The 56,164-nt window shown below is 70.5% G+C and carries 54 protein-coding genes (1 of these 54 cut by a window edge); 12 read left to right on the forward strand and 42 right to left on the reverse strand.

Annotated elements, in window-relative coordinates; translation table 11 throughout:
* The 4 genes from ACIGXX_RS30780 to infC all read right to left on the reverse strand — a co-directional run.
* On the reverse strand, window positions 1-92 hold the start of the coding sequence (locus ACIGXX_RS30780) for an RNA methyltransferase (RefSeq protein WP_351164936.1). It extends 763 nt beyond the left edge of the window; 92 of the gene's 855 nt are visible here — the first part of the coding sequence; its start codon is at window positions 90-92; its stop codon lies beyond the left edge, outside the window.
* 164 nt (window positions 93-256) lie between these two features.
* Entirely contained in the window at window positions 257-643 is a 387-nt protein-coding gene (gene rplT, locus ACIGXX_RS30785; protein ID WP_351164937.1) for a 50S ribosomal protein L20, read from the reverse strand.
* 95 nt (window positions 644-738) lie between these two features.
* Window positions 739-933, reverse strand: a complete 195-nt coding sequence (gene rpmI, locus ACIGXX_RS30790) for a 50S ribosomal protein L35 (protein WP_135330421.1) — start codon at window positions 931-933, stop codon at window positions 739-741.
* A gap of 120 nt (window positions 934-1,053) precedes the next feature.
* On the reverse strand, window positions 1,054-1,710 hold the full coding sequence (gene infC / locus ACIGXX_RS30795) for a translation initiation factor IF-3 (protein WP_351165148.1): 657 nt from the start codon (window positions 1,708-1,710) through the stop codon (window positions 1,054-1,056).
* Window positions 1,711-2,112: 402 nt separating this feature from the next.
* On the opposite strand from infC, the gene ACIGXX_RS30800 reads away from it, so the two are divergent.
* Complete coding sequence (locus ACIGXX_RS30800; RefSeq protein ID WP_351164938.1) at window positions 2,113-2,499, forward strand: DUF1844 domain-containing protein; 387 nt, start codon at window positions 2,113-2,115, stop codon at window positions 2,497-2,499.
* Window positions 2,500-2,503: 4 nt separating this feature from the next.
* On the opposite strand, the gene ACIGXX_RS30805 is transcribed toward ACIGXX_RS30800, so the two are convergent.
* The 3 genes from ACIGXX_RS30805 to ACIGXX_RS30815 are packed head-to-tail and all read right to left on the reverse strand — an operon-like array spanning window position 2,504 to window position 5,353.
* Entirely contained in the window at window positions 2,504-3,238 is a 735-nt protein-coding gene (locus ACIGXX_RS30805; protein ID WP_399980461.1) for an SseB family protein, read from the reverse strand.
* Between the two features lie 10 nt (window positions 3,239-3,248).
* On the reverse strand, window positions 3,249-4,439 hold the full coding sequence (mycP, locus tag ACIGXX_RS30810; protein ID WP_351164940.1) for a type VII secretion-associated serine protease mycosin: 1,191 nt from the start codon (window positions 4,437-4,439) through the stop codon (window positions 3,249-3,251).
* Window positions 4,439-5,353 carry a hypothetical protein gene (locus tag ACIGXX_RS30815; protein WP_351164942.1) on the reverse strand — a complete coding sequence of 305 codons (915 nt, stop codon included), beginning with the start codon at window positions 5,351-5,353 and terminating at the stop codon, window positions 4,439-4,441. The genes mycP and ACIGXX_RS30815 overlap by 1 nt, the downstream gene beginning before the upstream one ends.
* A 771-nt stretch (window positions 5,354-6,124) precedes the next feature.
* Here ACIGXX_RS30815 and ACIGXX_RS30820 point away from each other — a divergent pair.
* On the forward strand, window positions 6,125-7,327 hold the full coding sequence (locus ACIGXX_RS30820) for an amino acid deaminase/aldolase (RefSeq protein ID WP_399980466.1): 1,203 nt from the start codon (window positions 6,125-6,127) through the stop codon (window positions 7,325-7,327).
* Window positions 7,328-7,349: 22 nt separating this feature from the next.
* Here ACIGXX_RS30820 and ACIGXX_RS30825 read toward each other — a convergent pair whose 3' ends face one another.
* The 6 genes from ACIGXX_RS30825 to ACIGXX_RS30850 form a co-directional block, all read right to left on the reverse strand.
* Window positions 7,350-8,321 (reverse strand): DUF2510 domain-containing protein, encoded by a 972-nt coding sequence (locus ACIGXX_RS30825; RefSeq protein ID WP_361463187.1) that lies wholly within the window; start codon window positions 8,319-8,321, stop codon window positions 7,350-7,352.
* Between the two features lie 28 nt (window positions 8,322-8,349).
* Window positions 8,350-9,645: a haloacid dehalogenase-like hydrolase gene (locus ACIGXX_RS30830; protein WP_351164946.1), complete on the reverse strand. Its 1,296-nt coding sequence runs from the start codon at window positions 9,643-9,645 to the stop codon at window positions 8,350-8,352.
* A gap of 34 nt (window positions 9,646-9,679) precedes the next feature.
* Window positions 9,680-10,975 (reverse strand): HAD family hydrolase, encoded by a 1,296-nt coding sequence (locus tag ACIGXX_RS30835; RefSeq protein ID WP_399980470.1) that lies wholly within the window; start codon window positions 10,973-10,975, stop codon window positions 9,680-9,682.
* A 90-nt stretch (window positions 10,976-11,065) separates the two neighbouring features.
* Window positions 11,066-11,848 (reverse strand): 3-oxoacyl-ACP reductase, encoded by a 783-nt coding sequence (locus ACIGXX_RS30840; protein ID WP_399980473.1) that lies wholly within the window; start codon window positions 11,846-11,848, stop codon window positions 11,066-11,068.
* A 5-nt stretch (window positions 11,849-11,853) separates the two neighbouring features.
* Window positions 11,854-13,215 (reverse strand): aldehyde dehydrogenase family protein, encoded by a 1,362-nt coding sequence (locus tag ACIGXX_RS30845; RefSeq protein ID WP_351164949.1) that lies wholly within the window; start codon window positions 13,213-13,215, stop codon window positions 11,854-11,856.
* 8 nt (window positions 13,216-13,223) lie between these two features.
* Window positions 13,224-14,588 carry a glutamine synthetase family protein gene (locus ACIGXX_RS30850; protein ID WP_351164950.1) on the reverse strand — a complete coding sequence of 455 codons (1,365 nt, stop codon included), beginning with the start codon at window positions 14,586-14,588 and terminating at the stop codon, window positions 13,224-13,226.
* A 77-nt stretch (window positions 14,589-14,665) separates the two neighbouring features.
* On the opposite strand from ACIGXX_RS30850, the gene ACIGXX_RS30855 reads away from it, so the two are divergent.
* The 3 genes from ACIGXX_RS30855 to ACIGXX_RS30865 all read left to right on the forward strand — a co-directional run bounded on the left by ACIGXX_RS30855 (window position 14,666) and on the right by ACIGXX_RS30865 (window position 17,852).
* The gene (locus tag ACIGXX_RS30855) at window positions 14,666-15,457 is read left to right on the forward strand and encodes an FCD domain-containing protein (RefSeq protein WP_351164951.1); all 792 of its coding nucleotides are present in this window, start codon (window positions 14,666-14,668) and stop codon (window positions 15,455-15,457) included.
* A gap of 157 nt (window positions 15,458-15,614) precedes the next feature.
* Window positions 15,615-17,060, forward strand: a complete 1,446-nt coding sequence (eat, locus tag ACIGXX_RS30860) for an ethanolamine permease (RefSeq protein ID WP_351164952.1) — start codon at window positions 15,615-15,617, stop codon at window positions 17,058-17,060.
* Between the two features lie 81 nt (window positions 17,061-17,141).
* Window positions 17,142-17,852 carry a gamma-glutamyl-gamma-aminobutyrate hydrolase family protein gene (locus ACIGXX_RS30865; protein ID WP_399980646.1) on the forward strand — a complete coding sequence of 237 codons (711 nt, stop codon included), beginning with the start codon at window positions 17,142-17,144 and terminating at the stop codon, window positions 17,850-17,852.
* Window positions 17,853-18,050: 198 nt separating this feature from the next.
* Here ACIGXX_RS30865 and ACIGXX_RS30870 read toward each other — a convergent pair whose 3' ends face one another.
* Window positions 18,051-19,001: a LysR family transcriptional regulator gene (locus ACIGXX_RS30870; RefSeq protein WP_351164953.1), complete on the reverse strand. Its 951-nt coding sequence runs from the start codon at window positions 18,999-19,001 to the stop codon at window positions 18,051-18,053.
* 70 nt (window positions 19,002-19,071) lie between these two features.
* Between ACIGXX_RS30870 and ACIGXX_RS30875 the strand changes: the two genes are divergently transcribed.
* Window positions 19,072-20,229 carry a TDT family transporter gene (locus ACIGXX_RS30875; RefSeq protein WP_399980480.1) on the forward strand — a complete coding sequence of 386 codons (1,158 nt, stop codon included), beginning with the start codon at window positions 19,072-19,074 and terminating at the stop codon, window positions 20,227-20,229.
* On the opposite strand, the gene ACIGXX_RS30880 is transcribed toward ACIGXX_RS30875, so the two are convergent.
* The 5 genes from ACIGXX_RS30880 to ACIGXX_RS30900 form a co-directional block, all read right to left on the reverse strand.
* Window positions 20,198-20,920, reverse strand: a complete 723-nt coding sequence (locus tag ACIGXX_RS30880) for a helical backbone metal receptor (RefSeq protein WP_399980483.1) — start codon at window positions 20,918-20,920, stop codon at window positions 20,198-20,200. The two genes, ACIGXX_RS30875 and ACIGXX_RS30880, sit on opposite strands and share 32 nt — an antisense overlap.
* 15 nt (window positions 20,921-20,935) lie before the next feature.
* Window positions 20,936-21,514 (reverse strand): XRE family transcriptional regulator, encoded by a 579-nt coding sequence (locus ACIGXX_RS30885; RefSeq protein WP_351164956.1) that lies wholly within the window; start codon window positions 21,512-21,514, stop codon window positions 20,936-20,938.
* A 105-nt stretch (window positions 21,515-21,619) separates the two neighbouring features.
* The gene (locus ACIGXX_RS30890) at window positions 21,620-22,603 is read right to left on the reverse strand and encodes a hypothetical protein (RefSeq protein ID WP_399980486.1); all 984 of its coding nucleotides are present in this window, start codon (window positions 22,601-22,603) and stop codon (window positions 21,620-21,622) included.
* A gap of 171 nt (window positions 22,604-22,774) precedes the next feature.
* Entirely contained in the window at window positions 22,775-25,387 is a 2,613-nt protein-coding gene (locus ACIGXX_RS30895) for an ABC transporter permease/substrate binding protein (protein WP_351164958.1), read from the reverse strand.
* A complete protein-coding gene (locus tag ACIGXX_RS30900) occupies window positions 25,380-26,552 on the reverse strand; it encodes a glycine betaine/L-proline ABC transporter ATP-binding protein (protein ID WP_351164959.1) in 1,173 nt (390 codons plus the stop codon). Before ACIGXX_RS30900 ends, ACIGXX_RS30895 begins: the two co-directional genes overlap by 8 nt.
* Window positions 26,553-26,873: 321 nt before the next feature.
* Between ACIGXX_RS30900 and ACIGXX_RS30905 the strand changes: the two genes are divergently transcribed.
* The 4 genes from ACIGXX_RS30905 to ACIGXX_RS30920 all read left to right on the forward strand — a co-directional run bounded on the left by ACIGXX_RS30905 (window position 26,874) and on the right by ACIGXX_RS30920 (window position 30,477).
* Window positions 26,874-27,779 carry a 5'-3' exonuclease gene (locus ACIGXX_RS30905; protein WP_361463413.1) on the forward strand — a complete coding sequence of 302 codons (906 nt, stop codon included), beginning with the start codon at window positions 26,874-26,876 and terminating at the stop codon, window positions 27,777-27,779.
* Window positions 27,780-27,831: 52 nt separating this feature from the next.
* Window positions 27,832-28,674 carry a siderophore-interacting protein gene (locus ACIGXX_RS30910; RefSeq protein WP_361463174.1) on the forward strand — a complete coding sequence of 281 codons (843 nt, stop codon included), beginning with the start codon at window positions 27,832-27,834 and terminating at the stop codon, window positions 28,672-28,674.
* A 181-nt stretch (window positions 28,675-28,855) separates the two neighbouring features.
* Complete coding sequence (locus ACIGXX_RS30915; RefSeq protein ID WP_399980491.1) at window positions 28,856-29,452, forward strand: GNAT family N-acetyltransferase; 597 nt, start codon at window positions 28,856-28,858, stop codon at window positions 29,450-29,452.
* A gap of 62 nt (window positions 29,453-29,514) precedes the next feature.
* On the forward strand, window positions 29,515-30,477 hold the full coding sequence (locus ACIGXX_RS30920; RefSeq protein ID WP_399980494.1) for an RluA family pseudouridine synthase: 963 nt from the start codon (window positions 29,515-29,517) through the stop codon (window positions 30,475-30,477).
* Here the strand turns inward: ACIGXX_RS30920 and ACIGXX_RS30925 are convergent.
* Genes ACIGXX_RS30925 through ACIGXX_RS30945 form a run of 5 tightly spaced genes read right to left on the reverse strand, consistent with a single transcriptional unit; the run spans window position 30,471 to window position 35,028 of the window.
* Window positions 30,471-31,979 (reverse strand): cytochrome P450, encoded by a 1,509-nt coding sequence (locus ACIGXX_RS30925; RefSeq protein WP_366463439.1) that lies wholly within the window; start codon window positions 31,977-31,979, stop codon window positions 30,471-30,473. The two genes, ACIGXX_RS30920 and ACIGXX_RS30925, sit on opposite strands and share 7 nt — an antisense overlap.
* 35 nt (window positions 31,980-32,014) lie before the next feature.
* On the reverse strand, window positions 32,015-32,629 hold the full coding sequence (locus ACIGXX_RS30930; RefSeq protein ID WP_351164966.1) for an ATP/GTP-binding protein: 615 nt from the start codon (window positions 32,627-32,629) through the stop codon (window positions 32,015-32,017).
* Window positions 32,610-32,999 carry a DUF742 domain-containing protein gene (locus tag ACIGXX_RS30935; RefSeq protein WP_351164967.1) on the reverse strand — a complete coding sequence of 130 codons (390 nt, stop codon included), beginning with the start codon at window positions 32,997-32,999 and terminating at the stop codon, window positions 32,610-32,612. The genes ACIGXX_RS30930 and ACIGXX_RS30935 overlap by 20 nt, the downstream gene beginning before the upstream one ends.
* Complete coding sequence (locus tag ACIGXX_RS30940) at window positions 32,996-33,403, reverse strand: roadblock/LC7 domain-containing protein (RefSeq protein ID WP_351164968.1); 408 nt, start codon at window positions 33,401-33,403, stop codon at window positions 32,996-32,998. Before ACIGXX_RS30940 ends, ACIGXX_RS30935 begins: the two co-directional genes overlap by 4 nt.
* On the reverse strand, window positions 33,400-35,028 hold the full coding sequence (locus ACIGXX_RS30945; RefSeq protein ID WP_351164969.1) for an ATP-binding protein: 1,629 nt from the start codon (window positions 35,026-35,028) through the stop codon (window positions 33,400-33,402). The genes ACIGXX_RS30940 and ACIGXX_RS30945 overlap by 4 nt, the downstream gene beginning before the upstream one ends.
* Window positions 35,029-35,563: 535 nt before the next feature.
* Here ACIGXX_RS30945 and ACIGXX_RS30950 point away from each other — a divergent pair.
* Window positions 35,564-36,670, forward strand: a complete 1,107-nt coding sequence (locus tag ACIGXX_RS30950) for an LLM class flavin-dependent oxidoreductase (RefSeq protein WP_399980500.1) — start codon at window positions 35,564-35,566, stop codon at window positions 36,668-36,670.
* Between the two features lie 59 nt (window positions 36,671-36,729).
* On the opposite strand, the gene ACIGXX_RS30955 is transcribed toward ACIGXX_RS30950, so the two are convergent.
* The 12 genes from ACIGXX_RS30955 to ACIGXX_RS31010 all read right to left on the reverse strand — a co-directional run bounded on the left by ACIGXX_RS30955 (window position 36,730) and on the right by ACIGXX_RS31010 (window position 48,871).
* Complete coding sequence (locus tag ACIGXX_RS30955; protein WP_361463168.1) at window positions 36,730-39,540, reverse strand: DEAD/DEAH box helicase; 2,811 nt, start codon at window positions 39,538-39,540, stop codon at window positions 36,730-36,732.
* Window positions 39,541-39,592: 52 nt separating this feature from the next.
* Window positions 39,593-40,501 carry a diacylglycerol kinase gene (locus tag ACIGXX_RS30960; protein ID WP_399980504.1) on the reverse strand — a complete coding sequence of 303 codons (909 nt, stop codon included), beginning with the start codon at window positions 40,499-40,501 and terminating at the stop codon, window positions 39,593-39,595.
* Window positions 40,502-40,518: 17 nt separating this feature from the next.
* Entirely contained in the window at window positions 40,519-41,481 is a 963-nt protein-coding gene (gene tatC / locus ACIGXX_RS30965; RefSeq protein ID WP_351164974.1) for a twin-arginine translocase subunit TatC, read from the reverse strand.
* Window positions 41,482-41,528: 47 nt separating this feature from the next.
* Window positions 41,529-41,819, reverse strand: a complete 291-nt coding sequence (gene tatA / locus ACIGXX_RS30970; RefSeq protein WP_351164975.1) for a Sec-independent protein translocase subunit TatA — start codon at window positions 41,817-41,819, stop codon at window positions 41,529-41,531.
* Window positions 41,820-42,069: 250 nt separating this feature from the next.
* Entirely contained in the window at window positions 42,070-42,267 is a 198-nt protein-coding gene (locus ACIGXX_RS30975) for a hypothetical protein (RefSeq protein ID WP_351164976.1), read from the reverse strand.
* Window positions 42,268-42,276: 9 nt separating this feature from the next.
* Entirely contained in the window at window positions 42,277-42,528 is a 252-nt protein-coding gene (locus ACIGXX_RS30980; RefSeq protein WP_351165152.1) for a hypothetical protein, read from the reverse strand.
* An 11-nt stretch (window positions 42,529-42,539) separates the two neighbouring features.
* Complete coding sequence (locus tag ACIGXX_RS30985; protein ID WP_351164977.1) at window positions 42,540-43,529, reverse strand: WYL domain-containing protein; 990 nt, start codon at window positions 43,527-43,529, stop codon at window positions 42,540-42,542.
* Window positions 43,530-43,543: 14 nt separating this feature from the next.
* On the reverse strand, window positions 43,544-44,497 hold the full coding sequence (locus ACIGXX_RS30990) for a WYL domain-containing protein (protein ID WP_351164978.1): 954 nt from the start codon (window positions 44,495-44,497) through the stop codon (window positions 43,544-43,546).
* Between the two features lie 193 nt (window positions 44,498-44,690).
* A complete protein-coding gene (locus ACIGXX_RS30995) occupies window positions 44,691-45,065 on the reverse strand; it encodes an FKBP-type peptidyl-prolyl cis-trans isomerase (RefSeq protein ID WP_351164979.1) in 375 nt (124 codons plus the stop codon).
* Between the two features lie 43 nt (window positions 45,066-45,108).
* On the reverse strand, window positions 45,109-46,110 hold the full coding sequence (locus ACIGXX_RS31000; protein ID WP_351165153.1) for an FKBP-type peptidyl-prolyl cis-trans isomerase: 1,002 nt from the start codon (window positions 46,108-46,110) through the stop codon (window positions 45,109-45,111).
* A 130-nt stretch (window positions 46,111-46,240) separates the two neighbouring features.
* The gene (gene pafA / locus ACIGXX_RS31005) at window positions 46,241-47,602 is read right to left on the reverse strand and encodes a Pup--protein ligase (protein WP_135334215.1); all 1,362 of its coding nucleotides are present in this window, start codon (window positions 47,600-47,602) and stop codon (window positions 46,241-46,243) included.
* A 9-nt stretch (window positions 47,603-47,611) separates the two neighbouring features.
* The gene (locus ACIGXX_RS31010) at window positions 47,612-48,871 is read right to left on the reverse strand and encodes an MFS transporter (protein ID WP_351164981.1); all 1,260 of its coding nucleotides are present in this window, start codon (window positions 48,869-48,871) and stop codon (window positions 47,612-47,614) included.
* A gap of 132 nt (window positions 48,872-49,003) precedes the next feature.
* Between ACIGXX_RS31010 and ACIGXX_RS31015 the strand changes: the two genes are divergently transcribed.
* Window positions 49,004-50,029, forward strand: a complete 1,026-nt coding sequence (locus tag ACIGXX_RS31015) for a LacI family DNA-binding transcriptional regulator (RefSeq protein WP_366463436.1) — start codon at window positions 49,004-49,006, stop codon at window positions 50,027-50,029.
* Between the two features lie 66 nt (window positions 50,030-50,095).
* Here the strand turns inward: ACIGXX_RS31015 and prcA are convergent, their stop codons facing one another.
* The 6 genes from prcA to arc all read right to left on the reverse strand — a co-directional run bounded on the left by prcA (window position 50,096) and on the right by arc (window position 56,088).
* Window positions 50,096-50,890 (reverse strand): proteasome subunit alpha, encoded by a 795-nt coding sequence (prcA, locus tag ACIGXX_RS31020; RefSeq protein WP_366463435.1) that lies wholly within the window; start codon window positions 50,888-50,890, stop codon window positions 50,096-50,098.
* Between the two features lie 53 nt (window positions 50,891-50,943).
* On the reverse strand, window positions 50,944-51,789 hold the full coding sequence (prcB, locus tag ACIGXX_RS31025; RefSeq protein ID WP_351164984.1) for a proteasome subunit beta: 846 nt from the start codon (window positions 51,787-51,789) through the stop codon (window positions 50,944-50,946).
* On the reverse strand, window positions 51,741-52,241 hold the full coding sequence (locus ACIGXX_RS31030) for an endonuclease VII domain-containing protein (protein ID WP_399980516.1): 501 nt from the start codon (window positions 52,239-52,241) through the stop codon (window positions 51,741-51,743). Before ACIGXX_RS31030 ends, prcB begins: the two co-directional genes overlap by 49 nt.
* Before the next feature lie 12 nt (window positions 52,242-52,253).
* Window positions 52,254-52,472, reverse strand: coding sequence for a ubiquitin-like protein Pup (locus ACIGXX_RS31035; RefSeq protein WP_249590985.1), 219 nt, complete (start codon window positions 52,470-52,472; stop codon window positions 52,254-52,256).
* Window positions 52,473-52,596: 124 nt separating this feature from the next.
* Window positions 52,597-54,108, reverse strand: coding sequence for a depupylase/deamidase Dop (gene dop, locus ACIGXX_RS31040; protein ID WP_351164988.1), 1,512 nt, complete (start codon window positions 54,106-54,108; stop codon window positions 52,597-52,599).
* A 213-nt stretch (window positions 54,109-54,321) separates the two neighbouring features.
* Entirely contained in the window at window positions 54,322-56,088 is a 1,767-nt protein-coding gene (gene arc / locus ACIGXX_RS31045) for a proteasome ATPase (protein ID WP_351164990.1), read from the reverse strand.
* Window positions 56,089-56,164 lie beyond the last annotated feature (76 nt).

Here is a 56,164-nt window from a genome sequence, read left to right on the forward strand (position 1 = left end):
TGCTCCTTCCCCCGGAAGTTCCGCTTGGCCAACCGCCGTGCGGCGCTGACGCGCGGGGACTTGGGGGAGATCAACTCGGGGCTGGCGGGCATCAAGTCACTTTCGTGCGTGTACGGAACGGGGTCGAGGGCCCCGTCAGGGGCGCGGGGAACTGCGCGACAAGCCCTCCACGACCCGCGGTCGACGGACGGCGGACGCAATCGGACCCGCAAGCCACAGGCTTGCGGGTCCGGTCACGTTCAGCTCAACGCAAGGCTTAGGCGGCAGCCTTGGGCGCGTTGACGTCCGACGGCAGAGCCTTCTGCGCAACCTCGACCAGCGCGGCGAACGCGTTGGCGTCGTTGACGGCCAGCTCGGCGAGGATCTTGCGGTCCACCTCGATGTTGGCGGCGTTCAGACCCTGGATGAGGCGGTTGTACGTCATGCCGTTCTGGCGGGCAGCGGCGTTGATGCGCTGGATCCACAGACGGCGGAAGTCGCCCTTGCGCTTCTTGCGGTCGTTGTAGTTGTAGACCAGGGAGTGGGTGACCTGCTCCTTGGCCTTGCGGTACAGGCGCGAGCGCTGGCCGCGGTAGCCGCTGGCCGCTTCGAGGATCGCCCGACGCTTCTTGTGGGCGTTGACTGCCCGCTTGACGCGTGCCACTTGTTAACTCCTTGTAGCGGGGCCGTGGTTGGACTCACACGACCCGGTATCGATTGGGTCCCGGTTCAGAGTGCGGGCGCGGTGTGCGCCCGGACTCACTTGCCGAGAAGCTTCTTGATCTTCTTGGCGTCGCCCGGGGCCATCTCGGCGTTGCCACTGAGGCGACGCGTCAGACGGGACGACTTGTGCTCGAGCAGGTGGCGCTTGCCGGCGCGCTCACGGAGCACCTTGCCGGAGCCGGTGATCTTGAAGCGCTTGCTGGCACCGCTGTGCGTCTTGTTCTTCGGCATAGCGCCGTTCTCTCCTCGTCATTGGCACTCCCTGCCGTTTCCGGTTCCTGCGAACCGTGGGCAGGGAGCGTCAGATCTATCGGTTGTCGTTCAGGGCGCGCGTGGGAGGCGCGTCCTGAATCAGGCCTCTGCAGGCTCCTCGGCGGGCGCCTCGACCTCGGCGGCGGCCTCGGTGGGCTCAGCCTCCTCGGCCTCGTCCGTGCGGCCCTGTCGCTCGGCCTTACGGGCGGCCTGGGCCTCGCGGGCCTCGGCCATGGCTTCGGTCTTCTTCTTGTGCGGACCGAGGACCATGATCATGTTTCGGCCGTCCTGCTTCGGGTTCGACTCGATGAACCCGAGGTCTTCGACGTCGTTCGCGAGACGCTGCAGCAGTCGGTAGCCGAGCTCCGGCCTGGACTGCTCGCGACCACGGAACATGATCGTGATCTTGACCTTGTCGCCCTGCTTGAGGAACCGGACGACGTGACCCTTCTTGGTGTCATAGTCGTGCGGGTCGATCTTCGGCCGGAGCTTCATCTCCTTGATGACCGTGTGCGCCTGGTTCTTGCGCGCCTCACGGGCCTTCATGGCCGACTCGTACTTGAACTTCCCGTAGTCCATGAGCTTGCACACGGGCGGACGGGCGGTCGCCGCCACCTCGACCAGGTCGAGGTCGTACTCCTGTGCGAGCTCCAGGGCCTTGGCAAGCGGAACAATCCCGACCTGCTCGCCGCTGGGACCGACAAGTCGCACCTCGGGAACGCGAATCCGGTCGTTGATGCGGGGCTCGGCGCTGATGGATCCTCCTCGGTAGCACCACGCGGCGGTCTGGCGGACAGCCGCGTTACGTCTGTTATCTCGACCAACCGAGTGGGTGCATAAAAAATGCCCCAACCGATCACACGAAGGGGCTCCATTACTACCGGAGCACCTCCGCGATGATCGCGGGGCGCGTCTTCGGGCCTGCCGTAGTCTCGGGGACCGCGGCTGCCTGACCGGTGACCCGCCGCTCCGGGGAGCGACTAGGTGGGAAGCGGAGCCTCCACTTGTGGGCCGGGTCTCTGCGTGGCACGCGAGTGTCCGGCCGGTCGTTACACAAGGTTAGCAGCTCCACGGGGGTGGGGCTAACCAGCGGCGCTCACGGATGCTCACGGCCTCCCGCGGCTCACCCCGCGTGGGGCTCCGCATATCGTGTGGGACATGAGCGACGCGACCCCCACCCCCGAGTCCGCCACCGGCGCGGCCTCCGATTCCCCCGACTTCGACACCCTGACCCGTGACATCGCGGACGTCCCCGCGGTCGAGGTGATCACCACGGTCGCCGTCCACCTGATGAGCGCCGCGGCCGTGAACCTGGGCCTCGCCGAGGGCGGCGAGGGCCACAAGGACCTGGACGAGGCCCGCAAGCTGATCCACTCGCTCGCCGGCCTGATGGACGCGAGCGCCACGGAGATCTCCTCGTTCCACGCGGCCCCGCTGCGCGACGGCCTGAAGTCGCTGCAGCTGGCCTTCCGCGAGGCGTCCGAGGTGCCGGACGAGCCGGGTCAGGGCCCGGGCGAGAAGTACACGGGCCCGGTCTTCGGCTGACCCCTCAGCCTTCGCGTACGTAGAAGGGCTCGCCCGGTGGCGTCGCCCCGGCCGGCAGCAGTGCCAGGTCGAGGCCGCTCACCAGGCGGGCCCTCAGTGTTTCGTCGGCCGCGATGTGCCCGGCGACGCGCTGGGCGGCTTCGGCCGGGTCCGTCGCGGGGTCGAGGACGAGTGCGAGGGTGCCGTCCGCGGCGCCCGCGCCGAGATGGGCGCGCAGGACGGCCGGCTCGGCGGCGACGGCCGCGCGCACGGCGGCCGTGACGGCGGGGTCGGCGAGCGGGTCCCGGGTGTGGCGGCCTTCGGAGAGGGCGATCAGGGCGGGTCGATTGATCTCGTAGGGGACGGGTCCCGCGAGGTCGAGCACGATCGTGTCGGCCTGCTCGTGGGCCGCGGCCTGGAGCGCCTGGTTCAGGGGGACGGCGACGGGCCGGGCCTGCGGGTCCCACAGCGCGAGCGCCCGGGTCGAGGTGAACGCGGGCAGTGCCTTGCGGTCGCCTGCCTTCAGGGTGGGGACCGCCATGTCGCTGGACTTCTCGCGGCGCAGTCCGTTCTCGTCCTCCTCGACCTCGCCGAGCACGGCGACGACGGGGACGAGCAGCCGGGCGCCGGTGAGGGCCTCCAGGACGGGGCCGTGGGCCGTGCGGTCCTCGGCCCACGCGGCCAGGGCCGCGGTGAGCCGGGGGTCGGCGGACCCGTCGTCGTCGGAGAAGCCGGGGTCCGGGATGTTCTTGTTCGCCACGGTCACGACCCTATCGACCGAGGTCCGGGAGCTGTCGAGCGGTGCCGGGGCGGGCTCCCCGACGGCCCCGCCAGAGGTAGACCCCCGCCACCAGCAGGGCCACGCCGAGCCCGCCCGCGACCGGGCCCACCCAGCCCGCCGGGCCGTCGTCGCCCCGGTCCGCGTCCGGCCCCGGGCCGAAGTACTTCTTCCCGTACGCAGCGGAGTTCAGCTCCCGCGGCTTCTTCTTGCCGCCCTCGGCGATCGCGGCGGCCGGGTCGATGAAGCCGAAGCCGTGCGAGTCGTCGCGGCCGCCGCTGGGGACGTCGCGGGCGGTGTCCTCCAGGAGCTCCTTGATCTGGGCCGGGGTCAGGCCGGGGTGGGCGGCGCGGATGAGGGCGACGGCGCCCGAGACGAACGCCGAGGCGGCGCTGGTGCCCCAGCCCTCGTAGTACTCGCGGTCGGGGTCGGCGATGACGATCTTCTTGCCGGGGGCGCTGACGGTGGCGTACCAGCGGCGGGTGGAGAAGGAGGCGCGGTCGCCGTTGCGGTCGACCGCGGTGGCGGCGATGACGCCCGGATAGGCCGCCGGGTACGAGATGTGGTCGCCGCGCTCGCCGCCGTTGCCCGCCGACGCGACGACGACGGCGCCCTTCTTCAGGGCGTACTGGACGGCGGCGTCCTCGGCGGGTTCGGGGTGGGCGGACTTGGAGTCGTCGCCCAGGGAGAGGTTGATGACGTCGGCGCCGTGGTCCGCGGCCCAGCGGATGCCGTCGGCCAGCGCGTTGCCCCGGGTGTTGCGGGCCTTCGAGCGGTCCGGGTCGCCGTCCTCCAGGATCACGCGGATCGGCAGGATCTTCGCCTCCGGCGCGATGCCGACCACGCCGTCGCCGCGGCCCGCGCCGTGTCCGTGGCCCGCGATGATGCCGGCCATGGCGGTGCCGTGCCGGGCCCAGGGGCGGTCGCCCTTCTGCGCGCCGAAGCCGACCATGTCCTTGCCTTCGAGGACGCTGCCGGTCAGGTCGGGGTGGTCACGGTCTATGCCGGTGTCCAGGACGGCGACGGTGATGCCCTTGCCCTTGGTGGTCTGCCAGGCCTGGCTGGTGTGCATGGCGTCGAGGGCCCACTGCTGTGCGCGTATGCCGTCGTCGGCGTGCGCGGTGGCGGGCAGCAGGGCCAGTGACGCGGCGAGGGCGGCGACGGCCGTCCGGCGGATCTTCATCAGGACGTCTCCGTGGCCGCGATGGTCTTGCGCAGCCGCCGCTCGACGCGGTCGGCGATGCCCTTCGCCTCGTTGCCGAGGCCCGCCTGGGCCGCGGCGGTGGTGGCGGAGGTCTTCATGGCCTCTTCGGCGGGCTCGGGTTCGGTGACCGTGCGGCCGTCGGCGAAGCCGGAGACGGAGAAGGCGACGACGGGGGCGTCCGGGAGCACGGACACGGTCCAGGCTGCGCGCTGGGCGTCGCCGAAGTCCGCGGCAGGGGTGCCCTTGGCCGCGTACGGCCGCGGCATCAGGTCGGGGCGCCGGTCGAGGCCTTCCTCGGTGAAGCGGGTGCGCAGGGAGCGCATCGCCTCGGCGTCGGCCTTGGTGAACAGCAGGCCTACGGTGGTGACATGGCTGCGGGTCGCGTCCGTGTACGTGGCGCGCAGCAGCCGCAGGCAGCCCGCCGGGGCCAGTGCCTTGCGCAGGAGCGGGTCGAAGGCGCTCTTGCAGGTGCTGTCGGGGGCGACGGCGACGCGGGTCCAGGTGCGGTCGGCTCCGCCGGGGCCCGCGCCCTCCCCCTTCATGGTGACCGGGAAGAGCCGGTCGACGGGCACGCTGTGCCAGAGCTCGCCCGCCACGGCGTACGCGTCCCGCGTGGTGCTCGTCCCTTCGGCGCCCCCGGTCAGCCAACTCCCGGTGGCCGCGCCCCCGATGAGCCCGAGGCCGAGCACGACACAGGCAGCGGCGGCGGTCACGCGGGGCTGGACCCAGGTGCGGACGGGGCGCAGCCGCGTGGTGCTGTCGTCGTAGAGCGCGGGCCGGGCGAACGACACGAAGGGCCGTCCGGCCCCGGGCCCCGGGGTCAGGTCGACGGCGCCGACCGCGCGGCGGGCGGCGGTGGTTCGGGGGGAAGGCGCGGGGGCGGAGGCGGACATGGGCCTGGGCGTGTGGGCGTGCGCGTGGGCGGGCCTGGCCTCGGAGGCTGTCGACGCAATCGACGCATCGGACGCGGGTATGTCCGACGGCGGCAGCGGCGGCATCGGCGGGCGGAGCGGGAAGTCCACGTCCGGGGCAGGAGAGCGCGGAACGCGGCTCGGCGCAGGGCCGGAGGTCCGCGCGCGCGTCCGTGTCATCGCCGACGGCGGCGGAGTGTCCGGGAACCGGGCCGAAGCGGGCGGCGGAGGCGGATCGTCCAGCACCTCGGCGGCAACGTCGCCCTCGTCGTCCGAACCCTCCGGCGATGCGACGGGCTCGGGCCTGCGCACCCGGTCGAAGGGCGCAAGAAGATCCCCGAGAAGAGACTCCCGATCACCGTCGACGACCGGAGGGTCAACCGGTGGCGACGGCACGGAACCCTGCCCGTCCCCCACCGGATCACCCGTCGGCGGACGGCGGTCCGGGAAGCGCGCGGATGCGGCGGGCGCCGGGGCGGAGGTTTGGTCGTCCGGGGGTTCCGGGGGTGGAGCGGGTGGGTCCGGGAAGGGGGTGGACGCGGCGGGCGGGGCCGACGGTGGGGGTGGTGCCGTGGGACGTGGCGGGACGGGAGCCCGTCGCGCTTCCGTGCTCATGCACCCCCCGTTTCCTCGCTCTTCTGCGCGTAACTCTAAGGGCAGATTCCGGTCGCGCGGGAACCAGTCCGCACCCCCGGGCGATCTGCCCGGATCATCCCCCTACCCTCGGGTAATCCCGTCTGGCAGGCTTCGGCCATGACCTCCCGTGCAGCAGACCGGGCCCGTTACGACCGGGCCACCGCACACCTCGACGCCCCCGTCGCGATCGTCGATCTGCAGGCATTCGACGCCAATGCCGACGACCTCGTGCGCCGCGCCGGAGGCAAGCCGATCCGGGTCGCGAGCAAGTCCGTGCGCTGCCGGGCGCTCCTGGAACGCGTCCTCGCCCGTGACGGTTTCGCCGGGATCATGTCCTTCACGCTCGCCGAGTCCCTGTGGCTCGCGCGGTCCGGCTTCGACGACGTGCTCCTCGCCTATCCCTCGGCCGACCGCGCCGCCTTCGCCGAGCTCGCCGCCGATCCGAAGCTCGCCTCCTCGGTGACCGTGATGGTCGACGACCCGGCGCAGCTGCGGCTCATCGACGAGGCCAGGAACGGCGGTCGCGAAGAGGTGCGCGTCTGCCTGGAGTTGGACACCGCCTACAAGATCCTCGGCGGACGCGTGCGGATCGGCGCCCTGCGCTCGCCCCTGCACTCCCCCGTCCAGGTCGCCGCACTCGCCCGCGCCGTGGCCCGGCGGCCGGGCTTCCGGCTCGTGGGCGTGATGGCGTACGAAGGGCATGTGGCGGGGGTCGGTGACGCGGTCGCCGGGCATCCCGCGCGCTCCCGGGCCATCCGGCTGATGCAGGCCGCCGCCCGCAAGGAGCTGGTGGCGCGGCGGGCGGAGACCATCCGCGCGGTGCGGGCGGTCGCGCCCGACCTGGAGTTCGTCAACGGCGGCGGCACCGGCAGCGTGCAGCACACGGCGGCCGAGCGGGCGGTGACCGAGATCGCCGCCGGGTCGGGGCTCTACGTACCGCGCCTCTTCGACAACTACACGTCGTTCAGCGGGCGTCCGGCCGCGCTCTTCGCCCAGCCCGTGGTGCGCCGCCCCGGCGTGGGCACCGTGACCGTGCTCGGCGGCGGTTACCCCGCTTCGGGTGCCGCGGGACCCGACCGCTCCCCGGTGCCGTACCTCCCGGAAGGGCTGCGCTACGACCCGCAGGAAGGCGCGGGCGAGGTGCAGACCCCGCTGCTCGGCGCGCCCGCCGACGACCTGCAGATCGGCGACAAGGTGTGGTTCCGGCACGCCAAGGCCGGGGAGATGTGCGAGCGGTTCGACGCGCTCCACCTCGTCGAGGGCGACCGCGTGACGGCCACCGTCCCGACGTACCGGGGTGAGGGCCGCACGTTCCTCTAGACGGCCTTCAGGCAGGGAAGCCTCACGGCGTCGCGCCCACGCTGTTGCCCACGCCGCCGCTCGTCGCGCCGCCTCCCACCGGACGGATCCCCTTGGTGATCTTGTCCATGTCGGTGAGGGGCGGGGCGCCCTCGCCGGCCCGCGCGTCGATCGCGAAGCGGACGATGACCATCGCCTCGGAGCCGAGGCTGGAGGGGAACGCCAAGGACTGGACGTACCCGCCGGGACCCGTGTTCGTGCGGACGCGCCAGCGCACGAAGTAGCCGGAGCGGCCCGCGACCGCCACGGTCCCCTCGTCGACCTTCGCGTGGCTCGCGATGCCGTCGAACGGCTCCCTGCCGATCGCGTCCTCGTCGTACGCCCGGTCCGCCGCGTCCTTGATGTCCCCCTGGGCCAGCGCCTTGGGCGAGCGCTCGTCCGTCGCCGTCGAGGTGCGCGAGTAGACCGTGCCGTGGCGGCACAGGCCGCTCTCGCCCGGGCAGTCGTAGGTGTCCGGGGTCTGGACGGTCGGATCGCTGCCGACGGTGTTGTCGGCCTTCTCCCAGCCGTCGGGGACCGGGATCGTGATGCCGTTGAGCTGGTCGACGAGCGTGGAGGGGTCGGGGTCCGGCGCCGATGTGGTGGGCGTCGGCGACGTCGGGGTGGGGGTGTCCAGCGGCTCCGACACGGTCGGGGCGGGCGGGCCGCTCTGCGGGGCGGCGCCGTCGTCCTCGCCCAGGAGCACCACGCCCGTGACGATCGAGGCGACCAGGACGACCCCGGCGGTGGCAAGGGCCACCACCTTGGCCCGGCCGCCCCCGGACACCCCCGGCAGCGGCTGGACGGCGGTCTGTGCCTGCGGCGGGCCGAACCCCGGCTGCGCCTGGCCCAGGTGGAGGGCTTCGGGCGCACGCCGGTGCTCGGTCCACGCGGAACCGTCCCACCAGCGCTCGACGGGCTGTGCCGGCGGCGCCGACGGGTCCGTGTACCAGCCGGGAGGAGGCGACATGCTCATCCCGGCACTCTAAGACGTGCCGTGAAGATCAGAACACCGAGTCCGCCTGATCAGGCACCACCGAGCCGTCCTCGCGCAGGACCGGGCCCTTGCTGCCGTCCGGTTCGTTGTTCGCGGCCGTCGAGCACGGGTAGAGGTCCGGCTTCTGCTTCAAGGGCTCGATGAACATGGGGTTCACGACCCAGCGGCCGTCCGCGTCGTCGTACGCACGGCACATGACCTCGTTCTTGTTGCGGTTCAGGACGAGATGCGCGCCCGTGGCGTCGCCGACGAACGTCACGTCCGTGTCGGCGTCACCGCCGCCCAGGGCGATGCGGTGGGAGGAATCCTGCTTGTCCCAGGCCGACTTGCCCTTGACGCCGAAGATCTCCTGGTTGATCCAGCAGCGCTTGCCGTCGATGTAGGGGATGGCCTCGCCCTTGTTCACGGGGACGTCGCCACAGCCCTGGTTCCAGGTGGTGATCCGGCCCTTGCGGTCGAGGACCGAGCGGATGGCGATGGTGTGCTTCCGGTCGATGCCGACGCCCTTGGACCACACCTCGGTCACCGGCTCCGAGCCCGCCGAGACGATGTAGACGTCGAACCCGGCCTTCTTGAGCGTGCGGATCAGATCGCGCTGCTGGTCGTAGTAGCGGGCGTAGCCGGGGATCTCGTGCGTGCCGACGGTCTGGGTGGCGCCGACGGGGGCCGCGAGCACCTCCTTGCGGGCCTTGGCGGCGTACGACTCCAGTTCGGGGACGGTGTGTCCGGCGAAGAGCTGGGGCACCCAGGCGTACTGCGGGACGGTGTGCCGGTGGTCCCACTCCCCCGCGAAGGCGGCGGCGCCGCTCATCGTCCTGCCGTCCTCGCGGACCTCGAAGATCTCGTCGGCGCAGTCGGTGTCGGTGGAGGTGGGCAGCGGCTTGCCGACCGGCACCTTCGTGCCGCAGGCCTTGGTGAGCGCCTTGTCGGCCGCGTCCGTCATCCACTTGCTGGTGGACTTCCAGTCGGCGGGACGCAGGATCTTGTCGTGGTGGAGGGACCAGGCGATCGTCGCGTCGGTGATGTCGTTCTTGACGACGGTGTTGTCCCAGTCGAAGGCGGCGACGGGACGCTTCTGGTCGTGCCCGCGGTGGGAGCCGCAGCGTCCGCGCTCGTCGATCATCTGCTGGAGCCTGGCGCGGTTGTCGCCGTACCAGCTCAGCTTCTTGGACAGCTGCGGGCAATGGGCCTTCGCAGCGGGGGAGTTCGCGGGCGTGGCGGCGGCCGCGGGGAGCGTCGCCGGTACGGCCGCCAGAGTGGCGGCCGTGGCCAGCGTCAACGCCAAGGCATGTCTGTTGCGCATGCGCATGGACCGTACATCAATCCCCCGGGCCAGGTCAGGCCCCGTGCACCGTGTCCTTCTGGTCGGGGATCACCGAGCCGTCCGCGCGGCGCACCGGGCCCGCCGCGCCGTCCCGTTCGGTGTAGCCGGTGCTCGCGCACGGGTAGGGGTCGGCCTGCTTGCCCTTGGGCTCGATGAACATGGGGTTCACCAGCCAGCGGCCGTCGCCGTTGTCGTAGGCGCGGCACATCAGCTCGTTCTTGTTGCGGTTCAGGACGAGGCGCAGGGCCGTGGCGTCGCGCAGGAAGGAGATGTCGGTGTCGGAGTCGCCTGCCGCGAAGACCTGACGCCTGCTCGCCGGTTGGACCTTCTCGGCGGCCGCGCCCCGGACCCCGTAGATCTCCTGGTTGATCCAGCAGCGCTTGCCGTCGATGTACGTGATCATCGAGTCGTCGCCGTCCTTGACGGTGCCGCAACCCGCCAGACGGGCCGTCAGCTTCCCGTGCGCGGTGACGTTGCGGATGCCGATGGTGTGCCGGGCGTCGACGCCGACGCCCTTCGCCCACACCTCGGCGACCGGCTCCGGCGAGGCGGAGACCACGTAGACGTCGAATCCTGCCTTCTTGAGCGTGCGGATCAGATCGCGCTGCTGGTCGTAGTAGCGGGCCCAGCCGGTGAACTTCCCCGTGCCGACGCGCTGTTCGGTGCCGACGGGCGCGGCGAGGTTCTCCTCGCGGGCCGCCGCGGCGAAGCCCTTGACCTGCCGGGCGGACCAGCCGCGGGTCAGCTGGGCGAGCCAGGCGTACTGGGGTTCCATGCGGCGGTGGTCGAAGCCGGCGAAGGCCGCGGCCCCGCCGGTGGTGGTGCCCTCGGCGTAGACGGAGGCGATCTCGTCGGCGCAGTCCGTGTCGCGGCGCGTGGGGAGGGTGGCGCCGGTGGCGGGGCAGGCCTTGGCGAGGGCCTTGGCCGCCGGGTCGGTGAGGTAGCGGCTCGTGGTGTGCCAGTCGGCGTTCTTCGGCGTACGTATCTTGCTGTTGCGCAGCAGCCAGAACATGGTGGCGTCGCCGACGTCGTTCTTGATGACCGTGTTGTCCCAGTCGAAGGTGGCGACGGGCTTCGCGGCGCCCTGGTCCCCGTCGTCGCCGCAGCGGCCGTAGGTGTCGATCATCCGCTGGAGCCGCGCCTTGTTCTGGCCGTACCAGCCCTTCGACACGGTCAGGTCCGGGCAGGTCGTCGACCGGCCGTGGGAGGGGGTCTGGGTGGCTTCCGCGGTGGCCTGGACGGTGAGGAGACCGGCTGAGGCGACGGCGAGCACGGCTGCGGCCGCGGTGGCGCGGCGCTTGAAGTTCACGAACACACTCCCGTGTCTACGCAGGTCAGCCGGGCGTCGTGCGACGCCCGGCTGACGGGTGGGTGGCTGCTGGGTGAACTGCGCGGAGGACTACGCCGGGGTGACGTACGCCCCGGTGAGCCCGCCGTCGACGAGGAAGTCCGTGGCGTTGACGAACGAGGAGTCGTCGCTGGCGAGGAACGCCACCGCGGACGCCATCTCCTCGGCCTCGGCGAAGCGGCCGACGGGGATGTGGACGAGGCGGCGCGCGGCCTGCTCGGGGTCCTTGGCGAAGAGCTCCTGGAGGAGCGGGGTGTTGACCGGGCCGGGGCAGAGCGCGTTCACGCGGATGTGCTCGCGGGCGAACTGCACGCCCAGCTCACGGGAGATCGCGAGGACGCCGCCCTTGGACGCGGTGTACGAGATCTGCGAGGTCGCGGCGCCCATCCTGGCCACGAACGACGCGGTGTTGATGATCGAGCCCTTGCCCTGGCGCCGCATGTAGGGGATGACGGCCTTGCAGCACAGATAGACGGAGGTGAGGTTGACTTCCTGGACGCGCCTCCAGGCCTCGAGGCCGGTGTCCAGGATGGAGTCGTCCTCGGGCAGCGTGATGCCCGCGTTGTTGAAGGCGATGTCGACCGAGCCATAGGTGTCGTACGCGGTCCTGAAGAGCGCCTCGACCTCCTCGGCGTCGGTGACGTCGACCTTGACGAAGATCCCGCCGACCTCTTCGGCGACGGCCTTGGCCGCGGTCTCGTCGATGTCGCCGCAGACGACGTGCGCACCCTCGGAGGCGAGGCGGCGCGCGGTGGCGAGGCCGATGCCGCTGCCGGCGCCGGTGATGACGGCGGTGCGGCCGACCAGGCGGCGGCAGATGCTTGCTTCGGTCATGGTGCTCAAGCCTCCGTGCATTCCGTGCTGATGAAGACGTTCTTGGTTTCCGTGAAGGCGGCGAGGGCGTCCGGGCCGAGCTCACGGCCGAGTCCGGACTGCTTGTAGCCGCCGAACGGGGTCCAGTAGCGCACGCTGGAGTGCGAGTTGACGGAGAGGTTCCCGGCCCGGACGGACTGGGAGACCCGCAGCGCCCTGCCGACGTCCCGCGTCCAGATCGAGCCGGACAGGCCGTACTCCGTGGCGTTGGCGAGGCGGATCGCGTCGGCCTCGTCGTCGAAGGGCAGGACGACGGCGACCGGGCCGAAGACCTCTTCCGTGGCCGCCGGCGAGTCGGCGTCGACGTCGGTCAGGAGCGTCGGCGGAAACCAGAAGCCGGGGCCATCCGGGACCGTGCCGTGGATTCCGGTGCCGGCCGGGACGTACGCCCGCACCCGCTCCAGCTGGGACTTCGAGATCAGCGGGCCCATCTGTGTCTTCTCGTCCGCGGGGTCGCCCACCACGACCGACTCGACCGCGGGCCGCACGATCTCGAGGAAGCGGTCGTACACCGATCGCTGGACGAGGATGCGGGTGCGGGCGCAGCAGTCCTGGCCGGAGTTGTCGAGGTACGACATCGGGGTGGCGAGGGCGGCGGCCTCCACGTCCGCGTCGGCGAAGACGATGTTCGGGCTCTTGCCGCCGAGTTCGAGCGTCACGCGCTTCACGCGGTCGGCGCACTTGGCCATGATCTGCTTGCCGACGCGCGTGGACCCGGTGAACACGATCTTGGCGACGCCGGGGTGCTCGACCAGGGCGTTGCCCGCTACGTCACCCGCGCCGGGCAGGACCTGGAAGAGACCTTCGGGAAGACCTGCCTCCAGGCCGAGCTCGGCGAGGCGCAGCGCCGTGAGGGGCGTCGTCTCCGCGGGCTTCAGGACGACCGCGTTGCCGGCCGCGAGCGCGGGGGCGGTGCCCCAGGCGGCGATCGGCATCGGGAAGTTCCAGGGCGCTATGACGGCGACGACGCCGAGGGGCTCGAGGATCGTGACGTTCAGGCCGCCGGGCACCGGGATCTGACGGCCGTTCAGCCGCTCCACTCCCCCGGCCGCGAAGTCGAGGAGGTCGCGGACGTTGCCCGCCTCCCAGCGCGCGTTGCCGATGACGTGACCGGCCTCGCGCACCTCCAACCGCGCGAGTTCTTCCAGGTGCCCGTCGACGGCCGCGGCGAAGCGGCGCAGCAGGCGGGCCCGGTCGGCGGGGGCCACGGCCGCCCATTTCGCCTGGGCCACGCTCGCGCGTGCGACGGCGGCGTCGACGTCCTGCGCGGTGGCGGCGGCAACGGTCGCGACGACCTCTTCCGTCGCCGGGTTCAGTACCTCGAGCACGTGCTTCCTCACATACGTTCGAAGGAGCGGCGGAGCTCCCAGTCGGTCACCGCGGAGTCGAAGGCGTCCAGTTCGACCCGGGCCATGTTGCTGTAGTGCGCGACCACCTCGTCGCCGAAGGCGGCCTTGGCTATGGGGCTGTTCTCCCAGAGCTCGGCGGCCTCGCGCAGGGTGGTGGGCACGTGGGCGTAGTCCCCGGTGTAGGCGTTGCCCGTGCACTCCTCGGGCAGTTCGAGCTCCTGCTCCATCCCGTACAGACCGGCGGCCACGAGTCCGGCGACCGCGAGGTGCGGGTTCACGTCGCCGCCCGGCAGGCGGTTCTCGAAGCGCATCGAGCGGCCGTGGCCGACGACGCGCAGGGCGCAGGTGCGGTTGTCGTAGCCCCAGGCGGCGGCGGTCGGGGCGAAGGAGCCGGGACGGAACCGCTTGTACGAGTTGATGTGGGGCGCGTAGAGCAGCGAGAACTCCCTGAGCGCCGCCAGCTGCCCGGCCAGGAAGTGCCGCATGACGGGCGACATGCCGCCGGGCGCGTCACCTGCCATGACGTTGTCGCCGTTCTCGTCGGCGAGCGAGAGGTGGATGTGACAGGAGTTGCCCTCGCGCTCGTTGTACTTGGCCATGAAGGTGAGCGAGACACCCTCCTGGGACGCGATCTCCTTGGCCCCGGTCTTGTAGATGGCGTGCTGGTCGCAGGTGACGAGGGCGTCGTCGTAGCGGAACACGATCTCGTGCTGGCCCGGGTTGCACTCGCCCTTGGCCGACTCGACGACGAGCCCGGCGGCCGCCATGTCGTTGCGGATGCGGCGAAGGAGCGGTTCTATGCGTCCCGTGCCGAGCACGGAGTAGTCGATGTTGTACTGGTTCGCCGGGGTCAGGCCCTTGTAGCCGGAGTCCCACGCCTGCTCGTAGGTGTCCTTGAAGACGATGAACTCCAGCTCCGTGCCGACGTTGGCGGTGAAGCCGTGCTCGGCGAGCCGGTCGAGCTGGCGGCGCAGGATCTGGCGGGGCGCGGCCACGACGGGCGACGAGTCGTTCCAGGCGAGGTCCGCGATGAGCATCGCGGTGCCTTCGTTCCAGGGGACGCGGCGCAGGGTGCTCAGGTCGGGGCGCATGGCGAAGTCGCCGTAGCCGCGGTCCCACGAGGACATCGCGTAGCCCTCGACGGTGTTCATCTCCGCGTCGACGGCCAGCAGGTAGTTGCAGCCCTCCGTGCCGTGCTCCAGGACGTCGTCGAGGAAGAAGCGGGCGGCGAACCGCTTGCCCTGAAGCCGCCCTTGCATATCGGGGAAGGCCAGGACGACAGTGTCGATCTCGCCGCTCGTGACGAGAGCACGCAGCTCCTCGATCCCGAGCGGGGGTGTGCGGTCTGCCACGGGAAAATCCTCCTTGGGTCAGCCGAGAGCCATAAGGTATTGCCGAGAACCATTGATTGGGAAGGGGGCACGGCCAGATGTCGCACACGGATGCCGACACAGGTTCCGGCACGGCCGCCGGCGCGGCTGCCGACACCACCGGCGCCGCCGCCGCGACCGCCGACGACTGGCTCACACCGGTCCTGCGTCCCGTGCGGGCGGGCAACGGCTTCGAGGAAGCCCTGGAACAGATCCTCCAGGTCGTACGCCTGGGCCTGGTGCCCAGCGGCGAACGCCTGCCGTCGGAGCGCGAGCTGGCCGACCGCCTCGGGATCAGCCGGGTCACGCTGCGCGAGGTCCTGAAGGTGCTCCAGGACCAGGGCCTGGTCGAGTCGCGGCGGGGCAGGTACGGCGGCACGTTCGTCCGCCCGCGCCCCGAGGCGGCCGGCGAGGACGAACTGCGGCGGCACGTGGCGGACGTCGACGTGGAGGACGCGCTGCGGTTCCGCGAGGTCCTCGAGGTGGGGGCGGCCGGGCTGTGCGCGGCGCACGGCCTGACCGACGAGCAGCGCGAGAGGCTGCGCACGGCGCTCGCGCGCACCCATGAGGCGCCGCTCTCCGAGTACCGCCGCCTGGACACCCTCCTGCACCTGACCCTGGCCGAGCTCTGCGGTTCGCCCTCGCTCACCGCGCAGTACGCCGCGGTCCGCGCGACCGTCAACGACCTCCTGGGCTACATCCCCCTGCTGGTGCGGAACTTGGAGCACTCGCAGCGCCAGCACACCGCCCTGGTCGGAGCCGTGCTCGACGGGGACGCGGACGGCGCGCGGGAGATAATGCGCGAGCACTGCGGCGGTACGGCCGCCCTGTTGCGGGGGTTCCTGACATAACGGGCGGGGTGCGGCGTGATTAACGGCGGTGTAACGCAGGGGGCTTGATTTCTCGCCACCGCGACGGCAAAGGTATGGATTCGTTCCATTGAGGCCGTTCCCTTGAGGCGGTCCATCTCGGTCCATCTGAATGCCGCCGCCGCATAGGAGCCGTGCCATGACCGTGGAGTCCACCAAGACGAGCACCGCCGAGCCGTCGGACGACTATCTGGAGCGCAGAACGCTGCGCCGGGGCAGCGCGGGCTGGCTGCTCCTGACCGGCCTCGGCGTCGCGTACGTCGTCTCCGGCGACTTCTCCGGCTGGAACTTCGGCCTGGCGGAGGGCGGATTCGGCGGCCTCGCGATCGCCATGGCCCTCATGGGCGTGATGTACGCCTGCATGGTGTTCTCGCTGGCGGAACTGTCCTCGGTGCTGCCCACCGCGGGCGGCGGCTACGGCTTCGCGCGCCGGGCTCTCGGTCCCTGGGGCGGCTTCCTCACCGGCACGGCGATCCTCATCGAGTACATCCTGGCGCCGGCCGCGATCTCCATCTTCATCGGCGACTACGTCGAGTCCCTCGGCCTCTTCGGCCTCACCTCCGGCTGGCCGGTGTATCTGGCCTGCTTCGTCGTCTTCATCGGCATCCACCTGTGGGGCGTCGGCGAGGCGCTGCGCTTCAGCTTCGTGGTCACGGGCATCGCGGTGGCGGCGCTGCTCGTCTTCGCCGTCGGCGCGTTCATGGACTTCGACGCGTCGAAGCTGAACGACATCCCCGTGGAGGCCACCGCCTTCGGCTCCAACTCCTGGCTGCCGATGGGGTTGTTGGGCATCTGGGCGGCGTTCCCGTTCGGCATGTGGTTCTTCCTCGGCGTGGAGGGCGTGCCGCTGGCTGCCGAGGAGACCAAGGACCCGGCGCGCACGCTGCCGCGCGCGATCCGCTGGTCGATGGCCATCCTCATCGTGCTCGCGCTGCTCACGTTCGTCGCGTCGGCCGGGGCACGCGGCGCGAACGCGATCCAGGACGCGGGCAATCCGCTGGTGGAGGCGTTGCAGCCGGGCGGAGACGCGACGGCGCTCAGCCGCATCGTCAACTACGCGGGCCTGGCGGGCCTGGTGGCGTCGTTCTTCTCGCTGATCTACGCGGGCTCGCGCCAGCTGTTCGCCCTGTCGAGGGCGGGCTACCTGCCGAGGTTCCTGTCCCTCACGAGCAGCCGCAAGGCTCCCTACCTGGGCCTCCTGGTCCCCGGGGCGATCGGTTTCGGCCTGGCGGCGGCGACCGGGGACGGTGCGCGGATGCTGAACGTGGCGGTGTTCGGCGCGACCATCTCGTACGCGCTGATGTCGCTCTCGCACATCGTGCTGCGCCGCAGGGAGCCGGGCCTGGAGCGGCCCTACCGCACGCCGGGCGGCATGCTGACCTCCTCGGTGGCGCTGGTCCTCGCCTGCTCGGCGCTGGTCGCGACGTTCCTGGTGGACGTGACGGCGGCGCTGATCGCGCTCGCGGTATACGTGGTGGCGATCGCCTACTTCGGCCTCTACAGCCGAAAGCGTCTTGTGGCGCGGGCGCCCGAGGAGGAGTTCGCGGCGCTCGCCGCCGCGGAGGCGGAACTGGAACGGGACTGAGCACGGGACCGAGCACGCGACCGGCGTACTCGGCTGAGCATGAGGGAGACGAGGGTGAGCGAGACCACCGGCAGGCGGCCGCTGATCGGTGTCAGCACGTACCTGGAGGCGAAGGCGAGCTGGGGCGTGTGGGAGCTGCCCGCGGCGCTGCTCCCCGCCGGCTACCCGCGCCTGGTGCAGGCGGCGGGCGGTCTCACCGCGATGCTTCCGCCGGACGATCCTTCGTACGCCGATGAAGTCGTCGCCAGGCTCGACGGCGTGGTCATCGCGGGCGGGCCCGATGTCGAGCCGGTCCGTTACGGCTCGGAGCGTGAGGAGCGCACAGGCCCTCCGGCGCGGGAGCGTGACGCGTGGGAACTGGCGCTGATCGGGGCGGCGCTGGCGTCGGGGACGCCGCTGCTCGGCATCTGCCGGGGGATGCAGCTGCTGAACGTGGCGCTGGGCGGGACGCTGGTGCAGCACATCGAGGGGCACGCGGAGGCGGTGGGCGTCTTCGGGACGCACGACGTGAAGCCGGTGCCGGGCACGCTGTTCGAGTCGATCGCGCCGGCCGCCTCGACGGCCGTCCCGACCTACCACCACCAGGCGGTGGACCGCCTCGGGCAGGGCCTTGTGGTGTCGGCGTACGCGGAGGACGGCACGGTGGAGGCAGTGGAGCTGCCGTCCGCGGAGTGGGTGTTGGGCGTGCAGTGGCATCCGGAGGCGGGTGCGGACCTGCGGGTGATGTCCGCGCTGGTCCGCGCGGCGGGGCCGGGGCCTTCGGCGGGCGGGGTAGACCGGGAGCGCGCCTGACCCTCCGAGCCACCGCGCCCCGGGGCCCGCCCTCCGGCCGGGGGCAGATGTCCCCCGGTGGGCCCCCTGGCCGCCGGGAAATCCCTCCGGCAGGACCTTTCCCTCCCACCCACCCGTCACCCCGCCGGGGATTCGGCTGGGCGGGCGGGAAAGCATCCGCCCGGGGGCAAGGCAGACCTCCCCCGCCCCCAGAACCCTTTAGGGCGCCCCCGCCCGCGTCAGCGACAGCAGGTCCCGCGCCGGACCCGTGGGCCGGTGCCCCGTAGGCCACACCGCCCGAAGGGCACGCCGCAGCCGAACCCCCTCCAGGGGGATGTTCACCAGGCGCCGAGCCGACAACTCCTCGCCCACCGCGAGCTCACTGAGCACCGCGGGCCCCGCCCCGTTCACCGCCGACGCCTTCACCGCGGTGGTGGACGACAGCTCGATCAGCGGGCGGGCCAGGCCGCCCAGCGCCGCGTCGAGGACCTGCCGGGTCCCCGAACCCTCCTCGCGCAGGATCAGCGGCGTGGCCGCCAACTCCGCCGCCTCCAGCGGCTTTGCGCGCCGCGCCCAGGGGTGGCCCGGCGCCGTGACGACGATCAGGCTGTCGTGGGCGATGACCGCCGAGTCCAGGCCGGCCGGCACCGCGAGCCCCTCGACGAAGCCGAGGTCCGCGTCCCCGGCCAGGAGCCGCTCCGCGACCGCGGTGGAGTTGCCGGCCGTCAGCGAGACCGCCGTGTCCGGCCGCTGCGTCCGCAGCGCGATCAGCCAGCCCGGCAGCAGATACTCGGCGATCGTCATGCTCGCCGCGACCCGCAGCCGCGAGTCCCGCCGGTCCCGCAGCGCCTGCGCGCCCGCGTCGAACGCCTCCGCCGCCTCCACGATCCGGCGCGCCCAGTCCGTGACGAGCGCCCCCGCGTCCGTGAGCTGCGAACCGCGCGGCGACCGGTCGACGAGCCCGACCCCCAGCTGCCGCTCCATCGACCGGACGCGGCTGCTCGCGGCGGGCTGCGTGATGCCGAGCTCCTTCGCGGCCCGCCCCAGACTGCCGAGCCGCGCCACGGCGAGCAGCAGCTCCAGCGCCCCGAGGTCCGGCACCCGGTGCGCGAGCGGCGCCGCTCCCGGCGACGTGTCGGACACACCGGAGGAACCAGAAGACGTACTCATAAAGCCAGGTTATGCCCTCATACGGAAATGCCTCCTGGTGGGGGGTCCGCCGAACGGCGACGGTGGAGTCATGGTCACCGTCGCCCACACGCAGGCACCCTTGAACACCCCCACGTCCCCCACGTCGAGCACCACCCGCACCGCCCGCACCGCCCGCATCACCCTCGCCACCCGCCACCTCGGCCCGAACTGGTACGCCACCGTCATGGGCACGGCGATCATCGGCGGCGCGGGCGCGACACTGCCGGTCCACGTCCCCGGCCTGCGGACCGCCTGCACCGCGGTCTGGGCGCTCTCCCTGCTCATGCTGGCCGCGCTCGTCACCGCCAGGACCCTGCACTGGATCCACCACCGCGACCAGGCCCGCGCCCATCTCCTGGACCCGGCCGTCGCCCCCTTCTACGGCTGTCTCTCCATGGCCCTGCTCGCGGTCGGCGGCGGCGCGCTCCTCGTGGGCGAGGACTGGATCGGGACGGGCGCGGCGGTCGCGCTCGACGCCGTGCTCTTCGTCGCCGGTACGGCCATCGGCCTCGCGGCGGCCGTCGCGATCCCGTACCTGATGGTGGTCAAGCACCGCATGGAGCCGGGCCAGGCCTCGCCCGTCTGGCTGCTGCCCCTGGTCGCGCCCATGGTCTCCGCCGCCCTCGGCCCCCTCCTCGTGCCCCACCTCCCGGCGGGACAGGCACAGGAGACGCTCCTGTACGCCTGCTTCGCGATGTTCGGCCTGAGCCTGCTCGCCACCCTGGTGATGCTGCCGATGATCTTCGCCCGCCTGCTGACCGGCGGCCCCTTCCCGATCGCCCTCACCCCCACCCTCTTCCTGGCGCTCGGCCCGCTGGGCCAGTCGACGACGGCCGTGAACAAGTTCGCCGACACCGCCGCGACCGGCGTCGTCCCCGCCCCCTACGACCAGGGCTTCGCCGTCTTCGCCGTGCTCTACGGCGTCCCGGTGATGGGCTTCGCCCTGCTGTGGCTCGCGCTCGCGGGCGCCATGGTGGTGCGGGCACGCCGCAAGGGCATGGGCTTCGCGATGACCTGGTGGGCGTTCACCTTCCCGGTCGGCACCTGCGTCACGGGCGCCGAGGGCCTGGGCAAGCACACCGGCCTCGCGGTCTACGACTGGCTGGCACTGGCCCTGTACGCCCTGCTGGTCACCGCCTGGGCAGTGGCCTTCACCCAGACCCTCCGCGGCCTCCTCAACGGCAAGCTGCTCGCAGCGCCTCGCTGAGGACGGCCGGGGCCTGCGCGAGGGACGGGCCGTACCAGGTGAGGTGGCGGCCGCTGACCAGGGCCGACGGGGTCGGGAACTCCTCGGGGCCGTCCTCGCGGGTGAAGCGGTAGGGCTCGTCCGGCAGGACCACCACGTCCGGGGCCACGGCCCGCAGTTCCTCGACCGGGACGCGCGGATAGCGCTCGGCGTGCGTCGCGTACGCGTTGTCGACTCCGAGGCGGCCGAGCAGGTCCCCGGCGAACGTGTCGCTGCCCAGGACCATCCAGGGGCGCCGCCAGATGGGGATCACCGCCGTCAACCGGACGTCTGGCTGCGGAAGTTGGCCCCACGCGGCCTCCGCGTCGGCCAGCCACCCCGGCCGGCCCGCCCCGCAGGCGGCCAGCACCCGGGCCAGCTCACGGAAGGCGCCCGGCAGGTCACGTACCTCCGTGACGAGCACCTGGATGCCCGCCGCCCGCAGTGCCGCCAGGTCCGGCGCCCGGTTCTCCTCCTCGTTGGCGATCACCAGGTCCGGGGCGAGGCCGATGATCCGGCGCACGTCAGGGTTCTTGGTGCCACCGACGCGGGCGACGTCCAGGTCCTCCGGATGGCTGCACCACTCCGTGGCTCCCACCAGCGCTCCCGGCGCGCTGACCGCGACCGCCTCGGTCAGCGACGGCACCAGTGAGACGACCCGTACTCCAGCCACCGCGTCTCCCCGCCCTCAGCGCCGCGAGCCGTCCACGGCTTCGATGTGGTCGGCCACGGCCACGACGAGGACCTGGCTGTCCGGCACGGTCGCCCGCCACCGGTGGCGCACCCCGCCCGTCAGATACAGGCTGTCGCCGCGCCCGAGGCGATAGGCCCTGCCCTCCGCCTCGACCTCGACGGCGCCGCCCACCACGTACATCAACTCGTCGTTGCGGTGCTGGAACTCGCGTCCCTCGTCGTGGTCGCCGGTGAACTCGACGGCGTGCAGCTGGTGGTGGCCGCGCACCAGATTGCGTACGCGGGCGTCGGCCTGAGCGGCGGAAGCCTCGCCGTCGCCCTCCTGCGCGCGCATCAGGTCGACCGTGCACGCGGGGTCGGCGGCGGCCAGCAGTTCGACGTCGGTCGTCATAAGGGCGTCGGCGACGCGCTGCAGGGACCGCCTGCTGGGCCGCGCCCGCTCGTTCTCGACCTGGCTCAGGAAGGGCACCGAGAGACCGCTGCGCTCGGCCACCACGGCGAGGGTGAGCTCCAGCTGCCGGCGGCGTCGCCGCACGGCCGAGCCCACCCGGAGGGTTTCCTTCTGCTCGTCCATCGCCTCGGCTCCCTTCTGCGCGTCGGTCCACTCTCAACCCTGTTGGGTTTTCTGCACCCTACGCATGTTCGCCAAACGGTTTTGCCCCGTTGCCAGGACCGCCGTCTACAGCTTGCGCCAGTAGACAAGCTGCCCCGCCTCTCCGGGAGCCGCTCCTTCCCCCGGTATGAACAGGCTGACCAGCAACGCAGGCTTGCCCCGCGGGTCGGTGATCAAGGTCGCCGACGGATTGGCGAAGGCGCGGCTTCCGCCGTGCGTGGAGATGGCGAGGCGGTCGGCCCGGCCGCTCACGGGGTCGTACGCGTACGTCCGCCAGCTCGCGAAGTCGCCCCGCCGCCGCTGTCCCTCGACGAAGAGCATCCGCTGCCCGGCGAGCTCCACGGGCGAGCGGTCGCCGAGGTTCCCGCCGTTGCCCCACGCCTGGAGCGCCCGGTCGAGCCGCCGGTCCGGCGTCGCGTGCCAGTCGCGGAACCCGGTGAGGGTGGCGCGGAGCTGGCGGTCGGTGTCGCAGTCGGCGCGGTAGTGCCCGGTGAGCTCGATCGTGTCCCCGCGTACGGAGGTGATGCCGGGGGTGCCCTCGGCGCACCGCGAGAGGGTGCGCGGGGCGTCGTAGGCCCGTGCCGCGCGTCCGTCGAGCAGCGCGGCCCGGTCCTCGTAGGCGCGCACGGCGATGTGGTTCCTGGGGTCCTTCTCGTAGGCGAGGACGTAGCCGCCGCGTCCGTCGTCGGCGAGCGAGGCCTGATGGGTGCCGGGCCCGAAGTCGTGGCGGCGGTGCCAGTGCCGCAGATCGGTGGAGGTGGCGACGGCGGCATGGAAGCGGCCGTCGTCCAGCAGGGAGTGGTAGACGGCGAGATACGTGCCGTCGGGGGCCTGCTCGATCTGCGCGGCGTCCATGGTGCGGCCGGTGTCGTCCCGCGTGTCGTAGCGGTGGCCGTCGGCGGCCCTCACGTCGTCCGCGAGGGCGGCGAGGCGTGCGGTGCCGGCGGAGGCGGGCGCGGGGCTCGCGTTGGCCAGGTGCGCCAGGAGCAGGGCGGCGGCGAGGGCCAGGGCCACGGTGAGGACGAGGCGGGGCGTCGTCCGGACGGTCACAGAGGGCACGGAGGGGCACTTACGTTCGAGCGGCGGGGAGGCTGCCCAGCCTAGGGAGCGGAGGTGCCCCCGGGAACGCCCCGAGGGGTGGGCTTCGCCACAAGGACGGGGCCCACCCCTCGGGGGTGATGCGGTGGTGCGGTGGTGCGGTGGAAGAGCCGGGACGGCGAGCTAGGACTGCGGAGTCATCTTCTGCTCGAATCCCGGGTTCTTCTCCAGCCACGAGTCGACGGCCTTGGGCTCATTGCCCTTGCCCGCCTTGTTGATCTCGTTCTCCAGGCTGGCCAGTTCCTTCTCGCTCATCTTGAAGTCCTTGAGCCACTTCGTGAGCTGCGGGTACTGCTTGGGGAACTCCTTGCTGGAGATCGTGCGGATCGTGTCGCCCTTGCCGAAGCCGACCTTGGGGTCCTTCAGCTTGGTGAGCTCGTACTCGTTGTACGCCCAGTGCGGCGACCAGAGCAGGACCGCGACCGGCTCCTTCTTGGCGTACGCCGACTTCAGCTCCGACAACATCGCCGGCGTCGAACCGGAGACGATCTTGTACTCCTTGTCGAGGCCGTAGCCGGGCAGGACCTTGTCCTTGAGCGCCGTCATCACACCCGTGCCGGGCTCGATGCCGATGATCTTGCCCTTGAACTTGTCGCCCTTGCCCTTGAGGTCCTCGAGCGACTTCACGTCCTTGACGTAGGACGGGACGGCGATCTCCAGGGACGTCGGGCTGTACCAGGAGCCCAGGTCCTTGAGGTTCGCCTTGTTCTTCTCCCAGTACTGCTTCTGGGCGGTGGGCAGCCAGGCGTCGAGGTCCAGGTCGAGGTCGCCCTGGGCCAGAGCGGTGTAGACCGGGCCGACGTCGGAGGGCGTCAGCTTCATCTTGTAGCCGCGCTTCTCCAGGACACGCTTCCAGAGATTGGTGACGGCGATGTTCTCGTCCCACGCGAAGTACGCGGCGTTCAGCGGACGCTTCGCCTCGGCGGGGGTGGAGTTCTTCGGCAGCGGGGCCAGCTTGTCGACGACACCCGGGTTCTTCTTCAGCCAGGCGCGGACGGCTTCCTGCTGCTTGCCCTTGCCCGCCTTGTTGATCTCCGCCTCAAGACTCGTGAGCTGCTTCTCGCTCATCTTGAAGTCCTTGAGCCACTTGGCGACCTGCGGGTTCTCCTTGGAGAAGCCCTTGCGCGCCAGCGTGTGCACGCCGTCGCCCTTGCCCCAGGCACCCTTGGGGTCCTTGAGCTTCTTCAGGTCGTAGTCGCTGTAGGCCCAGTGCGGCGACCAGAGCGTGGTGACGATCGGTTCCTTCTTGGCGTACGCGCGCTTGAGCTCGGCCAGCATCGCCGGCGTGGAGCCGTCGACGACCTTGTACTCCTTGTCGAGCCCGTACTCCCCCAGGACCTTGTCCTTGAGCAGCCCCATCATTCCGGCGCTCGACTCGATGCCGACGATCTTGCCCTTGAACGTGCCGCTCTTGCCCTTGAGGTCCTCGAGCGAGTCCACGCCCTTGACGTACGAGGGCACGGAGAGCTCGAGCGAGGTCGGGCCGAACCACGAGCCCAGGTCCTCGAGCTTGTCGCCGTACTTCTTCCAGTACGCGGCGTGCGTCGTCGGCAGCCACGAGTCGGTCTGGAAGTCGATGCTGCCCTGCGAGAGCGAGGTGTAGAGCGGGCCGGCCTCGAGCTGCTTGGTCTGCGGCTTGAAGCCGCGCTGCTCCAGGATCTCCTTCCAGAGGAAGGTGGAGGCAACGCCCTCGTCCCAGGGGATGTAGCCGATGTTGACTTCCTTGCCCTGGCCGACGTTCTTCCCGGCCGCGGCGACGTCCTTCGACTTCGAACCGCCGAAGACACCCATGCCGCCCGCGACGAGCGCGAGGACGACCACACCGACGACCGCGACCGCGGCCTGCGGACGGTAGGTCCAGATGTTCAGGCCCTGCGCGGCGCGCAGCTTGGCGACGGCGCGGCGGCCCAGCGGGGAGACCTGGGTGCCCAGCGAGCTGGTCATCCGGTCCAGGTAGATCGCCAGGATGACGATGGCCACGCCCGCCTCGGAGCCGAGGCCCACGTTCAGCTGGCCGATGGCCTCGTTGACGTCGGCGCCCAGGCCCTCCGTGCCGACCATGCCCGCGATGGCGGCCATGGACAGGCCCAGCATGATGACCTGGTTGACACCGGCCATGATCGTGGGAAGGGCGAGCGGCAGCTGGACGCGCAGCAGGATGTTGCGCGGCGTGGTGCCGAACGCGTCCGCGGCCTCGACCAGTTCCTTGTCGACCTGGCGGATGCCCAGCTCCGTCATGCGGACGCCGGGGGCCAGGGCGAAGATGAGGGTCGCGACGATGCCCGCCGGGGCGCCCATCCCGAAGAAGAGGATGGCGGGGATGAGGTAGATCATCGCCGGCAGCGTCTGCATGAAGTCGAGCACCGGGCGGACGATGCCGCTGACCGTGCTGGACCGCGCGGCCCAGATGCCCACGGGCACGGAGATGACCAGCGCGATGATCGTCGAGACGAGCACCAGGGCCAGCGTCATCATCGCGTGGTCCCACAGTTCGAGGGAGACGATGAACGCGAAGCCCGCGAAGGTCAGCACACCGGCGACCACGCCGCGCAGCCAGAACGCGATCACGGCGAAGATGCCCGCGAGGATCAGCGGTTCGGGCGCCTGGAGCACGTCGGCTATGCCGTCGTAGGCGCCCTGGAAGACGGTCTTGAAGAAGTCGAACAGCCAGGCCATGTGGCTGAGCAGCCAGTCGACGCTGTCGTTGACCCACTCGCCGAAGGGAATCCTAGGCACCGCTGACCACCTTGCCCACAGCCTGTCCGCCGTTGTCCTGCGTCTTGTCCCGTGTCTTGTCGAGCGGGACGGCGGTGTCCTGCGGCTCGCTCTCGGGGACCATCGGCTCGCCGAGCACCGCGAGCAGTCGCGCCCGCGGCACGACGCCGATGAGCTTGTCCTCGTCGTCGGTCACGGCGACGGCCGCATCACTGGTGGAGCACGGCGTGAACAGCTCGATGATCGGGGTCCCGGCCTTGACCGTGGCGGGGGCGGCGGACAGCACGTCCTGTGCGGTCCGCAGCTCCTTGCCCTCGGCCGTCTTCGTGCCGAACACGGTCTCGGGCTCGGCCATGATCGCGCCCGCCGTCAGGACACGGGAGCGGTCGACGTCCTGCGTGAACGCGGCGACGTAGTCGTTGGCCGGGGTGACGAGGATGTCCTCGGCGTTGCCGATCTGGACGATCTCGCCGTCACGCATGACGGCGATCTGGTCGCCCAGGCGCATGGCCTCGTTCAGGTCGTGGGTGATGAAGACGATGGTCTTCTTCAGCCGCTTCTGGAGCTCGAGGAGCTGGTCCTGCATGTCGCGGCGGATCAGCGGGTCGAGCGCGCTGAACGACTCGTCCATCAGGAGCAGGTCCGCGTCGGTCGCCAGCGCGCGGGCCAGGCCCACGCGCTGCTGCATACCGCCGGAGAGCTCGTCGGGCCAGGACTTCTCCCAGCCCTTGAGCCCTGCCAGTTCGAGCGCCACCGTGGCGCGCTCCTCGCGCTCGGCGCGCGGCACACCCTGCACCTCGAGGCCGTAGCCGGCGTTCTCGAGGACGCTGCGGTGCGGGAAGAGCGCGAAGTGCTGGAAGACCATGCTGATCTTCTTGGAGCGCACCTCGCGCAGCTCACGGGCGCTCAGGCCGGTCAGATCCTGACCGTCGAAGAGCACCTGTCCGGCCGTCGGTTCCGACAGACCGTTGAGCATGCGCAGCAACGTGGACTTGCCGGATCCGGAGAGACCCATGACGACGAAGATCTGGCCCGGCTCGACCGTGAAGGAAGCATCGATCACCGCGGCAGTGGTGCCCTCGGCGCGCAGTTCCTCTCGGTCGGTTCCGTGGCGGAGTTTCTCCACCGCGTCAGCGGGTCGTCTGCCGAAAACCTTGTACAGGTGTTCGGCTTGCAGCCTGGACACATACACCTCTCGGGTTGAACCAAGACGGCCCGCCTCCCCCGCCGGCGGGCCGTGGAGCGACGCGGTTTCTGCCCGCTATTTACCCGGCGAAATAGTTGAATCCTCGACCGGAGGCGCTCCGGCTCGGCGCCTGCCCCGACTTACACAGAACAAACGCAAGAGTGTTCCAGTTCACATTCCATTCACTTCCGACGAACGGAACATGGCGTGATCCGGTCCCTGCCCACCGGGGCGGAAACAACGCCTTGACGGGGTCGCGGACGGTGCGCTGTCGGTGCCGTGCGGCATGATGCGAAGGTGACTCAGCGAACGCGACGGCTCATGCTGCTCGACACGGCGTCCCTGTACTACCGGGCCTATTTTGGGGTTCCCGATTCCGTGAAAGCCCCGGACGGCACGCCGGTCAACGCGGTGCGCGGCCTGCTCGACTTCATCGCCCGGCTCGTCCAGGACCACCGCCCGGACGACCTCGTCGCCTGCATGGACGCGGACTGGCGCCCGCACTGGCGGGTCGAGCTGATCCCTTCGTACAAGGCGCATCGCGTCGCCGAGGAGGTCGAGCAGGGCCCGGACGCCGAGGAGACCCCGGACACGCTCGCGCCGCAGGTCCCGATCATCGAGGACGTCCTGGACGCGCTCGGCATCGCCCGCGTGGGCGTCGCGTCGTACGAGGCGGACGACGTGATCGGCACGTACGCGGGCCGCGCCACCGGCCCCGTCGACATCGTCACCGGCGACCGCGACCTCTATCAGCTGGTCGACGACGAGCGCGGCGTCCGCGTCCTCTACCCCCTCAAGGGCGTCGGCTCCCTCCAGCTGACGGACGAGGCCTGGCTCCGCGAGAAGTACGGCGTGGACGGCTCCGGCTATGTCGACCTGGCCCTGCTGCGCGGCGACCCGAGCGACGGCCTGCCCGGCGTCCCCGGGATTGGCGAGAAGACGGCGGCCAAGCTCCTCGACGCGTACGGAAATCTGGCCGGAATCATGGCCGCCGTGGACGACCCCAAGAGCAAGCTGACGCCCTCCCAGCGCAAGCGGCTCGACGAATCGCGTGCCTATGTGGCCGTCGCGCCGACGGTGGTCCGCGTCGCAGGCGACGTACCGCTGCCGGACGTCGACCTCGCACTGCCCGCCGAGCCCCGCGATCCCGCGGCCCTGGACGAACTGGCCGCGCGGTGGAACCTCGGCGGGGCACTGAAGCGATTGCTCACGACTCTCCAGGACTGAGGTGTTAGCTTAGGTAAGCCTAAGCAACATTTGATCAGGGGAGGCAGCCGCCATGGCAGAACGTCCGGCACGCAAGGCACCGAAGATGCACGTCGCCCAGGTGGTGCGCACCGAGCGCCTGACCCCGCACATGCAGCGCGTAGTCCTGGGCGGCGAGGGTCTCGCCGAGTTCACGGTGGGCGACTCCACCGATCACTACGTGAAACTGCTCTTCGGCGCCGAGGGTGTGACGTACCCGGAGCCGTTCGACATCCAGCGCATCCGCGCGGAGTTCCCCCGCGAGCAGTGGCCCGTGACGCGCACGTACACGGTGCGCTCCTGGGACCCGCAGACCCGCGAGCTCGCCGTGGACTTCGTCATCCACGGCGACGAGGGCCTGGCCGGGCCCTGGGCCAAGCACGTCCAGCCGGGCGCCACGATCCGCTTCCTGGGCCCCGGCGGCGGTTACGCGCCGGACGCCGCCGCCGACTGGCATCTGATCGCCGGTGACGAGAGCGCGCTGCCCGCGATCGCCGCCGCCCTGGAGGCCCTGCCCGAGGGCGCCAAGGCGTACGCCTTCATCGAGGTCGCCGACGCGGACGAGGAGCAGAAGATCAGCTCCGCCGCCGAGATCCAGTGGCTGCACCGCGGGCAGCGCCCCGTGGGCGAGGCCCTCGTCGAGGCCGTACGCTCCCTCGACTTCCCGGCGGGCGACGTGCAGGCGTTCGTGCACGGCGAGGCCGGTTTCGTGAAGGAGCTGCGCCGCTACCTCCGCGTGGAGCGCGAGGTGCCGCGCGAGCGCCTCTCCATCTCCGGGTACTGGCGCCTGGGCCACAACGAGGACGGCTGGCAGGCCTCCAAGCCCGAATGGAACGCCGCGGTTGAGGCCGAACAGGAGTCGGTGCCCTCCGCGTGAGCGCATGACCGCTTGACCGCTGCGCTCAGCTTGAGCGGCGGTCCGGGATGTTGTCGTCCGCCGCTGAGCGGGGGCTGATCGCGCAGTTCCCCACGCCCCTGAAGGGGCTCACCTGCGGTTCGCGGGTGCGGGGCGGCCAAAACCGGTTTCCCCGGGCGGCGCCCGCTGGCACCATGCCCGCATGCCCTTCAAGATCTCGGACGTCGTCGCGGCGGGCTCCCTCGCCGACCGGGCGCAGCCGGCCATCCCCGTCCCCGGCGGGCTCGCCCTGCGCCCCTGGTCGCCCACCGACGCGCCCGCCGTGTACGAGGCGTTCCAGGACCCGGTGATCCAGCGTTGGCACGCGCGCGAGGCCGATTCCGTCGACGAAACCCGCGGCTGGATCGACGGCTGGCGCACGGCATGGGCCGAGGAGCGCGACGCGCACTGGGCCATCGCCGACGCCGCCACGGACGCGGTGGTGGGCCGGATCTCGCTGCGGCTCATCGTCCTCGCCGACGGACAGGCCGAAGTCGCCTACTGGACCATGCCGTCGGCCCGCGGCCGGGGCATCGCCCCGCGCGCCCTCACGGCCCTGAGCGACTGGGCCTTCGACGAAGTCGGCCTGCACCGCCTCGAACTGACCCACGCCACCGGCAACGAGGCCTCCTGCCGCGTCGCGCTCAAGACGGGCTTCGTGCCGGAGGGCACCAAGCGCAGCGCGGTGCTGCACGCGGACGGCTGGCACGACATGCATCTGCACGCCCGCGTCCGATCGGACGCGCCGACGCCCTCCTGACCTGGGGCGTACCCGGGGAACACGGCCCGGCGCCGCCGCCGGGCCCCGTACTCTTGCCGGTTGTGACCCGCAAGCCCCGCATCCCGCCCTCTCCCCTGCCGCAGCGGCGCGGCGTCGACCCCGTGCGGGTCAAGCTGCCGGCCGACGGAGCGTGGGCGACCGTACGGGATCATCTCGTCGAGCGGCTCAAGGCCGGGCCCGGGGTGATCGACCAGATGCTGCGGGACGGCCTCGTCGTCGGCGCGGACGGCCTTCCCGTGGCGCCGGACGCCCCCTATGTGCCCAGCGCCTTCGTGTGGTTCCACCGGGAGCTGCCGGACGAAGTTCCGGTGCCGTACGGCATCGACGTGGTCTACCGCGACGAGCACATCGTCGTCGCCGACAAGCCGCACTTCCTGGCGACCACGCCCCGCGGCAGCCATGTCACCGAGACCGCGCTGGCCCGTCTACGCAGGGAGCTGGACATCCCCGCGCTCGGCGCGGCCCACCGCCTCGACCGGCTCACGGCGGGGCTGATCCTCTTCACCGTGCGGCCCGAGGAACGCGGCGCGTACCAGACGCTGTTCGGCGAGCGGCGGGTGCGCAAGGAGTACGAGGCCGTGGCCGCCCACGACCCCGGAGTCGACCTCCCCCGCACCGTGCGCAGCCACATCGTCAAGGAGCGCGGCGTCATCGCCGCGTACGAGGTCCCCGGCGCCGAGCCCAACAGCGAGAGCCGTGTCGAACTCGCCGGGCACGACGGCACGTTGGCGCGCTACCGGCTGACCCCGCACACCGGCCGCACCCACCAGCTGCGCGTGCACATGAACGCCCTGGGCCTGCCGATCCTCGGCGATCCCGTCTACCCGCTGGTGACGGGGCCGGTGCCGCCGGACGACTTCCGGCGGCCCCTGCAACTCCTCTCCCGCGTCCTGGAGTTCACGGACCCCCTCACGGGCGCCGACCATCGCTTCGTCAGCGCACGCGAGCTGGACGCCTGGACCTCGTACGCCGGCTGGGCGGGCCCGTCAGCGGGCGGTCAGTAACCCCGCCACCAGGTGACCAGCCTGCGCCACGCCCCCTGTCGCGGCACGGACACCGCCACCGGCGCGGACTCCGGCGCGGGCGGCGCGGCGGGCGGCGCCGCCGGCTGCGACATCGGCTGGGGCGCCGGCGTCGCGGGGTACTCGGGCCGCGGCTTGGGGGACGACACATGCCAGTCGTTGCGCGCACCCGGCACCCGCGCCATCGGCCGCGCCATCACGTCCTGCGGAGGCCGCGGCGCGAACTGCACCGGGAGCTCCACCAGGTGCCGGGAGAGGATCGACGAGGTCCACCTCAACTCGTGTTCCTCGATGGAGAGTTCCACGTCCGGGAAGCGCATGAGCAGCGCGTCCACGCCCGTGTCGGCGATGGCGCGCCCGATGTCCTGCCCCGGGCACTCGTGGGGTCCGCCGCTGAACGCCAGATGGGAGCGGTTGCCCTGCATGCTGGCGGCCAGGTCCGGGCGTACGACGGGGTCCACGTTGCCCGGCGCGATGCCCAGGAGCAGACCGTCGCCCGCCTTGATCTGCTGGCCGCCGAGCTGCGTGTCCTGCTTGGCGAAGTAGCCGATCATGGCGCTGAACGGCGGCTCGTCCCACAGGGACTGCTCGACCGCCTCGGGGACCGTCATCTGACCGCCGCTGAGCTGGGCGCGGAAGCGCGGGTCGGTGAGGACCATGCGCAGGGCGTTGGCGATGAGGTTGGCCGTCGCCTCGTACGCGGCGATGAGCACGAGCCGCAGGTGCGCGGCGACCTCGTCGTCCGTGAGCTGCCCGGGCTGGGCGATGAGGTTGCTGGTGAAGTCCTCCTCCGCCTTCGCGCGGCGCCGCGCGACCAGGCGCATCAGCGCGTCCATGATGTACGCGTTGCTGGCGATGGCCGTCTCGGTGCCCTTGAGCATGTCGCGGGCGGCCTGCACCATCCGCTCGTTGTACTCCTCGGGCATGCCCAGGACATGGCACATCACCATCATCGGCAGATGCTCGGCGAACTGGCTCACGATGTCGGCGTGGCCGTCCTGGCAGATGTCGTTGAGCAGCAGGTTGCTGTAGCGGTTGATGTAGCGGCGGATGCCCCGGTGGTCGAGGCCCGCCATGGCGCCGGTGACCGCGCCGCGCAGCCGCTGGTGCTCGGCGCCCTCCACCATGCTGGCCATGGGCTGCCAGGTGACGACGGGGGCGAGCGGGTTGTCGGGGCCCATGGAGCCGTCCAGGATGGCCCGCCACTGACGACAGTCGCGGGTGTACTGCGAGGGGGTGCGGACCATGTGGAGGTTCTCGCTGTGGCCGAGGACCGCCCAGATGGGTACGTCGTTGTGCAGCAGGGCCGGGGCCACCGCGCCGTGTTCGGCGCGCAGTTTCTCGTAGACACCCGCGAGATCGGTGTCCGCCTCGGGCCCGTACAGCCGGCGCAGACCGCCGGGGCCGAGGCCGTGCGCGGGGCAGCCGGGCGGCGGCATGGCCGGGTCGTCCGTGCCGGGGTGGGGGTGGGAAGGGGTCGTCACGTTCGTCGCTCCGGGGTTGCGGATGAGATGAGGTGTCAGACGCGGGCCACGGTCAGGGAGTGCAGGTACCGCATGAGGGTCAGCAGGGTGTCCCGGCTCGACGCGCGCTGCCGGGCGTCGCACTTCACCATCGGCACCACCTCGTCCAGGTCGAGGGCACGGCGCAGTGCGTCCATCGGATGACCGGGGGCGTCGGGGAAGTCGTTGACGGCGACGACGAAGGGCACGCCGCGCTCCTCGAGGCGGCCGATCACGTCGAAGCTGACCTCCAGGCGGCGGGTGTCGACGAGGACCACCGCGCCGAGCGCGCCTTCGAAGAGGCCGTTCCACAGGAACCAGAAGCGCTCCTGGCCGGGGGTGCCGAACAGATAGAGCACCAGCTCTTCGGAGATGCTGATCCGGCCGAAGTCCATCGCGACGGTGGTGGCCGTCTTGGTCTCGGAACCGTAGTTGTCGTCGACGCCGATACCGGCCTGGGTCATGGTCTCTTCGGTGGTCAGCGGACGGATCTCGCTGACCGAGCCGACCATCGTCGTCTTGCCGACCCCGAACCCGCCCACGATCACCACCTTCACGGCGGCCGTGGCCGTGTGCGGCAGGACCTCTTCGCTGCTGGGCCCGGTGATCGTGTCAGAGCTTTTGAAGTCCATGCATCACCGCTTCGAGAAGGGAACGATCGGGGAGCGTGGAGCGGACGATCGGCGCCCGCGCCTGTACCAGGTCGGACCCGAGCATCTTCGTCAGCAGGACGGTCACCACGCTGAAGGGCAGCGCGAGGTAGGCGGAGAGCTCGGCGACCGACAGGGGTGTCGTGCACAGCCGCAGCACGGCGGAGTGCTCCGGCTCGGCCGTGGGCGGTGCCTCGCCGTGCGCGACGATCAGCGTGACGAGGTCGAGTGGCGCCCTCTCCGTGTCCTCGCCGGTCAGGATGTAGAGCCGCTCGGGATTCTCCGGGCTGCGCCGTTCCCGTTGGGGAGGGTCGTCTCGGTGGGAGGGGTTCTCGCCTTGCGGAGGATTCATACGGCCTGCCCGTCTCGCCGGGGCGGGCTCGTCAGATGGGCGCCGATCCGGACGACCAGGTCCCGCATGCGGTTGCCGATGAGACCCGCGTCGACGGTCTCGTCGGCGAGCACGGCGAGGTAGGCGCCGGCTCCCGCGGCCATCAGGTAGAAGTAGCCGCCGTCCACCTCGATGATCACCATGCGCATCCCGCCGGCGCTGTGCGGGATCTCGGTGGCCACCGCGGCGGCCAGGGACTGAAGTCCCGCGCAGGCGGCGGCGATCCGGTCGGCGGCGTCGGGGTCGCCGCCGTAGCGCGCGATGCGCAGCCCGTCCGCGGAGAGCACCACGATCTGCCGCGTCTGCGGCACCCCGTCGGCGAGCTCCTTGAGCATCCAGTCGAAATTGGCCCGTTGCTGGATCACTTCCAGCCCCCCTCGTCGGCGTTGTCGGCACTGCCGTGGTCGTTCTCGCTGTGGCCCTTGGGGAACAACGGGTCGTCGGCTGCGGATTCGTCGCCGTTGACGCCCTTCATGAAGGCCTCGATCCAGAGGCCGGGCTCCTTCTCCTCCTTCTTCACCGGTTCGGGTGCCACCGGCGCCGCCCCCTGCGGGGCGTACTGGGCGCGCTGCGCGGCGTACTTCTCGTCCGCGGCCTCCTGGGCGAGCCGCTCGGCCAGTGGGGTGCGGACCCGGCTGCGGCGCTGCGGCAGGCCGTTCGAGGTCCACTCGGTGACCTCGGGGATGTCGTCCTCCATGGCCGCGGTCAGGCCCTTGGAGATCGGCGGCCCGGCCGTCATCACGCGGGGCTTCTTGCGCCGGATGCCCTGGGCCTCCTCGATGGGCACGCCCTCGGCGTTCACCCGGGGCACCGCGGAGGCGCCGATGCCGTGCGCGAGGCCGGGAGCGGGTCCGGTGGTGATCATTTCGCGCGGGACGATGAGCACCGCGCGGACGCCGCCGTACGCGGACTGCCGCAGCGAGACCTGGAGGTTGTACATCTGCGAGAGGCGGCCCACGACGGCCATGCCGAGGCGGGGGCTCTCGCCGAGGTCGTTCAGGTCGATGCCGGCCTGGGCCTGCGCGAGCATGCGCTCGGCCCGTGCCCGCGCCTCCTCGCTGAGGCTGACGCCGCCGTCCTCGATCTCGACGGCGATGCCGGTCTGCACCTCGACGGCGGTGACGTGCACGCGGGTCTGCGGCGGCGAGTAGCGCGTGGCGTTGTCGAGCAGCTCGGCGCAGGCGTGGATGAGCGGCTCCACGGACGTGCCGCGGATGGCGACCTTGGCGATCGAGTGCAGGTCGACGCGCTGGTACTCCAGGATGCGGGACATGGCACCGCGCAACACGCTGAACAGCGGTACGGGCTTGGGCCATTGGCGTCCCGGACGGGCGCCGCCGAGCACGGTGATCGAGTCGGCGAGGCGGCCGATCAGGGCCGTGCCGTGGTCGATGCGCAGGAGGTCGTCGAAGACCTCGGGGTTGCGGCCGTGGAACTCCTCCATCTCGCGCAGTTCCGCTGCCTGCTGGTGGACGATGGACTGCACGCGCCGGGCGATGTTGACGAAGGCACGCTGCGAGGACTCGCGCATCGCCTCTCCGGTGTCCAGGGTGTCCAGGACGTTCCGGAGCAGCTGACGCTGCGACTGCGGGAGTTCGGAGAAGGACTCGTCGCTGTCGACGAGGTTGCGGATCACCTCCGACGGCGCTTCGCCCTGCCGGAGCCGCAGGACGGCCTCGGGGATGACCTCCCTGCCCAGGCGGATGGTCTCGTCGTCATGGGACGCGATGCGCCGCTCCAGGAATGCGAGCCGCTGTGCGTACTGGGTGTGCAACTCCCGGATGGACCGGCCGCGGCGCACTGCTTCGGCGCCGACCGCGACGACCACGAGGGTCGCGATCGCGCCGCACCAGCCCACCGCGATGCGGGCGGGTTCCGTTACCGCGGCGACCGCGGCTCCGGTCGCCGCGGCCATCAGCATGGCGGGCAGCAACAGCACACGTGCGTAAGGGATTTCTCGGCCACCGGGAGGCGATTGAACACTCACCATGTATGCCCTCTGAACACTCGTCTTGGGGGAGAAATGGGGGTTGATTCCATGAAATGGGGGGAGCTTACGGGGAGTTGGGAACGGTAGACGTATGCGAACTATCGAAAGAACTGGGAACAAACGCGCGAATCTATCGCAACTCGTTTCAACTCGCCGCGCTCCGGGCGAGCTTAGTCCGCCGGAATCATCGCCGAGTCATATTCAGCAACCCCCTGAAACCTGCTTGCCGACAGGCATACACTCGGCTCCATTTGCACGCGTGGCGATCAATCGAACACGTGGAGTGATGGCGTCGAACAGGCGGGAACACAGCTCCGGCCGACCCCCGTTCGGTCTTCTGTCCGTCCGGGGGAATGGGCGCGGCACGGCCGTGGTTGACGCCCGGTATGGAGGGTTGTCCCGCTGGGCGCATGCGCCCTCAGCCGCGTCTCGTCACGCGCGATCACATCGACTTCGGTCGCGTGTGGTCCGCGTCGTGTTGTCGCTGACCGCCTCCAAGTCAGCGCACACCACGACACGTTGAGATGAGACCGCCATGCCCGTCGAGTTCCTCGGCATCGCCGCGACCAACGAAGGCTCCGAAGTCACCGCCCGCTCGGGCGCGTCCTTCGACAAGGACTACACGCTCCGGCTCGCCCGGGCCCACGAGGACCACGGCTGGGACCGTGTCCTGTTCGCGTACGGATCGGGCTCCCCCGACCCCTCCCCCGCCGCCGCCTACATCGCGGCCCGCACGGACAGGCTGCAGATCCTGGTCGCGCACCGCCCGAACGTCTCGTACCCCACCTTCGCCGCGAAGACGTTCGCGACCCTGGACCGCATCAGCGACGGCCGCCTGGCGGTGCACTTCATCACGGGCGGCAACGACCACGAGCAGCGGCGCGAGGGCGACTTCCTCACCAAGGACGAGCGGTACGCGCGCACCCGCGAGGCCATCCAGATCATCAAGAAGGCATGGACCTCGCACGAACCGTTCGACCACGAGGGCGCGCACTACCGCTTCCACGACTTCGTCAGCGACACCTTCCCGGTCCAACAGCCGCACCCGCGCGTCTCGTTCGGGGGCTCGTCCCCTGCCGCGTACGCCGCCGGGGGCGCCGAGGCCGACATCTACTGCCTGTGGGGCGAGCCGCTCGCGCAGACCGCCGAGCAGATCGAGTCGGTGAAGGCGGCGGCGAAGGCGGCAGGCCGCACGGACGTCCCCAGGATCCAGGTGGCCTTCCGCCCGATCATCGCGCCGACCGAGGAACTGGCCTGGGAGAAGGCGCACGCGACCCTGGCCCGCATCAGGGCCCGCAAGGCGGGCGCTCCGCTCTCCCGCCGCCACCCGCTGAAGAACCCGGAGAACTCGGGCTCCCGACGCCTGCTCGCGGCGGCGGCTTCGGGTGAACACCACGACCGCGCGCTGTGGACCCCGACGGCGGCGGAGACGGGCGGCGCGGGCAACTCGACCGCGCTGGTGGGCACTCCGGAGACGGTGGCCCAGGCCCTCCTGGACTACTACGACCTGGGCGTGGAGATCCTCTCCGCCCGGGGGTACGACCTCCTGGACGACGCGATCGACTTCGGACGCCAGGTGATCCCGATCGTGCGGGAAGAGGTGGCAAAGCGGGACGCCGCGCGGGCGAGCACGGCGGCCTAGGGATTGAGCGTGAGGGCGGGCCCGGGGAATCCGATCCCCGGGCCCGCCCCCACTCACCGTCAGCCGACCGAGCTGTACGCCACCACTCCGCGCAGCAGCTGATCCACGGCCTTGCGGGCGTTCTTGGCCACGGTCGACCCCTCGCGGGGCGCCGCGGCGGAAATCTGCCCCAGCACGTCGATCACCTGCTTGCACCAGCGCACGAAGTCCCCCGCGGGCATCTCGATCTCCCGGAGCACCTCGTCGAGGCCCTTGTCGGACGCCCACATGTACGCCGCCCAGGCGAACCCGAGGTCGGGCTCACGCTGCCCGACCCCTTCCGCCTGGTTGATCTTGAACTCTTCCTCCAGGGCATCGAGCCGGCCCCAGATCCGCACCATCTCGCCGAGGGATGCCTTCACCTTCCCGGAGGGCAGCTTGGGGGCGAGCGCGTCGTCCGCCATCCGCGCCTCGAACACCAACGCCGAGACGCACGCGGCCAGTTCGGCCGGGCTGAGCCCCTCCCAGACGCCTTCCCGCAGGCATTCGCTGGCGAGGAGGTCCAGTTCACCGTAGAGCCGGGCGAGCCGCTTGCCGTTCTGGGTGACCTCGTCGCCCCGCAGATAGTCCAGCTCGGTGAGCAGCGCGACGATCCGGTCGAAGGTCCGCGCGATCGTGTTCGTGCGCCCCTCGATGCGCCGCTCCAGCTGCACGGTGTCGCGCCGCAGACGGTGGAAGCGCTCGGCCCACCGCGCGTGGTCCTCGCGCTCGTCGCAGCCGTGGCAGGGGTGCGCCCGCAGCTCCGTACGGAGCCGGGCGATCTCGCGGTCGTCGGCCGCGGCGGCGCGCCCCTTGCGGTGCCGGTCCGGCACGATGTGCCCGGCCTTGGTGCGCAGCGCGGACGCCAGGTCGCGGCGCGACTGCGGCGAGCGCGCGTTGAACGACTTCGGGATGCGCATCCGCTCCAGGGCCTCGACCGGCACCGGGAAGTCCATCGCCGCGAGCCGCTTGACCTGCCGCTCGGCGGTGAGGACCAGGGGCCTTGGCCCGTCCTGGTGCTCGAAGCCGCGGTGGCCGTTGACCCGCCCCGCGGGAATCCCCGGATCGAGGACGAGCGCCAGGCCCGCGTACTTCCCGGTCGGCACGTGGATGACGTCACCGGGCTTGAGCTTCTCCAGGGCCGCTGCCGCGGCCACCCGGCGCTGGTTGGCGCCCTGCTTGGCGAGCTCGGTCTCCCGGTCCTTCAGCTCGCGGCGCAGGCGCGCGTACTCGTCGAAGTCGCCCAGGTGGCAGGTCATCGAGGCCTTGTAGCCCTCGAGGCCCTCTTCGTTCTTCTGCACCTGGCGCGAGATCCCGACGACCGACTTGTCGGCCTGGAACTGCGCGAAGGACGTCTCCAGGAGCTCGCGCGAGCGGTGCCGCCCGAACTGCTCGACCAGGTTCACCGCCATGTTGTACGACGGCTTGAAGCTGGACCGCAGCGGGTACGTGCGCGTGCCGGCCAGGCCCGCGAGGTGCTCCGGGCTCATGGCCCGCTGCCACAGGACCACGGCATGGCCCTCGACGTCGATGCCACGGCGCCCGGCACGGCCGGTCAGCTGGGTGTACTCACCGGGGGTGATGTCCGCGTGCTGCTCGCCGTTCCACTTGACGAGCTTCTCCAGCACCACACTGCGCGCGGGCATGTTGATGCCCAGGGCGAGGGTCTCGGTGGCGAATACGGCGCGCACGAGGCCGCGCACGAAGAGCTCCTCGACGACCTCCTTGAAGGTCGGCAGCATGCCCGCGTGGTGCGCGGCGATGCCGCGCTCCAGGCCTTCCAGCCATTCGTAGTAGCCAAGGACGTGCAGGTCCTCGTCCGGGATGGCGGCCGTGCGCTCCTCGACGATCTCGCGGACCTGCGCCCGCGCGTCCTCGTCGTTCAGCCGCAGTCCCGCGTGCAGGCACTGCTGCACGGCGGCCTCGCAGGCCGCGCGGCTGAAGATGAACGTGATCGCCGGAAGCAGGCCTTCGGAGTCGAGCCGGTCGATGACCTCGGGCCGGCCCGGCGTCCAGATGCGCGAGCGCTGTCTGCGCTCGCGCTCGCGGTCGGCCTCGCGGATCATCTTGCCCTTGCGGCGGTCGCGCGGGTTGTACGAACGGCTGGCCTCCATCCGCGCCATGCGCGTGAGGTCGGGGTTGACGGCCTTTCGCTGGCCCTCGCCCTCCTCGAAGAGGTCGTACATCCGGCGCCCGGCGAGCACGTGCTGGAACAGCGGCACGGGCCGGTGCTCCGAGACGATCACCTGGGTGTCGCCGCGCACGGTGTCCAGCCAGTCGCCGAACTCCTCGGCGTTCGAGACGGTCGCCGACAAGGAGACCAGCGTGACCGACTCCTGGAGGTGGATGATCACCTCTTCCCAGACGGCGCCACGGAAGCGGTCGGAGAGGTAGTGCACCTCGTCCATCACCACATAGCCGAGGTTCAGCAGCGACTGCGAGCCCGAATACAGCATGTTCCGCAGCACTTCGGTGGTCATCACGACCACCGGGGCATCGGAGTTGACGCTGTTGTCGCCGGTCAGCAGACCGACCTTGTCCGCGCCGTACCGCTTGGAGAGATCGGCGTACTTCTGGTTGGAGAGCGCCTTGATGGGCGTGGTGTAGAAGCATTTCTTGCCCTGCATCAGGGCCAAGTGCACGGCGAACTCGCCGACGATCGTCTTGCCCGAACCCGTGGGGGCGGCCACGAGTACACCCTTGCCCGCCTCGAGCGCCTGACAGGCCTCGATCTGGAAGGGGTCGAGGCCGAATTCGTACATCTCGCGGAAGCCAGCGAGTGCGGTGGCCTGCTCGACAGCGCGCTCGCGCGCCGCCGCGTACCGCTCGGCCGGTGAGAGGTCCTCTGTCATCGTGCTTTCGAGACTACCGGCCACCACTGACAACGGACGATCATTATCTGTCTTACGGTTCCTGCGGCCCCCGGGGCCCGAGCACCCGCACGGCCCCCGGCACGCACTGCGCCGTCAGCGGAAGCCCGCCGAGCTGCTCCCCGTCCGCGTACCCGGTGACCCCCGAGGCGGCGAGCTCCACTTTCGCGGCCCGGTAGGTGGTGACCTTGGGATGGTCCAGGTGCGTGCCCCGGTAGACCCGCGGGAAGACTTTCAGGAGCGTCGTACGGCTGCAGTCGCCGACGACCGTGACGTCGAAGAGGCCGTCGCTCATGTCGGCCCGCGCGCAGATCTTCATGCCGCCGCCGTACGACGAGCCGTTCCCCACGGCGACGAGCGTCGCGTCGACCTCGTGCACCCGGCCGTCGTCCAGCATGATCCGGTACGGGATCGGGCGGAAGGCGGCCAGCTCGGCGACCATCGCCAGGTCGTACTTGAAGCGGCCGGTGGGCCAGCGCATCCGGTTGCCCCGGTCGTTGACCCGCGAGTCGAAGCCGGAGGCGAGCACGGTGCCGAACCACGTCTTGCCCACCCGCCCCAGGTCCACGTCGCGGGTGCGCCCCGCGTCCAGCGCCTCGGCGACGACCGCCCCCGCGGCGGCCGGATCGCGCACCGGAAGCCCCAGAGAGCGCGCGAAGTCGTTGCCGGTGCCCACGGCGATCACCCCCAGGGGCGTCCGTGTCTGCGCGACGGCCTGCAGCGCGAGGCTCGCCATGCCGTCACCGCCGACGGCGATCAGCGCGCGCGTACCGGCGTCGACTGCTTCCCGGGCCCGGCGCAGCGCGTCGGCGGAGTCCTCGCCGATGACGGTACGCACGGAGAAGCCCGCGGCCCGCAACGCGGAAGCGGCCGGCTGCGCCGCGTGGGCGCCCCGGCCGCGGCCCGCGGTGGGATTGACGAAGAGAGTGATCTCGCTGGTCACGGCCGGACCCTACAAGGTCAGGTCACGTCGTCGAAACCGTTTACCCGATCTCGGTTCGCGCCGTCGCCGCTCGCCTGCTCGGGCAGGGCGCGGTTCGCCGACACGGGCTCGATCTCGCCGACGGCCTCGGGCGTGAGGTCGAGGTCGGACGCCTCGTCGTCATCGGGCCCGGCCGCGTCGATCCTGGACTTGCGCCGGTCGTTGAGGAGCGAGAAGGCGGTGGCCGCGAAGTACAGCACCCAGATCGGCCCGGCGAGCATGATCATGGTCAGCGGGTCCGTGCTGGGCGTCGCCACGGCCGCGAAGACCGTGATGCCCATGATCATGCCGCGCCACCAGCCGAGCATCCGCTTGCCGGTGAGCACCCCGGTGAGGTTCAGCATCACCAGCAGGAGCGGCATCTCGAAGGAGAGGCCGAAGACGATCACCATGCGGGTGACCAGGTCGATCAGCTCGTCCAGCGGCAGCTGGTTGTCCACGCCGCCCGGGGAGAACTCCAGCAGCACGCGCGCCATCGTCGGCAGCGTCTTGTACGCGAAGTAGCCGCCGCCCAAAAAGAGCGGGAAGCCCGCGGCCACGAAGCCGTAGGCGTACTTCTTCTCGCTCTTGTGCAGGCCGGGGGCGACGAAGGCCCACAACTGGTAGAGCCAGATCGGCGACGCGAGCACCACGCCGGCCATCAGGGAGATCTTCAGGGCGAGTGTGAACGGCGTGATCAGACCGTTCAGCACGATGCGCGCGCAGGTCTCCTCGCCGCCCTTGTCCGCCAGCTCGGCGAAGCTGGACTCGCACCCCACGGAACTCAGGATCGGGTTCGTGAAGAACTCGATGATGTCCTTGTAGAAGAAGGCGGCGACGATCGCGACGACGATGATGGCCAGCACGGCCTTCGCGAGCCGGTTGCGGAGCTCGCGCAGGTGCTCCGCAAGCGGCATCCGCCCCTCGGGATCCTGTTCCTTCTTGCGGGCAGACTTGAGCAACCCACGTCCTCATCTCGTGCGGCAGGCCGGCCGTCGCCGGCCTTGGATCAGCGCTTGGTGGTGCTGTCGGTGGGCTCGGTGACCGGGCGCGAGCTGGTGACGTCGCCGGGCGCGGCCTGGATGGTGCGCGGCTGGGCGGCGGAAGGGTCGCCGGGCGGGTCGGCCGGGGCGGCTTCGTCCTTCTTGCCGTCCGACTTCATCGCCTTGGCCTCGCTCTTGAGGATGCGCGCGGACTTGCCGAGCGACCGGGCCATGTCGGGAAGCTTCTTCGCGCCGAACAGCAGAACGATGACGACGAGAATGAGAATGATCTCGGGGGCGCCGATCTTTCCGAACATAGGTCTTTACCTTCTCACCGAGGCGGCAGGGGCGGGGCTGCCGGACAGGCCGGACTTGCTGTCCGGCCACCGTGCTGGCAGCGATCGTAACGCTCCGGGGTGAACGCAGGGCAATCCCTGTGCGTACTCCCAGTTGCGGCCCGCGCCTCGCAACTCCGGGCCACCTCAGCAGCGTACCTGCCGGACAAGGGAAGTTGACAGGCCGCGGTATCGATGCGCGTCCCGGGGGCACCGGCGGCATTCACAGGATCTAAAGGACATCTCGCCCCGCACGGGCCACACCCGTCGCCGCCGCTTCGAGATCCTCCGCCGCGCGGTTGATCCGCTGTGTGGTCTCCGTCACCTGCGTGCCGAGGCGCTGCGCCTCGATGAAGACCCGGATCGCCAGCACGCCGAGCACGGCGAGGCCACAGAACCCCGCGGCAATCGCCACCATCGCCCAGAACATGCGCCGAGCCTAGACGGTCGAGTGCAGACGCAGCGTCCGCACCCCGCCGCCGGTGAGCAGTTCGACGATGCGCTCGCCCGCGGGCTTGCGCACCGCGGCGTCGCACTCGGGGCACGTGAACGAGTAGAAGGTGGTGCGGGGCGAGGCGCCGATGGCCAACCGCAAAGCACCCGCGGAGAGTTCGAAGCGGGCGCGGCAGTCGGGGCAGGCGGCCTTGAAGAGCACAGGGGCGATTCTCGACATTCCGGGAATCTCGGACATGAGGCTGGTGTTCAACGCCCTTGCTCCTGCCTGTCGTACGCCCCGTCGGGGTCTCGGTCGTAGGCCGCCAGCGCCTCGCGCGCCGCCTGCCGTGCGCTGTCCGCGAGGTCTACCGGGGAGACGATGTGGCCGTCCCCGCCGAGCCGCAGCGCGAGCCTGCGCAGCGAGGTGGGGTCCGGGGTGCGCAGCGTGATCCGCAGACCGCCGTCGGGGAGTTCCTCGGCGCTGTCGTGGGGGTAGTACTCGGCGACCCAGCGGCCGCCGGGCCCGACCTCGATGACCACCTCGGGGTCCTCGGCGGCGGGCTGCACGAGCCCCTCGGAGAGATCGCGCAGTTCGACCTCGGGCGGCGACGACGGCTCGTCCATGATCCTGATCTCGGCCACCCGGTCGAGGCGGAAGGTGCGGCGCGCCTCGGAGAGGTAGCACCACGCCTCCATGTAGGTGTGCCCGACGGCGAAGAGCCGGATCGGGTCCACCTCGCGCTCGGTGAGCTCGTCGCGCGCCGGTGAGTAGTAACGCAGCCAGAGCCTGCGCCGCTCGGAGATGGCACGGTCGACGTCGGCGAAGACGCCGCCCTCGGACTCGAAGGTCACCGAGAGCCGCGCGCTGGCGCCCGCGTTCTCACCGGCGGCCGTCTCCAGCTTGGCGGTGGCGCGCACCAGCGCCTGCCGGTCGCTCTCGCGCAGCCCCGGCAGGGTGGAGACCGCGCGGGCCGCCACCAGGAGCGCGGTGGCCTCGTCGGCGGCGAGCCGCAGGGGGGCCGCCACGTCGTCCGGGTTGTGCCACCAGATGCGGTCGCCGTCGGTGTCGATGTCCAGGAGGTCGCCGCCGCGGAAGCTGGTCCCGCACAGCGGCAGCACGTCCAGGTCCGAGATCAGCTCGTCCTCGGTGATCCCGAAGGCACGGGCCACGTCGCTGACGTGGGCGCCGGGGCGCTCGCGCAGATAGGTCACCAGGGAGAGCATCCGCCGGGTCTGGTCGATGGCGTTCGATGCCATGGTCGTCCCTCCCCTCAGCCCTTGGCCACGGCGCGCAGCCGGTCCACGACGTCGGCCCGCAGCTCGGCCGGCTCCAGGACCACCACATCGGGCCCGAACTCCACCAGCCAGGCGTCGAGCCCGTGGCCGTACGGAATCTCCAACTCGTCCCACCCCTCGCCCACTTCACGTATGTGGGCGGCCTTGGCGCGCAGCGGATAGCCCGCGCCCGTTCGCAGTCTGATCAGAGCGGAGCGGTCGGCGCTCTCCCCCGCCCAGCTCGCGACGGTCTCGCGCACCGTGACCACGTCGGGGATGTCGGCGGTGAACTTGCCGGCCCGGGCGCGGACCTTCCCGGTGATGCGGGAGAGCCGGAAGACGCGCTCGGCGCCGCGGTCGCGGTCCCAGCCCGCGAGGTACCAGTGGCCGCGCCAGCACTCCAGGGCCCACGGCTCGACGTGGCGCTGCTCGGGGCGGGCGGCGGTGGCCTTGCGGTAGTCGAAGACGACCGGGCGGCGGTCGCGGCAGGCGAGCATCAGCGGCTCGAAGGAGGCCTCGTGCACGGGGATGCGCGGTTCGAGCGCGCTGTGCGTCCCGTACGGGTCGACGTCCTCGGGCAGGCCCGCGGCGCGCAGCTTCTGCAGGGCGCCGCTGGCGGCTCCGGCGAGGCGCGCCTGCTGCCAGACCTTGGCGGCCAGGCCGAGCGCGGCGGCTTCCTCGGCGTCGATGGTGATGGGCGGCAGGCGGTTGCTGTCGCGGCGCGCGAGGTAGCCCACCTCGCCGTCGAGGTTCTCCACCGTCTCGATGACCAGGCCGAGTTCGCGCAGATCGTCCTTGTCGCGCTCGAACATCCGGTTGAAGGAGTCGTCGGACCCCGCCTCCAGATAGGCCTCGATGGACTCGCGCAGCTCGCGCTTGCTCAGCGGCCGTCGCGTCCCGAGCAGACACAGCGCCAGGTTCATCAGCCGCTCGGCCTTGGCAATGGCCATCGACGCCCTTTCTCCACTTTGCTTCCGACCGCCGACCGTACCGCCCCGGGGTGTCGTGGCAAAAGCTAAGGGCAAGGGGGGCATCCCTGGGGGGATCCGTTGAGGATGGTGGTGGGAGACGCGAGGGCCCATGCCGGAACAGGCATGGGCCCTCGGTGGACAGGTCTGGTCAGACTCTGTCCCCAGTCGTCGCTCAGACGCCTACGAGGTCGCAGACGAAGATCAGCGTCTCGCCGGGCGCGATGGCGCCGCCACCGGCGCCGCGGTCGCCGTACGCGAGGTGCGCGGGGATGGTCAGCCGGCGGCGTCCGCCGACCTTCATGCCCTGGACGCCCTGGTCCCAGCCGGCGATGACCTGGCCGGCGCCCAGCTGGAACTGGAGCGGCGTGCCGCGGTTCCACGAGGCGTCGAACTCTTCACCGGTGGAGAAAGCCACGCCCACGTAGTGGACCTTGACGGTGGCGCCCGCCTTGGCCTCCGGGCCGTCGCCCTCCCAGATGTCCACGATCTCGAGGTCGGTGGGGACCGGACCGTCGGGGAAGTCGATCTCGGGCTTCTCGATGCTCACGTCACATGCTCCTGCTTGATACGAATGGCCAGCTGGGACAGTGTTACATCTTCGCGAGGATGTCCACGGAGAAGACCAGCGTGGAGTCCTTCTTGATGGTGCTGCCCTGCGGCGGCTGGTCGCCGTAACCCAGCTCCGGCGGGACGACGACCAGGACGCGGCTGCCGACCTTCTTGCCGGTCAGGCCCTGCGCCCAGCCCTTGACGACCTGCGCAAGCTGGAACGAGGCGAGCTGGCCGCTCTTGTACGAGGAGTCGAACTCCTTGCCGTCGGCCCACAGCACGCCCTTGTACTGGCACAGGAGGCTGTCGGTCTCCTTGATCTCGTCGCCGTCGCCCTCGAGGATGTAGTTCGCGACGAGCTTCTTCGGGGCGTCCTTCTTCGGGACGTCGATCTTGGGGGCCTTGCCGTCCGTGTTCGTGCCGACCTTGGGCAGGTCGATGTTGGACTGCGCGACCTCCTTGCCCTTGGCCGAGCTCTTGGCGCTGAAGGTGTCCACCAGGTCCACGACAAAGACCAGCGTGTCGCTGCCCTTGATGCCCGCCTGCTTGTTGCCCTCGGTGCCGTAACCCATCTTCGGGGGGATCGCGAGCTCCACGCGGCTGTCGAGCTTCTTGCCGACCAGGGCCTGGTCCCAGCCGGGGATGACCTGACCGGTGCCGATCGGGAAGACCGTGGGGTTGCCGCGGTCGTACGAGTTGTCGAAGACCTTGGCCGTGGCCCAGATCTGGCCGAGGTAGTTGGCCTGGAGGTAGTCGCCCTTCTTGACCTCGGCGCCCTTGCCCTCGATCAGCGTCTTGACCGCGAGGTCGGAGGACGGCTTCCCGGACCCCTTGGCGACGGTCGGCTTCTGGCCGAACTTCGTCCCCTTCGTGATCTCGGGCACGGGGCCGTCCACGATCTTCGCCGTCGGCGCGGCCGACGTCGAGTTGGAAGGGGAAGGGCTGTCGCTGGACTTGGCCTTGTCGGCCTTTTTGTCGTCACCACAGCCTGCCAGCGTGAGCAGGCCGGCCGGAACAGCGAGAAGAAGTGAGCGTCGGCGCACGGTGGGGGCCTCGTATCGGTCGATCTTGTCGGTTGGCGTGCGCGCAACTCTACGCATGGAGAAGGGCGCCGTACGAGGAACGTACGGCGCCCCGCGTTGCGTTCCCGCAACGCATCTCCTGTATCAGGGTTTACATACCGGCGATCAGTTTCTCCACCCGGTCGTCCACCGACCGGAAGGGGTCCTTGCACAACACGGTGCGCTGTGCCTGGTCGTTGAGCTTCAGGTGCACCCAGTCGACGGTGAAGTCGCGGCGCTGCTCCTGGGCCCGGCGGATGAAGTCGCCGCGCAGCCGCGCTCGGGTGGTCTGCGGCGGCACCGACTTGCCCTCGAAGATCTTCAAGTCGTTGCAGATGCGGGCGGCTTGGCCCTTCCTCTCCAGGAGGTAGTACAGCCCGCGACGGCGGTGGATGTCGTGATACGCGAGGTCTATCTGCGCGACCCGCGGATGCGACATGGTCATGTTGTTCTTCGCTCGGTACCGCTCGATGAGCTTGTACTTCATGACCCAGTCGATCTCGGTGCCGATGCGGTCGAGGTCCTCGGCCTCGATCGCGTCGAGCGTGCGGCCCCACAGCTCCAGGACCTGCTCGACCGTGCCCGTGCGGATGCCGCGGCGCTCCACGAAGTCCACGGCCTTCTCGTAGTACTCGCGCTGCACCTCGAGGGCCGAGGCCTCGCGGCCGCTGGCCAGCCGCACCTTGCGGCGGCCCGTGATGTCGTGGCTGACCTCGCGGATGGCCCGGATCGGGTTCTCCAGGGTCAGGTCACGCATCACCGTGCCCGCTTCGATCATGCGCAGGACGAGGTCGGTGGCGCCGACCTTCAGGAGCATGGTCGTCTCGGACATGTTCGAGTCGCCGACGATGACGTGCAGCCGGCGGTAGCGCTCGGCGTCCGCGTGTGGTTCGTCGCGGGTGTTGATGATCGGCCGGGAGCGGGTGGTCGCGGAGGAGACCCCTTCCCAGATGTGCTCGGCACGCTGGCTGACGCAGTACACGGCGCCGCGCGGAGTCTGCAGCACCTTGCCCGCGCCGCAGAGCAGCTGCCGCGTGACGAGGAAGGGAATGAGGATGTCCGCGAGCCGCGAGAACTCCCCGTGCCTGGCCACCAGATAGTTCTCGTGGCAGCCGTAGGAGTTTCCCGCCGAGTCGGTGTTGTTCTTGAAGAGATAGACGTCGCCCGCGATTCCCTCCTCGTGCAGGCGGCGTTCGGCGTCGACGAGCAGGCCTTCCAGAATGCGCTCGCCTGCTTTGTCGTGGGTGACCAGCTCGGTCACGTTGTCACATTCCGGTGTCGCGTATTCCGGATGTGACCCGACGTCAAGATAGAGGCGGGCGCCGTTCCGCAGAAAGACGTTGCTGCTGCGGCCCCATGAGACAACACGGCGGAAGAGGTAGCGCGCCACCTCGTCAGGCGACAGACGGCGCTGTCCCCTAAACGTGCACGTGACGCCGTACTCATTCTCCAGCCCGAAAATGCGGCGGTCCATGACTGAACATTACGCCTGATGCCCTGCCCTGAAACCGGGTTCGACGGCACCGTTTCGATCATTTTCCGATGAACCCGCAACGACCGCCGAATCTGCGGGGAGTACGAGCACCCGCGCCGTGGCCAGCAGAACAAGCAGCGCGGCCACACCCGCGAGCCCCGGAACGGCGAAGCCCCACCGCGTCCCGCCCCACTCCACGACCGGCCCCGCCGCGGCCGTGCCCAGCGACGCGCCGACCGTGAAGGTGGTCACGAGCCAGGAGAACGCCTCGGTGACGGTGCCCCGCGGGGCGTGCCGGTCGACGATGATGAACGCGCACGCGAGCGCCGGCGCGAGGAAGACTCCGGCGAGACCCGCGAGCGCCGTCATGGCGACCGCGCCCGGCGTCAGCGTCAACGGCCAGTAGCAGAGGGCCAGCAGGGCCACCAGGACGGTCAGCCGCTTCTCCGGCACCCCGGCCCACTGCCGCGCCCCGTACACCGACCCGCCGATCAGGGCGCCCAGCCCGAGCGCCGCCAGCATCCAGCCGTACACCGCGTCGCCGCCGTGCGCGTCGGCGTACGACACACCGGCGACGGTGATGGACCCGAGCGCCATGCCGATGAAGAGGAACGCGCCGAGCAGCGCGATGAGCCCCCGCGAGCGCAGCGCGCCCAGCCAGTGCGCCTCACGGGGCGCCGAGCGCCACGCGCGCGAGGGCTGCGACATCACCACGGAGAGGGCGCCGAGCACCCCGATGACGTTCACGACCAGCAGGGCCGCCTGCTCCGACCAGAGCGCGACGCAGCCGGTGATGAGCAACGGCCCGACGGTGAACATGACTTCCTGGGCGATGGCGTCCATGGCGTACGCCGTGTGCACCTGCTCCTCCTTGCCCAGGACGCTCGGCCACAGCGCGCGCAGGCCACCCTCCAGGGGCGGCGTGAAAAGACCGGCCACGCCCACCGCGACGTAGGCGAGGGCGAGCGAATCGGGTCCGGTGAAGGCGAAGCCCGCCATGCCGAGGGCGGAGAGGACCGCCGAGGGGAGCTGGATCCGCGGCTGTCCGTAGAGGTCCACCAGGCGGCCGAGCAGCGGCTGCCCCACCGCGTTGGCCACGCCGTACACCGCGGCCAGAGCACCGGCCAGGGTGTACGTGCCGCCCTCGGCGCGGATGAACAGCACGATGGCGATCGCGGCGGTCGCGTTCGGCAGCCGGCCCACCAGGGTGCCCGCGAGCAGCCGCCCCGCGTATCTCGTCCGGAGGATCTCCACGTATCCGGCAGCCATGCTTCCCGCCCCTCCGCCGGTGCCGTCGCACCGAGGTTTTACGTATAACTTCGAGCGTCATACGTACCATGAGCGCTCACCGCGGGTCCACCTCGATCGCACCCCGCGGCACCGACCTGGGAGGTACCAGTAGTGGCCGGGCCACAGCAGGAGGCCACGGGGCCACGCCCCACGAGCCGCGACGTCGCACGCGCCGCCGGGGTGTCCCAGGCCACCGTCTCCCTCGTCCTCGGCGAGAAATGGCGCGGCCGCGTCGCCGAACGCACCGCGCAGCGCGTCCGGGACACCGCACGCGAGCTGGGCTACCGCCCCAACCTCGCGGCCCGCAACCTCCGCCTCGGCCGCACCAGGACCGCGCTGCTCGTCGTCCCCGCCCTGACGAACGAGTTCTTCGCCCGCGTCTACACCGGAGCCGCCCGCGTCGCCGCCGAGCACGGCTTCGGCGTCGTCCTCTACCCCTCCCCCGAGGGCGTCGGCCCCGCCCGCGACCCCTTCGGCTCCAGCCGCGCCGCCCTCGACGGCATCCTCGCGTCCTCCATGGCCTCCGACGCCCTGGCCACCATCCAGGGCGACGCGCTCCCCCTGGTCATGCTCGACAGCGACCCGGCGGGCAGCCTCGGCGCGGCCACCGTCAACCTCGACATCGGCGACGGCATGCGCCAGGTGACCGAGCACCTCCTCGCCCTGGGCCACCGCGACTTCCTGCACCTGGCCGCGGGCGTCGACTCCTGGACCTTCGACGTACGCTCCGACGCCCTCGCGGCGGCCCTGAGCGGCACCGACACGGCCGTACGCACCGCCCGGGCGCTCCTGACCGTCGACGACGCCCGCACGGCCGCTGAGGCCGCTCTCTCCGCTCCCGGCCCCCGCCCCACCGCGCTCGTCTGCGACGACGACATCCTCGCCGCGGGCGCCTGCAAGGCCGCCCGCAGACTGGGCCTGCGCGTGCCCGAGGACCTCTCGGTGACCGGCTTCGACGACCTCACCCTGGCGACCGCCGTGGAACCCGAACTCACCACCGTGCGGCTGCCCGCCGAGCACTTCGGCGAGCGCGGCATGACGTCCCTGCTCGCCGTCCTGGACGGCCACGCGCCCCGGCCCGACCTCCTTCCCGTCGAGCTGGTGATCCGCGGCTCGACGGCCCCCGCCGCCCGCTAGCCCACACACGCCTACGCCCCGCGCACCGGCCGCGGGGCCGGGACACGGGGCGTACGACGAACCGAACTACTCCTCGGTGGACCCTGACTCGGAGGCGGAACCGGAGCCCGATTCGGCATCCGGCTCCTCGTTGTCGGAATCGGCGTCCGTGGGCGCCGACGCGTCCCCTTCGAGCAGCCGCGCGAGCTGACGCCCCACGATCCGCTTGAACTTGCGCTGCTGCGGCCGCGTACGGTCCAGCACCGCCACCTCGAGCCGCTCCGCGGGGATCTCCCGCTCGCTGCCGTTCGTGTCGCGGGACAGCGACTGCACGGCCAGCTTCAAAGCCTCGGCGAGCGTCATCCCGTCACGATGACGCTGGTCGAGATACGTGCTGATCTGCTCGGCGTTGCCGCCGACCGCGACCGAGCCGTGCTCGTCCACGATCGAACCGTCGTGCGGCAGCCGGTAGATCTGATCGGCGTCGGCCGTGGCACCCACCTCGGCGACGACCAGCTCCACCTCGTAGGGCTTCTCCGCCTGGCTCGAGAAGATCGTGCCCAGCGTCTGGGCATAGACGTTCGCGAGACCACGGGCCGTCACGTCGTCACGGTCGTACGTGTACCCCCGCAGATCGGCGTACCGCACGCCGCCGATCCGCAGGTTCTCGTACTCGTTGTACTTGCCGGCGGCCGCGAAGCCGATCCGGTCATAGATCTCGCTGAACTTGTGCAGCGCACGGGACGGGTTCTCGCCGACGAACACGATGCCATCGGCGAACTGCAGCACAACAAGGCTGCGACCACGGGCGATGCCCTTGCGGGCGTATTCCGCCCGGTCGGCCATGGCCTGCTGGGGTGAGACATAGAACGGCGTCGACACCGGCTATCCGTCCCTTTCTGTCAGTGACTCAGTCAGTGGCGAATACGGATCGATCAGAGCAGCGAGGCCCGCGGACCGTCGGGCTGCTCCAGGCGCCGCTCGAGGATCGAGCGGGCGATCTCGGACGACTCCTCGTCCCCCAGTCGCCGGAACCCCTCGTCGGAGATCACGGTGACGATCGGATAGATCCGACGGGCGACGTCCGGACCACCCGTCGCCGAGTCGTCGTCCGCCGCGTCGTACAACGCCTGCACGACGAGCGTCGTCGCTTCCTGTTCCGAGAGGTCGTTGCGGTAGAGCTTCTTCATCGCACCACGCGCGAAGACCGAACCGGAGCCGGTGGCCGCGAAGCCGTGCTCCTCGGAACGGCCGCCCGTGACGTCGTAACTGAAGATGCGCCCCTTCTCGCGGTCCACGTCGTACCCCGCGAAGAGCGGGACGACGGCCAGGCCCTGCATGGCCATTCCCAGGTTCGACCGGATCATCGTGGAGAGACGATTGGCCTTGCCCTCCAGGGAGAGCGTGGCGCCCTCGACCTTCTCGAAGTGCTCGAGCTCCAGCTGGAAGAGCTTGACCATCTCCACGGCGAGACCGGCGGTGCCGGCGATGCCGACGGCCGAGTACTCGTCGGCCGGGAAGACCTTCTCGATGTCGCGCTGCGCGATGACGTTGCCCATGGTGGCCCGCCGGTCACCGGCGAGCACCACGCCGCCGGGGAACGTCGTCGCCACGATCGTCGTGCCGTGCGGCGCCTCGATCACGCCCTGCGTGGGCGGCAACTGCCGGTTGCCGGGCAGGATCGCGGGCTGATGCTCGGACAGAAAGTCCATGAAGGACGAAGAACCAGGCGTCAGGAAGGCAGCTGGTAGACGCCCGGTGCTACGAGTGTTGGCTTCCACGGGTTTCCTTCCAGGTAGGCAGCGGCTCGGTGCATTGCGTCTGTGTTTTCCCTCAACAGGCCAAGGCCAGCGTTGCAGTTGAAGCACAGTACGCCACGGACCTTACCCGTCTCGTGACAGTGATCCACATGTACCGCCGGAGCAGCCAAGCAGATGCAACAAACGCCCTTCTGAGCGGCGATCAACTCATCTCGCTCGGCCACGGAGATGCCGTACTCACGCCGCAGGTGCCCCTCAGGACCCGCTGCCGCTTTGCAGGCCTTGCAGCGACTCGCCAAGCCGTCAGCCGCGCTGCTCTTCCCTTTGGCTTCCTGGCGCTGCCGGTAGTACTTAGCAGAGCACTCCCTGCAGTAAGCCCGGAGGCCATCCGGCATCGACTTGTCGCTGGCGAACGCCGCATGCTCCCGAGTCTGCCGACGTCGGGAGCACCGCTGGGAGCCATCCGACTTCATCTCCGGTCTGCCCTACTGTCCACCCTTTTGCACGAAGCTTCGAACGAAATCCTCGGCGTTCTCTTCGAGCACATCATCGATTTCGTCGAGGACGGAGTCCACGTCGTCGCTCAACTTCTCCTGGCGCTCCTTGAGGTCCTCGGAGCCCTGCGCTTCCTCTGTCTGCTCCTCGACCTCCTCGGTGGAACGCGTCGCCTTCTGCTGTCCGCCGCCGGTGTCCTTGGTCGCCATCTACCTCACCCCGCTCGTTAGGTGCGATGCACTTGATCAGACCCTATAAGCCAGGTCTGACATCGGCCCCGTAGTTACTGCAACGTCCGGGGACCACCTCGATGATTCCCACACGCCGGGCCTTTCAGCCTCCGGAGAGCACCCGAACCAGGTCCTCTGCCGTGCGGCAGCGGTCCAGGAGCTCCTTCACGTGGTTCCGCGTGCCGCGCAGCGGTTCCAGTGTGGGCACCCGCTGGAGCGAGTCGCGGCCCGGCAGGTCGAAGATGACCGAATCCCACGAGGCCGCGGCCACGTCGTCCGCGTACTGCTCCAGGCACCGGCCGCGGAAGTACGCGCGGGTGTCCTCCGGCGGCTTGGTCTGGGCGCGCTCGACCTGTGGCTCCTCCAGGAGCCGCTTCATCTTGCCGCGGGCCACCAGACGGTTGTAGAGGCCCTTGTCGGGCCGTACGTCCGCGTACTGGAGGTCGACCAGGTGCAGCCGCGCCGCGTCCCAGTCGAGGCTGTCACGGCGGCGGTAGCCCTCCATGAGCTCCCGCTTGGCGACCCAGTCGAGCTCCCCGGAGAGGCTCATCGGATCGCTCTCCAGGCGGCCCAGGACGTCTTCCCAGCGGGCGAGGACGTCCTTGGTCTGTTCGTCGGCCTCGGAGCCGTACCGCTCCTCCACGTACTTGCGGGCCAGCTCGAAGTACTCCATCTGGAGCTGGACAGCGGTGAGTGTGCGACCGCTGCGGAGCGTGATCAGGCGCTTGAGCGTCGGGTCGTGCGAGACCTGGTGCAGGGTGCGCACGGGCTGGTCGATGGCGAGATCCACCGCGATGAAGCCGTCCTCGATCATAGCGAGGACCAGGGACGTGGTGCCCAGCTTCAGATACGTCGAGATCTCGGAGAGGTTCGCGTCGCCGATGATCACGTGCAGGCGGCGGTACTTCTCGGCGTCCGAGTGCGGCTCGTCCCGGGTGTTGATGATGGGCCGCTTGAGGGTGGTCTCCAGGCCCACCTCGACCTCGAAGTAGTCGGCGCGCTGGCTGAGCTGGAAGCCGTGCTCGTGGCCGTCCTGGCCGATGCCGACGCGGCCGGCGCCGGTGATGACCTGGCGGGACACGAAGAACGGCGTCAGGTGGCGCACGATGTCCGAGAAGGGGGTCTCCCGCTTCATCAGGTAGTTCTCGTGCGTGCCGTACGAGGCGCCCTTGTTGTCGGTGTTGTTCTTGTAGAGGTGGATCGGCTGGGCGCCGGGCAGCTGCGCGGCGCGTTCGGCCGCCTCCGCCATGATGCGTTCGCCCGCCTTGTCCCACAGGACGGCGTCCCAGGGGTTGGTGACCTCGGGTGAGCTGTACTCGGGGTGTGCGTGGTCCACGTAGAGGCGCGCCCCATTGGTGAGGATCACGTTGGCGAGGCCGATGTCCTCGTCGGTGAGCTGACTGGCATCGGCTGTCTCACGGGCGAGGTCGAAGCCCCGTGCGTCCCGCAGGGGGTTCTCCTCCTCGAAGTCCCAGCGGGCGCGTCGCGCCCGGTGCATCGCCGCGGCGTAGGCGTTGACGATCTGGGACGAGGTGAGCATGGCATTGGCGTTCGGGTGGCCGGGGACGGAGATGCCGTACTCCGTCTCGATGCCCATTACTCGCCGTACGGTCATGCGGCCCTCCTTGCCCGGCGGCGCTCCCATTCGGGTGCGGCGCTCAAGTACCGCTGGTTCTCCGGTGCGTGTGCGGTGCCCGTCCCCGCACTGCGCGACTCGGCGGTACCGAAGAGCCTAGAGCGCCTTTGCGCTGGTGGGGAGATCATTGCCTTCATTGAAAAACAGACAGCTGCGGGTACCCACGAAGGACACCCGCAGCCGCCCTGTCTTCTACAGGTACTGACCGGTGTTCGCCACCGTGTCGATGGAGCGTCCGGTGTCCGCGCCCTGCTTTCCGGTGACGAGCGTACGGATGTAGACGATCCGTTCGCCCTTCTTGCCGGAGATGCGGGCCCAGTCGTCCGGGTTCGTGGTGTTGGGCAGGTCCTCGTTCTCCTTGAACTCGTCGATGCAAGCCTGGAGGAGGTGAGAGACCCTGATGCCCTTCTGGTTGGCGTCGAGGAAGGCCTTGATGGCCATCTTCTTGGCGCGTCCGACGATGTTCTCGATCATGGCGCCGGAGTTGAAGTCCTTGAAGTACAGGACTTCCTTGTCGCCGTTGGCGTACGTCACCTCGAGGAAGCGGTTCTCCTCGGACTCCGCGTACATCTGCTCCACGACCGACTGGATCATGCCGTCCACAGTGGTGCGCCGGTCGGCGCTGTGCTCGGCGAGGTCGTCCGCGTGCAGCGGGAGCCGCTCGGTGAGGTACTTGGCGAAGATGTCCTTCGCCGCCTGGGCGTCCGGGCGCTCGATCTTGATCTTTACGTCGAGTCGTCCTGGCCGCAGGATCGCCGGGTCGATCATGTCCTCACGGTTGGAGGCACCGATGACGATGACGTTCTCCAGGCCTTCCACGCCGTCGATCTCGGCGAGCAGCTGGGGGACGATGGTGTTCTCCACGTCCGAGCTGACTCCGGATCCGCGGGTGCGGAAGAGGGATTCCATCTCGTCGAAGAAGACGATGACGGGGGTGCCCTCGCTCGCCTTCTCCCTCGCACGCTGGAAGACCAGGCGGATGTGACGCTCGGTCTCGCCGACGTACTTGTTGAGGAGTTCGGGGCCCTTGATATTGAGGAAGAAGCTCTTCCCCTGGGCCGCCCCGGTCACCTCGGCGACCTTCTTGGCAAGCGAGTTGGCGACGGCCTTGGCGATCAGTGTCTTGCCGCAGCCGGGGGGCCCGTACAGCAGGACGCCCTTGGGCGGCCGCAGTTCGTGCTCCCTGAAGAGGTCCGGGTAGAGGTAGGGGAGCTCGACCGCGTCGCGGATCAGCTCGATCTGGTTGCCCAGACCGCCGATCTGCTCGTAGCCGATGTCCGGCACCTCTTCGAGGACGAGCTCTTCGACCTCGCTCTTGGGAACCACTTCGTACACGTAGCCGGAGCGGGGTTCGAGCAGGAGTGCGTCGCCGGGGCGGATGGTGACGTCGAGGAGTGGTTCGGCGAGCCGGACCACCCGCTCCTCGTCGGTGTGCCCGACCACCAGGGCCCTCTCGCCGTCCTCGAGGATCTCCTTGAGGGTGACGATGTCGCCGACGCTCTCGTACTCCATGGCCTCGACCACGTTGAGCGCTTCGTTGAGCATGACTTCCTGGCCGCGCCTGAGCTCTTCGAGCTCCACGCTGGGGCTGACGTTCACCCGGAGCTTGCGGCCCCCGGTGAAGATGTCCGCCGTGCCGTCCTCGTTCGCCACGAGGAAGACTCCGAAGCCGGCCGGCGGCTGCGCGAGCCGGTCGACTTCCTCCTTGAGGGCCACGATCTGGTCGCGGGCCTCACGGAGCGTGTTGGCGAGCCGCTCGTTCTGGGCGGACACGCCGGCCAGATTGGTCTGCAGCTCGACGATCCGCTCTTCGAGAATTCTCGTATGCCGCGGAGAGTCGGCGAGCTTGCGTCGCAGGACGGCGATTTCCTGCTCGAGATAGGCAACCTGACCGGCGGGGTCATCAGACCCTCGCCCCGGCCGGATGCCGCGGTTGATGTCGTCGTCGTGGGCTGCCACGGTCCTCACCTCCTCCAAGGGGAGCTGGACGCTTCCAGACCCTACCTGGGTGGGTGTCGATTGAAACCCCTAGATC

This window comes from Streptomyces sp. NPDC055243 (assembly GCF_044544025.1).
Lineage (GTDB): Bacteria > Actinomycetota > Actinomycetes > Streptomycetales > Streptomycetaceae > Streptomyces.

Bases quoted from the DNA above. Each gene is read 5' to 3' on its own strand.
- ACIGXX_RS30905 (WP_361463413.1), top strand. From the start codon at position 26,874: ATGCTGCTCGACACGGCGTCCCTGTACTACCGGGCCTATTTTGGGGTT.
- ACIGXX_RS30950 (WP_399980500.1), top strand. From the start codon at position 35,564: ATGCCCGTCGAGTTCCTCGGCATCGCCGCGACCAACGAAGGCTCCGAA.
- ACIGXX_RS31010 (WP_351164981.1), bottom strand. From the start codon at position 48,871: ATGGCTGCCGGATACGTGGAGATCCTCCGGACGAGATACGCGGGGCGG.
- ACIGXX_RS30955 (WP_361463168.1), bottom strand. From the start codon at position 39,540: ATGACAGAGGACCTCTCACCGGCCGAGCGGTACGCGGCGGCGCGCGAG.
- pafA (WP_135334215.1), bottom strand. From the start codon at position 47,602: ATGGACCGCCGCATTTTCGGGCTGGAGAATGAGTACGGCGTCACGTGC.
- ACIGXX_RS30855 (WP_351164951.1), top strand. From the start codon at position 14,666: ATGTCGCACACGGATGCCGACACAGGTTCCGGCACGGCCGCCGGCGCG.
- ACIGXX_RS30800 (WP_351164938.1), top strand. From the start codon at position 2,113: ATGAGCGACGCGACCCCCACCCCCGAGTCCGCCACCGGCGCGGCCTCC.
- ACIGXX_RS31035 (WP_249590985.1), bottom strand. From the start codon at position 52,472: ATGGCGACCAAGGACACCGGCGGCGGACAGCAGAAGGCGACGCGTTCC.
- ACIGXX_RS30820 (WP_399980466.1), top strand. From the start codon at position 6,125: ATGACCTCCCGTGCAGCAGACCGGGCCCGTTACGACCGGGCCACCGCA.
- ACIGXX_RS30980 (WP_351165152.1), bottom strand. From the start codon at position 42,528: ATGTCCGAGATTCCCGGAATGTCGAGAATCGCCCCTGTGCTCTTCAAG.
- mycP (WP_351164940.1), bottom strand. From the start codon at position 4,439: ATGAAGATCCGCCGGACGGCCGTCGCCGCCCTCGCCGCGTCACTGGCC.
- ACIGXX_RS30910 (WP_361463174.1), top strand. From the start codon at position 27,832: ATGGCAGAACGTCCGGCACGCAAGGCACCGAAGATGCACGTCGCCCAG.
- ACIGXX_RS30975 (WP_351164976.1), bottom strand. From the start codon at position 42,267: ATGTTCTGGGCGATGGTGGCGATTGCCGCGGGGTTCTGTGGCCTCGCC.
- rpmI (WP_135330421.1), bottom strand. From the start codon at position 933: ATGCCGAAGAACAAGACGCACAGCGGTGCCAGCAAGCGCTTCAAGATC.
- dop (WP_351164988.1), bottom strand. From the start codon at position 54,108: ATGACCGTACGGCGAGTAATGGGCATCGAGACGGAGTACGGCATCTCC.
- ACIGXX_RS30825 (WP_361463187.1), bottom strand. From the start codon at position 8,321: ATGAGCATGTCGCCTCCTCCCGGCTGGTACACGGACCCGTCGGCGCCG.
- ACIGXX_RS31030 (WP_399980516.1), bottom strand. From the start codon at position 52,241: ATGAAGTCGGATGGCTCCCAGCGGTGCTCCCGACGTCGGCAGACTCGG.
- ACIGXX_RS30945 (WP_351164969.1), bottom strand. From the start codon at position 35,028: ATGGTGAGTGTTCAATCGCCTCCCGGTGGCCGAGAAATCCCTTACGCA.
- ACIGXX_RS30815 (WP_351164942.1), bottom strand. From the start codon at position 5,353: ATGTCCGCCTCCGCCCCCGCGCCTTCCCCCCGAACCACCGCCGCCCGC.
- ACIGXX_RS30870 (WP_351164953.1), bottom strand. From the start codon at position 19,001: ATGAGTACGTCTTCTGGTTCCTCCGGTGTGTCCGACACGTCGCCGGGA.
- ACIGXX_RS30915 (WP_399980491.1), top strand. From the start codon at position 28,856: ATGCCCTTCAAGATCTCGGACGTCGTCGCGGCGGGCTCCCTCGCCGAC.
- ACIGXX_RS30830 (WP_351164946.1), bottom strand. From the start codon at position 9,645: ATGCGCAACAGACATGCCTTGGCGTTGACGCTGGCCACGGCCGCCACT.
- ACIGXX_RS30985 (WP_351164977.1), bottom strand. From the start codon at position 43,529: ATGGCATCGAACGCCATCGACCAGACCCGGCGGATGCTCTCCCTGGTG.
- ACIGXX_RS30840 (WP_399980473.1), bottom strand. From the start codon at position 11,848: ATGACCGAAGCAAGCATCTGCCGCCGCCTGGTCGGCCGCACCGCCGTC.
- ACIGXX_RS30875 (WP_399980480.1), top strand. From the start codon at position 19,072: ATGGTCACCGTCGCCCACACGCAGGCACCCTTGAACACCCCCACGTCC.
- ACIGXX_RS30885 (WP_351164956.1), bottom strand. From the start codon at position 21,514: ATGGACGAGCAGAAGGAAACCCTCCGGGTGGGCTCGGCCGTGCGGCGA.
- ACIGXX_RS30930 (WP_351164966.1), bottom strand. From the start codon at position 32,629: ATGGACTTCAAAAGCTCTGACACGATCACCGGGCCCAGCAGCGAAGAG.
- eat (WP_351164952.1), top strand. From the start codon at position 15,615: ATGACCGTGGAGTCCACCAAGACGAGCACCGCCGAGCCGTCGGACGAC.
- ACIGXX_RS30935 (WP_351164967.1), bottom strand. From the start codon at position 32,999: ATGAATCCTCCGCAAGGCGAGAACCCCTCCCACCGAGACGACCCTCCC.
- tatA (WP_351164975.1), bottom strand. From the start codon at position 41,819: ATGTTCGGAAAGATCGGCGCCCCCGAGATCATTCTCATTCTCGTCGTC.
- ACIGXX_RS30990 (WP_351164978.1), bottom strand. From the start codon at position 44,497: ATGGCCATTGCCAAGGCCGAGCGGCTGATGAACCTGGCGCTGTGTCTG.